Here is a 54107-nt window from a genome sequence, read left to right as displayed (position 1 = left end):
GGCCGAGCAGAGCGCGCAGGGAAAAGCGGCGGGCGGGTGCCGCCGCCTCACTGTGTGGCGTGGATGACATTCAGAATCTCCTCGCGCAGGCGGATGAAGTCCGGCGACGACTTGATCGCGCGGGCCGGTTCCCCCGCCACGTAGCGGCGCGAGAATTCCGTTTCGTACTCGTGCACGATGCGGCCGGGGCGTGGCGACATGACGATCAGGCGGGTCGCCATGAACAACGCCTCCTCCACCTCGTGGGTGATGAAGAAGGCCATCTTGCCGGTGGCGTTCCACACCTGCAGGATCAGTTCCTGCATGGATTCCCGGGTGAACGCGTCGAGCGCGCCGAGCGGCTCGTCCATCAGCATGATGTCCGGGTCGTTCGCCAGCACGCGGGCGAGACCCACGCGCTGAAGCATGCCGCCGGACAGCCGCCAGATCGGCGCATCGGCGAACTGGTCGAGCCCGACGAGGCGCAGCTTCTCGCGCGCCACCTCGTAGCGCCGGCGCTTGTCCACCCCGGCCATCTTCAGCCCGAAGGACGCATTGTCGATGACGTTGAGCCAGGGGAACAGCGCGTGCTTCTGGAACACCACGCCACGGTCGCGGCCGGGACCGGCCACCCCGTGGCCGTGCAGCAGGATTTCCCCCGCGGTGGGCTTCAGGAAGCCGGCGAGACAGCTCAGCAGCGTGGTCTTGCCGCACCCCGAGGCACCCAGCGCCACCACGAAGTCGTCCTCGGCGATGTCGAGATTGACGTGGTCGAGCGCGCGGACGGTCTGGTCCTTGCCGACCTGAAAGGTGACGGAGAGGTCGCGGATGCGCAGCCCGCCCGGTGCGCCGGACGGTGCGGAAACGGTTCGAGCGGCGGGTTGCGTCGCCGTTGTCATGATAGGGTCCTCCCGCTGGGCGCAATTCCAGGCTCCCCCAGGGGAGAGCGTCGCGGAACACTCCCGATGCGCGTCATCGTCATTCCCGCGATGGCGGGAATCCAGCCCTCTTTCGGCGACGCGCCGGCAAAGCCCTGGAACCCCGCCCGTGCGGAGATGACGGAAAGGAGAGTGCGGCGCCACCCTCTCCCCGAAGGGAGAGGGGCTTGTCAGGCGGCTCTTACTTCTTCGCGGCAGCGGCGGCGAAGGTCGGGTTCACGCCGACGCTGTAGTCGGGCAGCACGTTCGACACGCGCTTCTGCTCCTTCAGGAACTCCGCGGTGTCGGCAAGCGCCTTGGCGGCACCGGAGTTCTTGCCGCCGCCCAGCCAGCGCTCGGACGCCTGCACGTCCGGCGGCAGGAAGCGGTAGAGGGCCAGCGCATCGGGAACCATCTCCGGCTTGGCGCCGGTCAGCTTGGCGACGGCCGCGACCTCGGCGGAGCCGGTGGTCCAGGCAGCCTTGTTCTGGCGGTACTTCTCGTCCGCCGCGGCGATGGTCTGGACGAACTTGGTCATGAACTCCGGGTTGGCCTTGGCGAAGGACTTCTGCACGATCAGCCCGTCGAAGGTCGGCCGGCCCTTGTCGCTGAGCCCGCCGGAGGAGACCAGCACCTTGCCGTTCTGCTTGGCCTGCGACAGCGCCGGATCCCAGATGAAGGCGCCGTCGATGTCGCCGCGCTGCCAGGCGGCGGCGATCTCGGCCGGGCGCATGTTCAGCACCTGCACGTCGCCCGCCTTGAAGCCGAACTCGCTGAGCGCGAACATCAGGTGGTAGTGGCTGGTGGACACGAAGGGCGTCGCCAGCTTCTTGCCCTTCAGGTCGGCCGGCTTGTCGATGCCGGAGCCGTTGCGCACGACCAGCGCCTCGGCGTCGCCGATGTCGTCCAGGATCCAGAACAGCTCGACCTCGACGCCCTGGCTCAGCGCCGCGGCGATCGGGCTGGAGCCGGCCTCGCCAATCGCCACGTCGCCCGACGCCATGGCCTTCACCACGTCGCCGCCGCCGCCGAACTGGCGCCAGTTGATCTTCCAGCCGGTGGCCTTCTCAAGGTCCTGGTTGGCCATCGCCACGCGCCAGGGAACGATCATGTCCTGGTAGGCGATGGTGATTTCCTTCGTCTGGGCGTTCGCCGCGAAGGGTGCCAGCACCGCGAAGGACAGGCCGGCGGCCAGCCATTTCAGGTTCCACGTCATCTCGAAGCCTCCACTGTTTTCTGGGGTGAACCGGTTCCGGGTGTTTGTTCTTGGTCGGCGATACGGCAAGGCCGCCGGGGATAAACCGGCGGCCTTGTCTGGTGCTCAATGCTTGGCGAGAACGCTGCGGACGATCTCGGCCATGCGGTCGATCTCCTCGCCCTGGATCACGAAGGGCGGGGCGACGATGATGGTGTCACCGGTCGCCTTCACGTGCACCCCGGCGTCGTAGAGCTGCTTCTGGATCAGGTTGCCGCGCTTGCCGGGGGAACCCATGGGCGCGAAATCAACACCGCCCAGCATGCCGTAACCGCGGATGTCCGTGACCACCGGCAGGTCGCTCAGCGAGAACAGCGTGTCGAGGAAATAGGCCGACATCTGCTGCGCCCGCTCGAACAGCTTCTCGTTCTCGTAGATGTCGAGCGTGGCGAGCGAGGCGGCGCAGGCCGCCGGGTGCGCCGACCAAGTGTAGCCGTGGAAGAACTCCACCGCCTCCTCGGCCGCCGAGTTCACGATGGTGTCGTGGATCTCCTGCTTCACCGCGACCGCACCCATCGGCTGGGCGCCGTTGGTGATGGCCTTCGCCATGGTCATGATGTCCGGCACCACGCCGAAGCTCTGCGCGGCGTAGGCGCGACCGGTGCGGCCGAATCCGCAGATCACCTCGTCGAACACCAGCAGGATGCCGTGCTGGTCGCAGATCTGGCGCAGCCGCTCCAGATAGCCCTTGGGCGGCACCAGCACGCCGGTGGAGCCGGCGATCGGCTCGACGACGCAGGCGGCGATGGTCTCGGCACCGTAGAGCGCCACCATGCGCGCCAGATCCTCGGCCAGCTCGGCCCCGGTCTCCGCCTGGCCCTTCACGAACTTGTTCTCGGGCAGCCAGGTGTGGCGCATGTGGACCGCCGCCGGCAGGCCGAAGCCGAACGTCTGGCGGTTGCGCACCATGCCGCTGAGCGCCACGCCGCCGAAGTTCACGCCGTGGTAGGCGCGCTCGCGCGAGACGAACAGCGTGCGCTGGCCCTCGCCCTTCGCCCGGTGATAGGCGAGCGCGATCTTCATCGCGGTGTCCACCGCCTCCGACCCGGAGTTGACGAAGAAGATGCGGTTCATGCCCGGCGGCGTCAGCTTGGCGATGCGCTCGGCCAGCTCGAACGACTTCGCGTGGCTGCGGGTGAAGCTGGGGGTGTAGTCCAGCTCCATGAGCTGCTTGTAGACGGCCTCGGCGATCTCCCGACGGCCATGGCCGGCGGGGGTGGTGAAAAGGCCGGACGACCCGTCGATGATCGCGCGCCCCTGCGGGTCGTAGAAGTGGATGCCCTCCGCACGCGCGAACAGCTTCGGATCCTGCTTGAAATCCCGGTTGCTGGTGAAGGGCATCCAATGGTTGTCCATGTTCAACCCGGCCTGCCCGGCATCCGTGCCGCGGATCCCATCCATCGTCTCGTCTCCCTCAATCCGAAAGCGTCCGGGCCGACGGGTCCGGCGCCGTCCCGCAGGACGTGGCGCCAGTGTGTCTCACCCGTGGCGCGGCGGTAGATCCAGATTGGGACATTCGGCTGGTTCAAACAACGGCTTTCGGCCGGTCTTCTCCGACGGGACGATCCCGCCCGTGGCCGGTTGTGGGTTCGATCGCAGTTCCCGACAACCAAGGATTTGCAACGATGGCAAAGGACGACGCGAAGAAAGCCCATGATCTGGCCGAACAGGCCCTGGACAAGGTCGAGGACGGCGACACACGCGCCGGCAAGCGGCTGGTGGAGGAAGCCCGCAAGCTGGATCCAGAAGCGGTGGAGGACGTTGCCCGCGAGGTCGAGGAGGACCGCAAGAGCGCCGACAAAGCCTGAGCGCTCCCCACACACCCTTCCGGTTTCGGGCGGATGCTGCCATACAGGACGCATGCGCCCGCTCACCGCCCTGACCATGACCCTTTGTCTGGCATTCGCCGGGCCGGCCGCCGCCGTCACCGTGACGGCCGGTCAAGCGGAGGCGCGCGATGTCGCACGCGCGGCCAACTGCACGCCGACCAAGCTGGAGGCCGTCAGCTACAACCCCGGCCGGCAGGGCCAGACGGTGTTCAAGGTGAGCTGCTCGGAGGACAAGGACGCCTTCGTGCTGGTTCAATGCCGCGGCCGGACCTGCGCGCTGCTGCGGTAGCCCCGAGGGGCCGGTGCCACCCGGCCGAAATTCAGCTTTCCTTAACCGCAGGCCCCCGCAATGGGCGCATCGAAGGTTGGAGAGCGGCCATGGCGCGCGTGCACCGGTTGGGCATTCTTGCGGCGGCGCTGGCGCTCGGCGCCTGCTCGGACGCTGCGGTCGGTGTCGGCATCGCGGCGAACATCGTCTCCCTGAACGCCACGGACAAGACGCTGGTCGACCATGTCGTCTCGGGCATCAAGGGGGAGGACTGCTCGGTCGTGTCGCTGGAGCAGACCGGCTACTACTGCCCAGAGAAGGTGGAGGTGGTGCGCTCCAACGTCTATTGCTACCGCACGCTGGCGGCGGTCGACTGCCATTATCTGCCCGACCCCTACAAGAACGGCCACACCGCCCTCGCCAGCCCGCCCCCCGTCATCCGCCCGCTGCCCAAGAAGAAGGGCTGGTTCGATCAGGAATAGCGCCGGCTTCGGAATTGCCGGCCACAGCCTCATGATTCCGCCGGATCCTCGAAGAAGCGCGTCAGGATCGGGTGGAAAAGCCGGGCGTGCAGGAGGTTGGGGGTGATGTCGTGGGCGCTGATGCCGTTGAGCGTGAAATGCTTGACGCCCACGAAATCCGTAAGCTCGGCGGCGGACCGCATGTCCGCCTCGTTGTTCGCGCCGCAAAAGATGGTCGTCCGGGGCGGTGATCGCCCCTCCTCCTCGTACCGCCGGTACAAGGGGCGGAGATCGATGTCATCCGGCCCGAACCGCCGCCCCGTCTTGGCGTGGATGTGGGCCAGCCAGCGCGGTCGGCGCGGCTGGAAGACCATCGGTGAAAAGGCCAGAACGGCCGTGGCCCCCATATCAAGACCGTAGCGGAGCGCCGCGTAGCCTCCACTCGACTGACCGAAGCAATAGAGCTGCCGAGTGCCGATGTTGGCCGCAAGACGGCGCAGGATGTGCTGGGCCGCTTCGAGACTGTTTCCCATCCCGCCGATGCCGCCGAGGTGGAAGGCATCCAACGCGTCGAAGACATGGATGACGTTGACGCCGTGCGGTTCCAGCAGGCGCTGCATCAGATAGACCGACACCCACATGTGCGCGTAGCGTCCAGGAAACACGAGAACCGTGCGGTGGCTACCCGCCGGCACGATCCAGACATCGCCGACCGGGCACGTCTCCAGCGGGATCGCCGGGACCGGGTTGCCCTGCGTCAGGTCCGTGTCCCACAATTCCCAGCCTATGGCGAGGAGCTGCTCGACCCTCACCGTCAGTTCGGGATGGGAGCGCAGGGACTCCAGATGCTCCATGGTCCAGCGGATAATGCCGAGCCGCATCAGAAGCTGGCACGCGGCCAGCCGCCGTTCCGGGGACGACGCGGGATCCTTCAGGACGTCGAAGGCGTACTCCGGCGGCTTGTTCAGCGTATGGACCCATTCCGGAATGTCGCTCATGGGTCCGCCAACTGTTCCGCAAGCGCATCGATGCTCCGGTCGCCATCCATGAAGATTTCCGGGTGGATCGCCCGGCCGAACGCGCATTCGAACTGCATCGCCATTTCAATCGCGTCCACCGAATCAAGATCGTAGGTGGACAGCGGGGCGGCCGGATCGATCGTGCCGGAATCGACCCCCAGCAAAGTCGCCACATGCACCATGATCCAGCGGTTCACCGCGGTCACGGTGGGGACGGTCAGCTCCTCCATCACGCATTCCTCTTCTCAGGCTTCGGCGGCCGCGGCCGGCTCGTATCCCCGCTCAAGCAGGTCGAGCACCGCACCGCACACATTCTGCGCCTCCCCCTTCCACGGGTGGTGGTAGGGGGTGACGCCGGGGCTGCGGTTCATTTCCAGGATCCAGTATCGCCCAGGCGCCGCTGGCTCGCCGGGATCGCGGATCATCACGTCGATCGCGGAGACATTGAGACCCGGTACGGAGTTGCAGGCCGCCGCGACCACCCCGGCATAGCTCGGGTGGACGAGGCCCGGGGCGGCGATGCTGTCGGCGCCGGTCGCCCCGTTCGAAGTGCCGCGCAGACACACCCGCTCGCCGGCTGCCGGCACATCCTCCAGCCTGCGTCCTTGCGTCTCGAGGAAACGGCGGACCTCGTCATCCACCACGATCGGCTCATGCCCTGGCACGGACCGCCGCCGGCGCCGGAGGTTCTTCGCCTCGATCAGCCGGATGAGGTCGGCACTCCCGTCACCGACCACGCTGGCCGGCCGGCTGAGCTTCACGGCCACGACGGCGGGCCGCACATAGAAGAAGCGGATCAGCGACCCGCCGACACTCTCCTCCACCAGGATCTTCTGGTAGCCGGCCGCCACCCGCCGGACCGCCGCCTCGAAATCCGCGCGCTTGCGGATCGACGTGACGACGCAGTCGCCTTGGGTTCCAAGGTTGGGCTTGACGCACAGAGGGCCGGGCATGGCGTCGAAGGCCCGCAGCGCCGCGGCCAGATCGTTGCGGCGGAAGACCCGCCCGGACGGAACACAGAAGCCACGCTCGGCCAGATGGAGCTTCAGCCGGTTCTTGTCCCGGACGACGAGCGTCGCGTCCTCGTTGACGTGGCGGCCGAGCCTCCCCCAGGGATCACGGCCACCCTCCACCAGCCAGCCGGCCGAGAAGTAGTACCGGCGCCCGCCCGCCGTGAACGTCAGCCAGCGCCTCGGCTCCGGGAACCGCCCTCCATAGGGTGCGATGACGTACCGCGCGCCGATCCCCTTCGCGGCGGCCGCGGTCCTCATGCAGATGGCGTGGTAATCGCTCGTGTCGTCGGTAAGACTGTCCATTCCTGCACTCACATGGATCGGGCGTCGGGATCGGGCCGTCCGGACGTGGTGCGGCGGTGGCGTTCGAAGGCCGCGACGAAACGCGCGTAACCGATGGTGTGGATCGCGCGCCGCTGTTCGTGAAGGCTCGTCTGCGGAAAGGCGTTCGCTTCGATCACCCAGAGACGGTCGTCCTGATCGACCGCGACGTCGATTCCCAGCTCCGACATCGGGGCACCGTGGTGATCATCGACGACACGCGCGATCGCCAGGACGAGGTCATCGATCTCCCGCCCGACGTCCGCCACCGTGCGCCGGCGCCCCTCGAAGAAGCCGGCCAGCGAACCCTGGTAGCCGCCGCGGGCGATGTTGCTGACCCTCATCCCGTATTCCGCCATCCGCACATAGGACCGCGTGGTTCCCCAAGTCCCATCATCGCGTCGTTGCAGATGAATACGAATGTCTGCGGCCCGTCCGTCGGCCGTCCGGGATGAAATGTATCGCTGGACCAGAAATCGGCGATAGACGAGGCGCCCGGCAAGGCGCCCGCCCAGGAAGGTCAAGAGCTCGTCAAGGCTGCCGACCCGCAATTCCCGATCGCGCTGCAACCGCCAGCCGCCCTCATCCCTGTCGATGAAATACAGCCCGATCCCGTTCCGGCCATCGGCCGCCTTGACCACGGCTTGCGGATGGTCGTGAAGGAAGGCCCGCATCACCTCCATCACACCGTCGGCCGGCAGCTCGGCAACCGGCACCACATACCGGTCCAGCCCGGCCCGGCGCAGCAGGACGGGCAGCGTCAGCTTGTCAATCTCGGCATCGGCGATCACCGGACACCGGGCGGCGATCCACGCCGCCACCGTGCGATGGTGATCGGTCAACGGGCGCCCCTGGACGATCACGACATCGGGCAGCGTCAGGGCACCGGGCTCCCACCGGCCATCCTTCCAACGCTCACCCCACAGGCATCCGGGTTCGGAGCGTTCCGCACCGATCAGCGTCAGACACGCCCCCTGGATCGCGCTCTCCCCGAGCAATGCCCTCAACCGCAGCGGCGGAAAGCTCTGGTTGATCGCCCCACCGAATGACAGAATTCCGATTGTCACCATGCCCGGACATGAATCTTAACAGTTCTGACGAATTTTGATGAATTCGTCAAGACTTAGAGAATAAATCACTGCACACAGCTTAACGCCGCGCTTGAGCTGGTCAAGCGGTTTGTGCACAACGCGCCATTGACACCACTGTGAAGAAATACTCAATGCCGCCAATTTTTTCTCTCAATCAGCGCGCGAGGGAGCGGTCCACCAATGGGGTCGGCTTGACACACGCCGAACCAACGGAACACGTTGCCCGCGTGGATCGGGCGCCTATCAATCACCTGGCGCATTCGGACAGTTCGATCAGGTTGCCGTCGGGATCGCGGATGTAGACCGAGCGGATCGGCCCAGTGGCGCCGGTGCGCTCCACCGGACCCTCTTCGATGTCGAGTCCCTCGGAGCGCAGACGACTGATCATCGCATCGAGTTCGCCCGCGACGATGAAGCACAGATCGGCCGAGCCCGGCGTCGGGCGGATCGCCTTCGGCTCGAACTCGCGCCCGGCCTCGTGCAGGTTGATCTTCTGCTTGCCGAAGGACAGAGCCTTGCGCCCCTGGCCGAAGGTCACGACCTCCATCCCCAGCACGCGGCTGTAGAAGTCGCAGGTGACGGGGATGCGGGCCACCGTCAGGACGATGTGGTCGATGCGCTGGATTGTCATGATCATCCCTCTCCGTTCCTGATCCCGACGGTCATCACCGGACCGACAGCAGCAGCCCCGTCAGCACCAGCATGGCACCGAACGAGCGCCGCAGCGCCCGCTCCGAGCAGGCGTGGGCGACGGCGACGCCGGCCGACACCGTGGCGATCCCGCCCAGCGCCAGCGCCAACCCGATCGGCCAGTCCACGCTCCGCTCCCCCGCGTAGCTGGCGAGCGCCGCCGCCGCGCTGGGCGTGACCAGCGCCAGGGCGACGCTCTGCGCCGCACGCTGCCCGAGCCCGAAGAACCCCGTCAGCAGCGGCGTCGCGACCAGCCCGCCGCCCACGCCGAGCAGCCCCATGCTGCATCCCCCGGCCAGCCCGACCAGCGGCATGAAAGCCGCTCGTGCCGGCGTCCGCGCGGTCCATCCGAAACGCTCGAGAAGCTGGCCCAGCCCGACCGCCATCAGGAACAGGGCGAACAATGTGCGCAGCAGCGTCGGATCCAGCCCATGGGCGATGCGCGCCGCAGACCAGGTGGTTACGGTGGCCACCACCGCGACACCGGCAGCGGCCCACCCCAGCCCGACCGGGTTGCGCCGTACATAGCGCCACCACGCCATGACGAGGTTGGGCACCATCATCGCCAGCGCGGTGCCCTGCGCCGTAGCCTGATCCATGCCGTAGCCCAGGACCAGCACGGGAATGGCGATGATGCCGCCGCCGATGCCGAACACGCCCCCGAAGAATCCGAGGACCGCACCGAGTGCCAGGGCGGGAAGCGCGGTGCTGACGATGTCCATGGTGGTGCCGGGTTGTCGATGATGTTCGTGAGCATATTGCTATCCTCCACACCATCAATGCCGCTATACTCGCGACACTCATGCGCTGAGAGCAATAATCGCCGACCATGGACCACGCGGCGGATCTCGCCTTCTTCGTCACGCTGACGCGCCATCCGACGCTGGCGGCGGCGGCGCAGGACCTCGGCGTCACCGCCCCGGCGGTCAGCCGCCGGCTGGCCGCGCTGGAGGGGCGGCTCGGTGTGCGGCTGCTCAACCGCACCACCCGGCGCCAGAGCCTGACGGCCGAAGGCGAGCGCTACCTGGAGGAAGGTCGGCGCATCCTGGGCGACATCGAGCAGCTCGAACGCGAGCTTACCGCCAGCCGGCAGGCGCCGCGCGGCCTGCTGCGCGTCAACGCCGGGATCGGTTTCGGGCGCCGGCATGTCGGCCCGGCCATCGGCGACTTTGCGCGCCTGCATCCGGAGGTCGAGGTCATCCTGCAACTGACCGACAAACCGCTGGACCTCGCGGCGGCGGGTGTGGACATCGGCATCCGCATCGGCATGGGGGCCGACACCGGGCATCTCACGCGCAAGATCGCGTCGAACCACCGCTATCTCTGCGCCTCGCCGGCCTATCTCGCCCGCCATCCGGCACCGGCGACTCCGCGCGATCTGGCGGACCACCAGTGCATCGTGATCCGTGAATATTTCGGGGCCTACAACATCTGGCAGCTGGTGTCCGGCAACGCCCAGCAGGCGGTCAAGATCCACGGCCGGCTTGCCACCAACCATGGCGAGGTCGCGGTCGACTGGGCCATCGCCGGGCACGGCATCATCCTGCGCTCGCAATGGGATGTGGCGCACTGCCTGCGCTCCGGCGATCTGGTCCGCGTGCTGCCGGACTGGTCCGGGATCGACACCGACATCCACGCCATGTACCTGCAGCGCCACCACCTCTCAGCCAAAGTGCGGGTGTTTCTGGATTTCCTGTCGGAACGCTTCGCGGAGCACCGGCGCTCGGCGTCGCGCTGGTAGGCGGTCAGCGCACCTTCTTGGCGACGAAGGCCTTGGCGATGGCCTTCATGGCGCTTTCATGCGTCACGCCCTTCGGGGCGCCGTCACCGCGGTTGACGATGGTGGTGGCGACCTGCATGGGCGCGGCCGGGCGCGGGGCCGGGTCCTCGCCCATGCGGCTCAGCACCCGCTCCAGCGCCTCGCGCGACAGGCCGCCGGACGTAACACCACGCGGCGCCGGCCGAGAGGAGCCGGATGGGCCGCCACGGCGCGCCACGCCCTCGATGGCGGCACCGGTGATCGCCTTCAGGAACGGCTGCGCCATGCCCAGCAGCAGCCGCTCATCCTTTGTCGCCCAGGTCATCAGCAGCTTCTGCGCCATCGCGCGGCTGCCCTTCGCGGCGACCAGCGCCTCGCGCACCTTGCCATCCACATACGAGTCCGCCATCGCGGGACCTCCTCCGACGATGGGACCACTGTCGGCGTCCAGCGTTAACAAAGGGTTGCACCGTCATCGACAAAGGGCCGCGATTGAAGCGGCGGCCGGGATGGTGGATACTGCCGACATGCTGATCGAAACCTTCGCCGATGTCATCTGCCCCTGGTGCTACATCGGAAAGCACCGCCTGACCCGCGCGTTGCGCGAGCGCCCGCGGCTGGCACCCGAAGTCCGCTGGCAGGCCTTCCAGCTCAACCCCGACATGCCGGCCGGCGGGATGGAGCGCAGCCAGTATCTGGCGAACAAGTTCGGCGGGGCGGAGCGGGCGCGCCAGATCAACACCGTGATCGAGGAGACGGCGGAGCGCGACGGCCTGCCCATCAACCTGCACCGCATCCGCCGCACGCCCAACACCTTCCAGGCGCACCGCGTCATCCGCATGGGCAACCGCCGCGGCATCGGCGGCGCCGTGGCCGACGCGCTGTTCCACGCCTATTTCGTCGACGGGCTCGACATCGGCGACCGCGACACGCTGGCCGCCTGCGGGGCCACCGCCGGCCTGGACTTCCAGGAGGTGAAGACGGCGCTTGCCGGCGATGCGGAGGTGATCGGCGTGCAGGCGGCCGACTCGCTGGCGCGACAGCTTGGGCTCCAGGCGGTGCCCTGCTACATCTTCAACCGCCGCTACGCGCTTTCCGGCGCGCAGGAGCCGACCAGCTTCCTGCCGCTTCTCGATCTCGCCGTCAGCGAGGGCACCGACGCCGCGGCGGAGTGACCGCCGCCCCCGTCAGCGCATCCGCTTCATCACCATGCCCACGCCGACCGCGCCTGCCGCGATCAGCAGCGCGACCAGAAGCACCACCACGCCGACGGCGCCCAGCACGCCCTGGAAAGTGTCCCAGAAGCCGAACTGGGCGACCAGGATGACGAGGATCAGGAACAGGACGATGGGCATGGTGCGGACCTCGAAGGTGGCGTTTGTCTCCCGGGTAAACGCCGCAGACGCCGGTTGGTGCCCTGCGACGCCCGGCAACGCGCGTATCCGGCATGACGGTACGGCATGCTGCGGACGCGAAGGGTTCTGCTAAGGTCGAACTCCCTCCCGTCCGCCGGTCTCCGTTCCCCATGCGCGATGACAATGTGCCGCTCGGCATCGTCCTGATGCTGGCCACCGTGTTCCTGTTCTCGGTCATGAACACGATGATCAAGGAGCTGTCCGCGGACTATCCGATCAACCAGATCGTCTTCTTCCGCAGCGCGTTCGCGCTGATCCCGGTGGGCATCGCGGTCGCCCTGAACCCGGTCGGGCTGCGGGATCTGCGCACCGCGCGCCCCTGGGGCCATCTGTGGCGCGGCCTGTTCGGCGGCATGGCGATGGTCCTGTCCTTCCTGTCCTTCGCCCTGCTGCCGCTGGGCGAGGCGGTGGCGCTGAACTTCGCGGCTCCGCTGTTCCTGACCGCGCTGTCGGTGCCGCTGCTGGCGGAGAAGGTCGGCGTGCACCGGTGGAGCGCGGTGGCGGTGGGCTTCGTCGGTGTGCTGGTCATGGCGCGGCCGGGAGCCGACGTGCTGAACCTGGGCGCGCTGGTGGCGCTGGCCGCGGCCTTCTTCCAGGCGCTCGCCATGATCATGGTGCGCCAGCTCGGCCGGTCGGAAAGCCCGAACGCGACCGTCACCTACTTCACGCTTCTGACCACGATCCTGTGCGGCGGCACCCTGCCCTTCTGGTGGCGGACACCCGACAACGGACACGACCTTTGGCTGCTGATCGGCTGCGGCCTGATCGGCGGTGTGGCGCAGCTTCTGATGACGCGGGCCTACATGGCGGCACCGGCCTCGGTCATCGCCCCCTTCAACTACACCAGCATCCTGTGGGCGGTTCTGCTGGGCTGGCTGCTGTGGAGCGAGGTGCCGACCACCCACGTGATCGCGGGTGCGGCGGTGGTGGTGGCCAGCGGCCTCTACATCCTCTACCGCGAAACGGTGCGGCGGGTGCCGATAACCCGACCGGCGATCCCCGGCGACGACTGAAGCCGCCGCCGGGACGCCGCCACCGGTTCAGGAACCGGCCGCCTTGGCATCGCGCCGCGCGACGCTGACGCCCCCGACGGCGTACTGGTTGCGGGGCATGTCGATGGCCTCGATGCGGACATCGCCGGGCTGGCAATCGACGGTGCTGCAGATTGCCTCCGTCACAGCGGCGAACATGGCCTCCTTCTGCTCCTGCGTGCGGCCTTCAAGCAGGCGTATCTGTACCAGCGGCATAATGACTCCCTCTCAAGCGGCGGCGGAAGTGCCGGACCGGTCCAGCCAAGCGGCGACCCGCTCGTGCACGCGGGCGGCCGTCAGGCCGTACTTGTCCTGAAGATACGGCACGGAGCCGCATTCGATGAAGCGGTCGGGAATGCCGATCTTCAGCATGGGCCGGAGAATCTGTGCCTCCTGCATGGCGTCGAGAACGAGGCTCGTCAGGCCGCCGACCAGCACGTGGTTCTCCGCGGTCACCAGCCGGGTGACCGAGCCCGCGAACTCCGCCACCGCGGCGGCGTCGAAGGGCTTGATGGTGCCGACATGCAGGACCGACGCGCGCACGCCCTGCGTCTCCAGCTTGCGGGCGGCGTCGAGACAGCGCTCCGTCATGAAGCCGGTGCTGACGAAGCCGACGTCGCCGCCCTCCCCGAAGCGGGTGGCCTTGCCAACCTCGAACCGGTAGGTGGCGGGGTCCAGCACCACCGGCACGTTGCCGCGCAGCAGCCGGCAATAGACGGTGCCGGGGATGTCGATGGCCTGCTCGGCGATCTGCTGCATCTCGGTGGCGTCGCAGGGATCGATGACGGTCACGTCGGGAATGGCGCGCATCAGCGCCAGATCCTCGATGGCCTGGTGGGTGCCGCCATAGCCGGTGGTCAGGCCGGGGTTGCCGGCGAACATCTTCACAGCAGCCCCGCCATGGGCGCAGGCGATGGCGAGGAAGTCGTGCGCGCGGCGCGTGGCGAAGGCGCCGTAGGTGGTGCAATAGGCTGTCCAGCCCGTCTTGGCGAGGCCGGCCGCCACCGACACCAGCGCCTGCTCCGCCATGCCGACGTTGAAGAAGCGGTCGGGATGGGCGTCGCGGAACGGGTGGACGTCGGTGTATTTGCCGAGGTCGGCGGTCAGCACCGCCAGCCGGTCGCAGCGCGTGGCGGCGGCCAGCGTGCCGGCGGCGAAGGGGGCGGTGCGGAAGGGGCGGTCCTCGATCCGTTCGAGTTCGCCCATGCCCAGCGTGCGGCCCTTAAGCATTCTCGGCCTCCAGTTCCTTGGCGATCACGTCCCATTCGTCGGCGCCCACGCGGATGAAGTGCGCCTTCTCCCGCGCCTCCAGCCGGGCGATGCCCTTGCCGGGCTTGGTGCGCATGACCACCACCTTGGGCCGGCCGCGCGCCATGCGCGCCCAGTGCATGGCGCCGACCACCTGATCCAGCGCGTTGCCGTCGATCTCGATCACGTCCCAGCCGAAGGCCCGCCACTTGTCCGCCACCGGTTCGATGGGAACGACCATGGCGCCGTCCGCCTGGATGCCGTTGCAATCGACGAAGGCGACGAGGTTGTCGAGCCCGAAGGCGTTGGCCGCCGTCGCCGCCTCCCAGGTCGAGCCCTCCTGCAACTCGCCGTCCGAGACCTCCACGAAGACGCGGGCGTCGCGCTTGGACAGCCGGTAACCGAGTGCGGCCCCCACGGCGATGCCCAGGCCATGACCGAGCGAGCCGCCGGTCATCTCCACGCCCGGCACCCGTCCCTCGATGGTGCTCATCTCCAGCGGGCTTTCGTCCGCGCCGTAGGTTGGCAGCGATTCCTTGGACACATAGCCGATGTCGGCCAGCACCGCCCACAAGGCGATGGAGTAATGCCCGGTGGACAGGAAGAAGCGGTCGCGGTCCTCCCACTCCGGGTTGTCGCGGTCGTAGCGCAGTTCATAATGGTAGAGGGTCGCCAGGAACTCGGCGAGCCCGAGCCCCTGCCCCAGATAGCCCTGTCCCTTGCCGGCCGCCTGCACCAGCATCAGCCGGCGGAGCTGCAGCGCCTTCTCCTTCAGGAAGCTCAGGTTCGGGGTTTCGCTGGGGTGGTTGGTCAAGGCCATGCCCGCCTCCCTGTTGTATGATACATGATATATCCTTGTTTTGCGTATGGCTCCGCGCGTTCGGAACCGGCCATCAGGCCGCCGTGCCCGCGTCCAGGGTTTCGATGCGCCGCATGGCGTCGACCAGCGACGCGGCGGTGACCGGCACGGCGAGGTTGGCGGTGTGCGGGGCCGTCATGGTCAGCCGGGCGATCTCCGCGATCTCGTCCGCCGTCGGATCGGCCATGCCGAGGTCGCTAAGGCTGCCCGGCAAGCCGATGCCGCGGATGAAGCCCGCGATGTCGTGCAGCTCCGCATCGTCGCGGCCCTCGGCCGCAAGCTGGACCAGGAGGCCGTAGGCCACCTGCTCGCCATGCGGTGCCGCGCTGGCCCCCCGCGCCAGCACCAGCCCGCGGGTCATCGAGTGGGCGATGGACAGACCGCCGTTCTCGAAGCCCAGCCCGCTCATCAGCACCGACGCCTCGACCACCATCTCGACCGCCTCGGTCACCGCGTGGCGCTCGACATCGGCCAGCGCCGTGACGGCGTGCGCGCGCAGCGTCCGGTAGCAGGCCTCGGCGATGGCGCCGGCGGTCAGCAGCGGGCGCGTGCCGAAGGGGGTGACCCCGGTGCCGGCGGCGCAGCCGTCCGCCTCGAACTTCTTGGCCAGCGCGTCGCCGATGCCCCAGCGCAGGAAGCGGGCCGGGGCCTGCGCGATGACGGCGGTGTCGACCACCACCGCCTCCGGGTTCCGGCGCATGCGGTCCACGGCGATCATCACATGCCGCTCGTCGTAGACCGCGATGGCCCCGCTGGTCGGCGCGTCGTTGGAGGCGATGGTCGGCACCGTGACCATCGGGCGGTCGAGCTGCACCGCCACGCCCTTGCCGGCGTCCAGCGCCTTGCCGCCGCCGATGGCGATGACGAGGTCGGGGTCGTGCGGCGCCGCCTCGGCCGTCAGGGCGGCGATGGCGGCGTGGGTGATCTCGCCCGCGAAGGCGAGCATGGGCACCGGCCGCTCGAACTGCGCCGCCAGCCGCTCGCCGAACAGGTCGAGCACCGCCTGGTCGGCGACGATCACGGTGCGCGGCCCGTAGCCGGCGGCGATGCGCGCCAGCCCGTCCAGGGCGCCCGGCCCCTGGATGTAGCGGGATGGTGATCCGAAGATCCTGATCATGGGTGGTCCCTTCCTTCGCTGCGCGGATCAGGCGACCGCGTAGCCGCCGTCCACAGGGATCATCGTGCCGTTGACGTAGCGGGCCTCGTGCGACAGCAGGAAGCCGACGACGTCGGCGACTTCCGACGGATCGCCCCAGCGCCCCATCGGGATGCGGCTGAGGATCGGGCCGGAGCGGTCGGGATCGGTCATCGCGCGCACCGACATCCGCGTCTTCACCCAGCCCGGCGCCACCGCGTTGACGCGCACCCCCTGCCCGCCCCAGGCGACCGCCAGCGAGCGGGTCAGCGCCTGCACCGCCCCCTTGCTGGTGGCGTAGCCGGGGTTGCGGCCGGAGCCGAACACCGACCACATGGACGCGAAGTTCACGATGGACCCGCGGCGGGCCAGCAGCGCGTCCCGCAAGGCCATGCACATGAGCTGCGTGCCGTTGACGTTGACGTCCATCACCCGCTGGAAGCCGTCGGGCGTGAACTCCGCACCGTCATGGACGATGATGCCGGCGGCGTTGACCAACGCATCCACCCCGTCGAAAGCGCTGGCAAAGTCGGCGACCGCGGCGCGGTCGGTGACGTCCAGGTCGCGGTAGGAGAAGTTGCGATCGGCGATCTCCTCCTCCACGTCGCGGCCCAGCGCGTGGACGCGGTAGCCCAGCGCCAGCAGACGTTTGGAACAGGCGAGCCCCAGACCGGTGGCGCCGCCGGTGACGACGGCGACACGGGGTGCCGTCGGGTGAGTGTCGGACATGATGTCAGCCTTGTTGAGGAGCCTCCGGGCGGTCACAGGCCCAGGTAGGTCTCGCGCAGGTGGTCGTTCTTCAGAAGCGCCTCGCCGGTGCCCGACATGCTGATCTGGCCGTTCTCCAGCACATAGGCGGAATCGGCCATCTCCAGCACCTGGAAGACGTTCTGCTCGATGATCAGGATGGACAGGTTGCGCTGGCGGATGCGCGCGATGGACTCGAACAGACGGTCCACCATGATGGGGGCGAGGCCGAGCGACGGCTCGTCCAGCGCCAGCACCCGCGGCAGCGCCATCAGCGCGCGCCCGACCGCCACCATCTGCTGCTGCCCGCCCGACAGGGCGGACGCGGGGGATTGGCGGCGTTCGGCCAGGATGGGGAACAGCTCGAACACCTCCTCCAGCGTCTCGGCCCGGCGGGCGCGGGCGCGGGGGGTGTGGGCGCCGACGATCAGGTTCTCCAGGATCGTCATGCCTGTGAAGAGCTGCTTGCCCTCCGGCGACTGCACGAAACCGGCCTCCACCACCCGGTGCGGCGGCAGCGTGTCGATGCGCTCGCCCCCCAGCTCGATGGTGCCGGCGGTCGGCCGCAGCAGGCCGGAGACGGTGCGCAGCAAGGTGGTCTTGCCGGCCCCGTTGGAGCCGATCAGCGCCACGATGGCGCCGACCGGCAGCTCCAGATCCACGCCGCGCAGCACGCGCACGTCGCCATAGCCGGCGTGGAGGTTGGTGAGCCTAAGCGCGGGACTGGACATAGCGCTCTCCGAAATAGGCCTTCAGCACCCGCGGCTCGGCGACGACGCGCTGCGGCTCGCCGTCGGCGATCAGCTCGCCGTAATCGAGGACCACGACCCGGTCGCTGAGCGACATGATGACCTTCATCACATGCTCGACGATCAACACGCTGATGCCCATGTCACGGATGCGGCGCACCAGCTCCACCATCTCGCCGGCCTCGCTGGGGGTCGCCCCGGCCACCACCTCGTCCATCAGCAGGAGCCGCGGCTCGGTGCAGAGTGCCCGTCCCAGCTCCAGCTTGCGGCGGTCGAAGGCGGTGAGGTTGTTGGCCTCCGCCTCGCGCTGGCGGCCCATGCCAAGGAAATCGGCCATCCACTCCGCCCGCTCGCGGATCCGCGCCCGGTCGCCGGTGCGGCAGAAGCCGCCGACCATCAGGTTCTCGATCACGTTCAGGTCGCCGAAGGGCTTGGAAAGCTGGAAGGTGCGGGCGATGCCGGCCTTGCAGACGTCCCACGGCCGCTTGCCCGCGATGTCCTTCCCCTCGAACAGCACCTTGCCGGTGTCGGGGCGCAAATAGCCGGCGATCATGTTGAAGGCGGTGGTCTTGCCCGCACCGTTCGGCCCGAGCAGCCCCAGGATCTCCCCCTTGCCGACGGAGAAGGACAAATCCTTCACCGCCTGAACGCCGCCGAAACGCTTGCTGATCCCCTGAACGTCCAAAATGGTCGTGGTCATGGACGGCTCCCCCGGCGGTCGGTCAGCCGCTTGGCGAGGCGGCCGAGCGGGGCGATGGCCCCCTTCGGGAAGTAGAGGACGCAGGCCATCAGCACGAGGCCGTACACCACCAGATGCAGGCCCGGCAGGCCGCCGCCGAGGTGGCTGCGCGCCATCTCGCTGATCGGGGTGAGGATGAGGGCGCCCAGCAGCGGCCCGGCGACGGTGCCCTGTCCGCCGATGATGGTCATGACCGCCATGTCGATGGACAGCTCCAGCCCCATGTTCCGCTCCGGGTTGATGTAGCGGAAGAATTGGGCGTAGAAGCTGCCGCCGAGCGCCGTCATGAAGGCGCTGATGGCGAGTGCGGCGAGCGTGGACGGGGTGGGGTTGATGCCCAGCGCCTCCGCCGCGTCGCGATCGCCGCGCACCGCCTTCAGGCAGTAGCCGAGCTTCGACCGCTCCATCAGCCGCGTCGCCAGCATCACCAGGGCGAGCATCGCCAGGATGATGTAGAAGTAGGGCGTCTTGGAGCTGAACTGGAAGGCCCACAGGCTGTCGCCGGCCGCCGGCACCACCAGCCCCTCCGCCCCCTTCAGCGGCACGCCGATGAAGTCGTTGGTGTTCTCCACCCAGATGCGGACGATCTCGGCGAAGGCGATGGTGGTCAGGGTGAAGTACGGCCCCTTCAGCCGGAAGGTCGGGTAGCCGATCAGCACCGACAGCCCGGCCGCCAGCAGCCCGCCGAACAGCATGCCGATCCACGGGCTGAGGCCGAGCTGGGTGAACATCAGCACGGAGACGTAGCCGCCCACACCGCTGAACATGGCGTGGCCCAGCGAGAGCTGGCCGACATAGCCGCACAGGAAGTTCCAGGACGACGCCATGTAGGCGAAGAACAGGACCATGATCAGCGAGTGGATGAGGAAGGGATCGTCCACCAGCAGCGGGACGAGGGCGACGCATCCGAAGCCGAGGCCGGCGGCCAGGGCGCCCAGCGGCAGGCCGGCGGCGCTCCGCGGGGTCGCGGTGATGGTGCGTGTGTTCATGCTCTCCCCATGATGCCCTGCGGGCGCACGAGTAGGATGAGGATGAAGAGGCCCAGCGAGCCGATGGCGGCCGAAGTGGCGGTGATGTGCTGCGAGGCGACCGCCTCGAACACGCCGATCACCATGCCGCCGACGATGCAGCCGGGAATGCTGCCCAGCCCGCCCAGCACCACCACGATGAAGGACTTGATACCGAACGCCACGCCGATGGACGGCGAGATCGGCATGAAGGGCGCGATCAGCGATCCGAACAGCCCGAGCACGGCGCAGCCGATGCCGAAGGTCACGGCGTAGACGAAGGGCACGTTGATGCCCGACAGGGCGGCCGCATCGCGATTCTGGGCGGTGGCGCGGATGGCCCGGCCCATGTGGGAATGGCGCAGCCACCAGGACAGGCCGAGCGCCACCAGCACCGCCGCCAGCGCGCCGATCAGACGCTGCGGGTTCAGCGGGATGGGACCCAGCATCGGGCTCGGCAGGTAATAATCGACCTGCACGGCCCGCACGTTCGGTCCGAAGGCCATCAGCGCGAGGTTGTCGAGCACCAGGAACACGCCGGCGGTCAGCAGCAGCGCGCTCAGCGGCTCGACCACCAGCGCGCGCTCGCGCCGGATCAGCGGCGAGATGATGACGCTCTGCACGAAATAGCCCAGCCCGAACATCGCCGGCACGGTGACGAACACGCTCAGGTAGGGATCGAGGCCCAGCAGGCTCCAGCACCAGAAGGCGATGTAGAGCGACAGCATCAGGAAGGAACCGTGGGCGAAGTTGACGACGCGGAGCACACCGAAGATCAGGCTGAGCCCGAGCGCCACGCCGCCATAGATGCCGCCGAGCAGCACGCCGTTGACGACGGCGAAGGAAAGGATGAGCGGGTCCATGGGGTGGGTCCTACGGGTGGAAGGTGGTCAGGGGGGAGCGGCCGCCGCCGGGGCCGCTCCCTCGTGGCCTGCGGTTCCCGCCTCAGGAGCCCTTGCGTTCGCTCCAGGCCGGAACCGGCCAGACCGGCTTGGTCTCGGAGCCGCGGTTCTCGAGCGGCCAGATGGTGCGGCGCTGGCCGTTCAGGTTCTGCGAGATGACGCCGTGGGCGTGCGTGTTCTGGCCCTGCTCGTCGAACTTGATGCGGCCGTAGCCGGTGATCAGCGCCGGACCGCTCTGGATGTCCGAGGCGGCGATGGCGTCGCGCAGCTTCTCGCGGTCGGTCGAGCCCGACCTCTCCAGCGCGTCGGCCAGCACATACATGGCCGATGCACCCTGCGCGGCGTAGGCGCTCATCCCGTAGCCCAGCATCTCCTTGGTCCGCTCGGCGATGGCGAGGATGGTCTTGTCGTTGGTCTGCTGCAGCTTGTCGATCTGCCAGTCCTCCTGCACGAAGACGTAATCGACGGCGCGCTGCGGCAGGCCCTTGTAGAAGGCCGGATCCTCGGTGCCGCCGCCGACGGAGTGGATGCCGAACGGCAGATCCAGGCGCTGCTCCATGAGCTGGCGGCTGAACAGCAGATGGTCGGGAGTGTAGAGCGCGACGATCACCGCGTCCGGCCGCGCGCCGCGGATCTTCAGGAGCTGGTTGGAGAAATCGACCTGGTTGGGCGGCGCCGCTTCGTCCAGCACGATGTCGTAGCCGCGGTCCTTGGCGAAACGCTTGACGTTGGCGGCGTGCGAACGGCCCCAGTCGGATCCTTCGTACAGCATGGCGATGGTCTTGGGCTTCTTGCCCGTCTCCTTCGCCAGGAGATCGAGCGCGTCGAGCTGCTCGCGCGCGTCGTAGGTCGCCTTGTTGTTGATGCGGAACACGTACTTGAAGTTCCGCTCGGTGATCTCGTCCTTGACCGAGCCGACGACCACCCATGGCGTCTTGTAGCGCTCGGCCACCTCGGTCGCCGGGAAGGTCACGGCGCTGTTGAAGGCGCCGCACAGCGCGGCGACGTTTTCGCGCGTCACCAGACGCTCGGTCTCGGTCACACCGATGTCGGCCTTGGACTGGGTGTCGCCGAAGACGACCTCCAGCTTGGCGCCGTTCAGCGCCTTGATGCCGCCGGCGGCGTTGATCTGCTCGGCCGCGGCCAGGGCGCCGGCGCGGGTCTGGTTACCGACCGTCGCCGATCCGCCGCTCAGCGGCAGGGCGCAGCCGATCTTGACCGCGCTCTGGGCCAGCGCCGGCCCGGCCGCGAGAACGCCGAAGAGCATGGTGGATGCCAAAAGGGCGATCCGGTTCCGTGAAGGCTTGGCCACGTGTTCCTCCCGACTCTGATGGTCCGTTTTATATGATATATCATGTACGGAGAACGTTCGTATGTCAAGCATCCGTCATGCGAACGATCAGCGTTTCAAGCGTTACCCCGCACCGCGCTCCAGGAGGGCCCGAAGCTCGGTCTTCAGGACCTTCCCCATGGGGTTCTTCGGCAGTTCGTCCAGCACGAGCCAGCGGCGGGGCCGTTCGTAATCGGCCAGCCGGCCGGCGCAGAAGGCGGCGATGTCCGACAGATCCGGGCTGACGCCCGGCGGCGGCACGATGCAGGCGGCGACGTCCTCGCCCAAATCCCGGTGCGGCACCGCGACCACGGCGGCCTCGCGCACCGCCGGATGCTGGTAGAGCACATGCTCCACGGCGACCGACGCGATCTTCAGACCGCCGCGGTTGATGATGTCCTTCCGCCGGTCGGTGAAGAACAGATAGCCGTCCTCGTCGAGATGGCCGACATCGCCGGTGCGGATGGCACCACCGACGAAGGCCGCGGCCGTCGCCTCCGGGTTGCGGAAATAGCCGGGCGACACGCCGGGGCCATGGATGGCGATCTCCCCCGTCTCGCCGGGGCCGAGCGCGAAGCCCGCCTCGTCCAGGATGGAGACCGCACACCAGGGCATGGGCACGCCGATGGAGCCGTATTTGCGCCAGCGGTCCTCCGGCGGCAGCACGGTTCCGGCGGGGCCGCTCTCCGTCATGCCGTAGATCTGGACCGGCTCGACCCGCGGCCAGCGCTCCCCAAGGCGCTGGATCACCTCCGCCGGCATGGCCGACCCGCCATAACCGACGCGGCGCAGGCTGGCGACATCGTATTGGCCACGCGCGTACTCCTCGATCATGAAATGCACGACCGACGGGACGCCGTGGTAGAAGGTGCTCCGCTCCGCCGCGATCAGCCGCAGCCGCCCGGCGTTGTCCAGCACGCCCTCGAAGACCAGCCCGGCCCCCGTCGTCCAGCTCGCCATGCAGCCGAGGTTGAGGCCGGAGCTGGTGAAGAAGGGCCAACCGCCCTGGTACAGGTCGCCCGGCCCCAGCCCCAGCGCGGTGCCGCAGCACAGCCCCGCCCCGATCATCGTGCGGTGGGTGTGCATCACCGCCTTCGACCGCGCGGTGGTGCCGGAGGTGAACAGCAGGCAGGTCAGCCGGTCGGGATCATCGGCGACCGGCGGCGGCGCGCCGGCCGCCTCCTCCACCGGCTCGGGCCAACGCACGGCACCGGCCGGCGCATCCGTCCCGGCATCGACCAGAAAAAGCCGCGCCGCCGGCCACAGCGCGGCGATCCGCGCGGCCGACGCGGTCGTCGTCACCACGGCGGCCGGCTCCACCAGCGCCAGCGCGTGGCCCAGCTCCTCGTCCGACGAGCGGGTGTTCAGCGGCGCCACCGCCGCGCCCAACCGCAGGGCGCCCAGCGCGGTGAGGATGCATTCGCGCCCGGCGTCGTTGGTCAGCAGCACACCGATGCGGTCGCCCTCGCGCAGGTCCAGCCGGGCGAACCCCCGCGCCATGGCGTTCATCCGCTCGACAAGCTGGGCGTAGCTCAGCCGGTCCCGCCAGCCGCCGCGGGACTGCGCCGACAGGGCGATCCGGTGCGGCGTCTCCGCGGCGCGGCGCTCCAGCAGTTGCGGAACCGTGAGCAGGAGAAGGTCGGGGGGAGTGTCGGACATCGGCGGCCGGGGCGGTTCGGTTCGTTGCACGAACCTTTCTGGCCGGAAGCCCGTCCTCTTGCGAGGGGGTGGGTGGTCTCTTGTGCAGACCAATGAACGTCTTGCGCCAAAGAGCCCCCGCCGGGACCTTTCGCGTGCCAAGCGAAGGGGAGGAAACGCGATGTTCAAGGCCCAGGAGATGAGGATCCGCGCCTATGGCGGTCCGGAGGCCATGGAAATGGAAGAGGTGACCATCGGTGCGCCGGGACCGGGTCAGGTTCTGGTCCGGCAGCACGCCGTCGGCATCAACTTCATCGACGTCTACCACCGCAAGGGCGTCTTCCCCATCCCCGCCCTGCCGGGTGCCGTGGGGGTGGAGGCCGCGGGGGTGGTCGAGGCGGTCGGCCCCGATGTCGAACGCTTCGCCCCCGGCGACCGCGTCGCCTATGCCGGCCCGCCCATCGGCGCCTACGCCAGCGCCCGGTTGATGCCGGCCCGCGGCCTCGTCCGCATTCCCGACGCCCTGCCCTTCGACCAGGCGGCGGCGATCATGCTGAAGGGCATGACCGTGCATATGCTGGTCACCCGTGTCCGGCCGCTGGCGGCCGGCGACACGGTGCTGGTCCACGCCGCCGCGGGCGGGCTGGGCAGCCTGCTCTGCCAGTGGGCGTCGGCGCTCGGCGCGCGCGTCATCGGCACGGTGGGGTCGGAAGCCAAGATCGAGGCCGCCACGCGCGTCGGCTGCGACGCGGTGATCGTCCACCGGCAGCAGGATTTCGTGGCGGAGACGAAGCGGCTGACCGACGGCGCCGGCGTCGATGCGGTCTACGAGGGCATGGGCGGCGATGTGCTGACGCGCTCGCTGGACTGCCTGAAGCCGTTCGGGACCGCGGTCAATCTCGGACAGGTCGGCGAGCCGCTGGGCGCGGTGCCGCTCGCCGCCCTGGGGCCGCAGCGGTCGCTGTCGGTCGCCGTGCCCGGCGTCTTCGCCCACCTGCGCACCCTGCCCGACCTCCAGGCGGGCGCCGACAGCCTGTTCGCCATGGTCACGTCGGGCCGGGTCCGGCCGGAGATCGGGACGCGGCTCCCGCTGGCCGACGCCGCCGAGGCACACCGCCGGTTGGAGGCCGGGCAGACCACCGGGGCGCTGGTGCTCCTGCCCTGAACCATTGGCGATTGGTCTGGCGGCGAAGCCAGACCGCCGCTTGCCGGGCTGCCGCCCCTCCGCCAATGCTCACCCAACGAACAGTCAGCTTCGGAACAGGTCATGGACTCCCTCTTCACCGACGACGAAAAGGCCTTCCGCCGCCATGTCCGGGCGTCCATCCGCGCGATGCTGCCCGCCGACCTCGCCGAGAAGACGCGGGCCGGCATCCATCTGTCGCGCGAGGACATGGCGCGCTGGAACCGCATCCTCGACGAGCGCGGCTGGGCCGCGCACCATTGGCCGGCGGCGCATGGCGGCACCGGCTGGACGCCGATCCAGCGCTTCATCTTCGAATCCGAATGCGCGGACGCCGACGCCCCGCCGCTCAGCGTGTTCGGCGTCTATCTGGTGGGGCCGACGCTCTACACCTTCGGGTCGGAGGCGCAGAAGGCCCGCTACCTGCCGACGATCCGCTCTGGCGCGGAGTTCTGGTGCCAGGGCTATTCGGAGGCGGACGCCGGCTCCGACCTCGCCTCCCTGCGCACCACCGCGCGCAAGGTGGATGGTGGTTGGGTCATTCAGGGGCAGAAGGCGTGGACGACGGAAGGCCATTTCGCCGACCTGATGATCTGCCTCGCCCGCACCAACAGCGCGGTCAAGCCGCAGGCGGGCCTGTCCCTGTTCATCCTGGACATGAAGGCGCCCGGCGTGTCCGTGCACCCGGTGATCACCATCGACGGCGCACACAGCGTCAACACCGTGTTCCTCGACGAGGTGCGGGTGCCCGACGACGCGCTGGTCGGCGAGCTGGACAAGGGCTGGACCTACGCGAAGTTCCTGCTGGGGCACGAGCGGATCAACAACGCCCAGGTCCACCGCTCCCGCCGCGAGTTCACCCGGCTGAAGGCGCTGGCCGCCCGCACCCCCGCCCCCGGCGGCGGCGTCATCGCCGACCTGCCCGGCATCCGGCAGCGCGTCGCCGGGCTGGAGGTGGAGCTGTCAGCGCTGGAGGCGACCATCCTGCGCATCCTCGCCGACCAGACCCAGGGCCGTGAGCCGGGGCCGGAGGCGTCCATCGTCAAGGTGATCGGCTCCCGCCTCCAGCAATCCATCAGCGATCTCGCCATGGACGTGATGGGGGAGGACGGCATCCACATCACGGAGGACGGGTCCGACCCCGACGCCGGGGAACGCCGCGGCTGGACGGAGCGGCACCTGTTCCGCCGGGTGGTGACCATCTACGCCGGCACCAACGAAATCCAGAAGACCATCATCGCCCGCACCGTGCTCGGGCTCTAGGGGAAGAACCATGCGACGTTCCGACGAGACGCTCGCGGAGGACCGGCTGCTGCGCGACAGCGCGCGGCGCTTTCTGGAGGAGCGGCATCCCTGGAAGGAGCCCGCCGCCCGCCGCGCGGCCGGCGACCCCGCCGCGACGTGGCGCGAGCTGGCCGAGCTCGGCTGGTTCGCCATGGCCGTGCCGGAGGAGCTGGGCGGGCTCGGCGCCGACGCGCACCGCTGCCTGCTGATCCTTCAGGAGGCCGGGCGTGTCATGCTCGACGCTCCCGTCATGACCACGCTGCTGATTGCCCCGCGGCTCGCCGCCGGGTCGGACAGCCCGGCGCTCGCATCCCTGCTGGACGGGGCCGCGGCGGGGGATGTCCGCTTCGCCCTGGTCACCGGCTCCGACCGCGGTGCGCCGCTGCGCGTTGCGGCGGGGAGGCTCGACGGCACCAGCGCGCTGGCCGTCGGCGCCGCCGAGGCGACCCACTGGCTGGTCGTGGCCGACGGCGCCCTGTCGTGCCTGGACGCCGCCGCGACCCCCGCCTTGCGGCAGGAGTTGCGGCTGATCGACGGGCGCGCGGCGTCGGTCCTGCGGTTCGATGGCGTGCCGGTTCCGGACGAGGCGCTGGTCGCCACCGGCGACGCCGCCGCCCGGTTGGCGGCGGAGGCGGCCGATCTCGCCATCGCCGGCACCGTCGCCGACGCGCTGGGCGCGCTGGCGGCGGGCATCGACCGCACCACCGTCTATCTGCGCGAGCGCCGCCAGTTCGGCCAGCCGCTCGCCTCCTTCCAGGCGGTGCAGCACCTGATGGCCGACAGCTACTGCGAGATGGAGGGGCTCGCCTCCCTGCTGCTGTGGCTGGGTGCGGCGCTCGACGGCGATCCGGTGGAGCGCCGCCGCGCCGCCGCCGCCGCCAAGATCTTCCTGGGTCGCCAGGGCCTCGCCGCGGTGTCGCGCTGCATCCAGGTCACTGGCGGCATGGGTATGGCCGAGGAATACCCGATCGGCCACGTCTTCAAGCGGCTCCAGACCGCCGCCGCCCTGTTCGGCACCGCCGACCACCACCTTCACCACCTCGCCGCGGGCTGACCGCCCGTCGTCCACACTGGAGCCCCGGAATGCGCAGCTTTCCCCTGGAAGAGCGGTACGAGACCCTGCGGATCGAACGGTCCGGCCGGCTTCTGACCATCGTGATGAACCGCCCGGCGTCGCTGAACGCGGCCGACGCCCTGCTGCACGAGGAGCTGGCGCATGTCTTCTACGACGTGGCGTCGGACCCCGACAGCGACGTGATCGTGCTGACCGGCGCCGGCCGCGCCTTCTCGGCCGGCGGCGACATCCCCTGGATGCAAGACGCCATCGACACGCCGGAAATGTTCGAGCAGACGGCGCGGGAGGCGAAGCGCATCGTCTTCTCCATGCTCGACCTCGAAAAGCCGCTGATCGCCAAGGTGAACGGCCACGCCACCGGGCTGGGGGCGACGCTGGCCCTGTTCTGCGACGTGGTGTTCGCGTCGGAGGACGCCAAGATCGGCGACCCGCACGTGTCCATCGGCTTCGTCGCCGGGGACGGCGGGCCGGCCATCTGGCCCCAGCTCATCGGCTTCCACCGCGCCAAGGAATACCTGATGACCGGCGAGCTTTTGCCGGCCCGCAAGGCGGCGGAGATCGGGCTGATCAACCACGCGGTGCCGGCGGCGGAGCTGGACGCGGCGGTGGATGCCTTCACGTCCAAGCTGCTGAACGGCGCCACCAAGGCGATCCGTTGGTCGAAGACGGTCACCAACCTGGAGCTGAAGCGCATCGTCCACGCGATCATGGACGCCAGCGTCTCTTACGAGGCGCAGTCGAACCGCACCGCCGACCACCAGGAGGCGGTCACCGCCTTCCGCGACAAGCGCAAGCCGGTGTTCCGAGGCCGGTAACCTCCAGGCTCAGCGGCCGCTCACCGCCTGGTAGCGGTCGCGGAAGCCCTGGCAGTGGGCGCGCATGGCCCGTTCCGCCGCGGCGGCGTCGCGGGCCATGATGCCGTCGACGATGTCGGCGTGCTGGTCCAGCAGAAGCGCGTCGCGCCCGCCGGCGATGGCGGGGTTGCTCAGCGAATAGTCGAAATAGGCCTTCACCGCCTGCCGCAGCACCTCGGTGACGTAGAGGTGCACGGCGCTGCCGGCGGCGCGGGCGATGGTGAGGTGAAGGCGCAGGTCCAGCTCGATCTTGCGCCGCGGGTCGGCGATCGGGCGCCGCATCTCCGCCAGGATGCAGCGCAGGTCGGCACGGTCGCCCGGCGATCCGCGCAGAGCCGCCCGCCGCGCCGCCCAGCCTTCCAGATAGTGACGGATCTCGCAGAGGTCGCGGAAGTTGGTCAGGCTCTCCGCGGCCAGCGCGCCCAGCCGTTCGGCAAGGCCGGCCCCCTCCCCCTCCGCCCGGGCACGGGTGCCGTTGCGCTCGTCGGCGGTGATCAGGCCGCGGTCCTTCAGCGCGGCCAGCGCGTCGCGCACCGACACGCGGCTGACCCCGAACAGGTCGGCCAGGCGGCGCTCGCTGAGCAGCCGGTCGCCATCCTTGAGCTCACCGCTGCCCACCAATGCCGCGATCTCGCGCGCCAGCCGGTCGCGGAGATGCTCGGGGTGCGGCTGGACACTGGCGAGGTCGTTCAGGAGGTCGTCCTCGCTGACCGCCGGCGGAAAGGCGGCATCCGCCGCTTCGGCCCCGCCGGCCAGCCGTGCGTTCAGGATGCGGATCGCCGCCCCCGCGTCGCGCGCCGCCAGCGCCTCCGCAAGTTCCCGGTTGGCCCGCCGCAGCGCCGCACCGTCGTCGGGACGGCCGCACAGCTCGAAGACCGCGGTGAAATGGCTGCCGAGGCTGCGCGCGAGGTGGTGCACCAGCGCCTGCAGCACCGGGCTGCGCGCGGTGTCCGCCAGCAGCAGGCGCAGCAGCGTCTCGTCGCGGGCGAAGCCGGCGGCCGAGGTGGTGGAGGCCATGGCGACCGCGCCGACGATGTCGGCAAGCCGGTCGTCCGACGCCGTTTCCAGCGCGCGGGTGACCAGCCAGCCGTCCAGGAACTCCCGGAATTCGGCGAGGTCGGCCAGATTCTCCCGGTTGGCCGCGCGCAGGTCGGAGAGGGTCTCCACGCTCGGCACCACCCGTGTTCCCGAGCCCTGCACCGCCTCCAGATAGCCGTTGCCCTTCAGCCGGTCGAGCGCCGCGCGGACGCTGACCCGGCTCGCCTGGATGGCGTCGGCGATACGCCGCTCGGGCGGCAGGCGCGCCCCCGGCCCGAGCCGCCCCGAGGCGATGAAGCCCAGCAGGTTCACGGCCAGCCGGTCGGACAGCGCGGACTTGGTCTGCAGTTGGAGCCGCAGCCGGTGCGGCCGGCCGATGTCCGTAAGGTCGAGGGGGCACGGCGTCTCCCCGCGCAGCAGGGCGAGCCGCAGGTCCAGCAAGGCACCCGTCATGGTTTCCTCCCGCTTTCTTGTTGTGCGCACCCGTCAGGCACGTGCCGCCGTGCGCCCGGCCCGTTCCGCCTCCCACTCCCGCACCAGATCGACCATGATCCTCGCCCCGGCGAGGTCCCTCTGGATGGCCTCGCGCGTCGCCTGTCCGTCGCGGCGGCGCAGGCCGTCCAGCACGTCGAAATGACCGTGGCCGTGGCGGGACAGGTCCACCTTGGGCACGCGGGTCAGGAAGATGCGGATGATCCCGCCCATCTTCACCCAGAAGCTCTCCACCGTCGCCTGCAACAGCGGCATCTCCGCGGCCCGCATCAGGGCGAAATGGAACTCGCGGTTCTTGAGGCTGGTGCGGTAGGGGTCCTCCGTGTAGGACGCGATGAACTCCTCCTGGATGCGCGCCAGTTCCTCGATGCCCGCGGGCGAGATGCGCGTGGCGGCCCGTTCGGCCGCCGCTCCTTCGAGAAGGATGCGCATGGTGAGTATCTCGTCGATCTGGGCGGCGTCCATGATCGGCACATAGACCGCCGTCGACGCCTTGATCTCCAGCGCCTGCTCGCTGACCAGCCGGAAGATCGCCTCGCGCACCGGGGTGATGCTGGTGCCGAGCGACTTGGCGAGCTCAGCGATGCGCAGCCGCTCGCCGGGCTCCAACTGGCCGTCGAGCAGCGCGGTGCGCAGCCGGCGGTACACCTGCGCCGACAGGTTCTCGTGACCGACCTGCCCCAGTTGCTGCATGGCGACCTACCGGATGAACTGGTCGACGAAGCCTTCGCCGAGCCCGATCGCGCTGTAGTGGCGCCGGCACATGTCGATCTTCGTGAACACGTCCTCGTAGCCCATGGTGCGGCCGTCCGGATCGACGTAGATCATCGCGCCGTTCACCTGGAACAGGGTGATCATCTCCTCCACCCCCTCGTCCACCACCAACGTGTGGGTCTGGCCCGGCGGCTCGTACACATAGGCGCCGGCGACCGCTTCCCAGTCGTGCTCCAGGTAGCGCCAGCGGCCCTTGATGACATAGGCGTGGACGGGCTGTGGGTGGCGGTGGCGCGACAGCACGCCCGACTTGCGCACGCGCAGCAGATTGACCCAGTAGCCGCGGGTCGCCGACAGGCAGAGCGGACGCAGCCAGACGTTGGGTTGCTGCGGAACCCACAGCCGCTCGTCCTCCGGCACCGCCATCGGGATCACGAGATCCGGCGGCGATTCCGCCGGCTGCGGATGACGGTAGGCCTGACGCGCCTCCTCGGCGGTCTCGCCGACGACGGGCCGGTTGATCGTATCCATGCTGTCCTCCCACTGTCTTTGATGTGTGCCGACGACGGCGCCGTGTTCCGGTCAGGCCGCCACGGCTTCCCCGGCGGCGCCCGCGAACAGGAAACCGGCGAGCAGTCCGAGTTGCGCCGTCAGCATGTGCTCGCCCTCGTGGATGGCGAGGCCGCGGGCCTGGGCCGCCACCAGCAGCGGCGTGACCGCCGGCTGCATCACCACCTCGGCCACGACCGCACCCACGTCGATGCGCGCGGGATCGACGGGCAAGGCGTCCGTCGGCTGCATCCCCAGCGAGGTCGCGTTGACCACCAGATCGAACCCGGCAGGGTCGGGCGGCGCCACCCGCAGTGCCACCGACGGATAAGCGTCGCGCAGCAGATCCACCACCCGCTCGGCCTTCGCGGCGCTGCGGTTGGCGATGGCGAGTTCGGCCACCCCGGCCCCCGCCAGGGCGCCGGCGATGGCGGTCGCCGCCCCACCCGCACCGACCAGCAGAACCCGGCGCCCCGCCGGCTCGATGCCGCGGTGGCGCAACCCGGCGACGTAGCCGACCCCGTCGAACATGGCCCCGACCAGACGGCCGTCGGCACCGCGGCGGACGACGTTCGCTACCCGCAGATGCCGGGCATCTCCGGTCAGCTCGTCGCACAGCTCCGCGACCGCCGCCTTGTGCGGGACGGTGACGATCAGCCCCGCGATGCTGTCACCGTGGCGCAAGGCACCCACGGTTTCGGCGAGGTGGCGCGGTTCCACCTGCCAGGGGATGCACACGGCGTTCACGCCGAGCGCCGCGCAGCGGCGGTTGAAGGCGGCGGGGGTCCGGAGATGGTGGGAGGGGTGCGCGAGCAAGGGAACGATCCGGGTGCGCCCGTCGATCTCCCGCACCGGTGTCAGGGCGGACATGGCTTACCGTGGTGAAAGGCAGCCGCCAACGGCGGCACCACGGGACAATGACACATGATATATGATATTTGAAGCGAGAAAATACGCTAACAGAACGATCCGCCTTATGAACGATAGCAGGAATGAGGGAAAAGCGTGTGCCCGATCTCTGCGCCGCCACCCTGGCGCGGCGCCGGCCGCGATCGTGTGCCGGCGCCGTTCCGATGTCAGCCGCGTGGTGCCACGGTGAAGCCCACCATGCCCAGTGCCTCCATCTCGGCGCGCACGGATACGCCCGGACGCAGGGCCTCCGCGGGGGTGGCGGCCCCGGTCAGCACGATGGAGCCGGCCTCCAGCCCCTCGCCGGCGTCGGCCAGCATGCGGGCGGCGGCGGCCAGCGCCCGCACGGGGTTGCCGAGCACCGCAGCGGTCGAGCCCACCTGCACCGGCAGCCCGTCGAAGGTCATGACGATGCCGAGGTTGGATGGGTCGGCCGGCGGCGTCTGCCACGCACCCACGACGAACCCCGAGGAGGAGGAGTTGTCGGCCACGACGTCCACGAGGCTGAACTTGAACGCCTCGTAGCGGCTGTCGATGATCTCCAGCGCCGGGGCCACCGCCTCCACCGCCGCCCAGGCCTCGGCGATGCCGACGCGGCCTTTCAGCGGGCGGGCGAGACGCACGGCCAGTTCCGGTTCCACCCGCGGGTGGACGTAACGGGCGAGGTCCACGATGCCACCGTCCTCGATCACCATGGCGTCGGTCAGGCGCCCGTGGATCAGGTCGAAAACGCCCATCTGCGCCGCCTTGGACCGGCTGGTGAAGCCCATCTTCAGCCCGACGACGCGCTCGCCCCGCTCCACCCGGCGGGCGACGCTGGCGCGCTGGATGGCGTACGCGTCCTCCAACGTGAAATCGCCCTCGCGGGTGAGCTGCGGGATGGCGGTGGCGCGGGCCGCGGCCTCGTCCACGATGCGGGCGTACCCGGCGATATCGGTCATGCGGACGCTCCTTCCCGTGCGCGGACGAGGTCGAGCGCCACGTCCACGATCATGTCCTCCTGCCCGCCGACCATGCGGCGGCGGCCCAGCTCTACAAGGATCTCGCGGGTGTCGATGCCGTAGGTCTTCGACGCCGCCTCCGCATGCCGCAGGAAGCTGGAATAGACGCCGGAATAACCGAGCGACAGGCTTTCCCGATCGACGCGCACGGGGCGGTCCTGCAAGGGGCGGACGAGGTCGTCGGCGGCGTCCATGAGCTTGAAGAGGTCACAGCCATGATCGAAGCCCAGCCGGTCGGCGGCGGCGATGAACACCTCCAGCGGCGCGTTCCCCGCCCCCGCCCCCATGCCGGCCAGCGAGGCGTCGATGCGCGTCGCCCCGTGCCGGACGGCGACGATGGAGTTCGCCACGCCCAGGGAGAGGTTGTGATGCGCGTGCATGCCCGTCTCCGTCGCCGGGTCGAGCACGTCGGCGAAAGCCTTGAAGCGGTCGGCCACGTCGTCCATCAGCAGGGCGCCGGCGGAATCGGTGACGTACACGCAGTGCGCCCCGTAGCTTTCCATCAGCTTGGCCTGCCGCGCCAGCTCGGCCGGCGGCAGCATGTGCGCCATCATCAGGAAGCCGGCGACGTCCATGCCCAGCTTGCGCGCGTGTCCGATGTGCTGCTTGGCGACGTCCGCCTCCGAGCAGTGGGTGGCGACGCGTACGGAACGGGCGCCGGCTGCGTACGCCTCCTCCAGGTCGTGCACGGTGCCGATGCCGGGGATCAGCAGGGTGGCGACCTTGGCGTGCGTCACCGCGCCCGCCACCGCCTCGATCCATTGCAGGTCGGTGTGGGCGCCGAAGCCGTAGATGAAGCTGGATCCCGACAGCCCGTCGCCGTGCGAGATCTCCAGGCTGTCCACCCGCGCCTCGTCCAGGGCGCGGGCGATGGCGACCACCTGCTCCAGGCCATAGCGGTGGCGGATGGCGTGCATGCCGTCGCGCAGCGTGACGTCCTGGATGTAGAGCTTGCGGTTCGCCGTCATCACGCGGCCCTCCCCAGGCGCTTTTCCACCAGCCGTTCGGCCGCGGCCAGCGCGGCGGACGTCATGATGTCGAGGTTGCCGGCGTAGGCCGGCAGGTAATGGCCGGCGCCCTCCACCTCCAGGAAGATGGTGGACTTCAGCCCGGTGAACTCCCCGTAGCCGGGGATGCGCAGCGGGGCGTTGCCGCCGATGCGCTCGAACTGCACGGCCTGCTTCAGCCGGTAGCCGGGAACGTAGCGCTGCACCTCCGCCACCATCGCCTCGACCGAGGCGGACACGGCGGCGGTGTCGGCGTCCTCGCTCAGGCAGAACACGGTGTCGCGCATGATCAGCGGCGGCTCGGCCGGGTTCAGGATGATCACCGCCTTGCCGCGCCCGGCGCCGCCGACGCTCTCGATGGCGCGGCTGGTGGTCTCGGTGAACTCGTCGATGTTGGCGCGGGTGCCGGGACCGGCGGACTTCGACGCGATGGAGGCGACGATCTCCGCGTAATGGACCGTCGCCACGCGGGCCACGGCGGCCACCATGGGGATCGTCGCCTGCCCGCCGCAGGTGACCATGTTCAGGTTCGGCGCGTCGAGATGCCGGTCCAGATTGACTATCGGCACCACATAGGGTCCGACCGCGGCTGGTGTCAGGTCGATGACGGTGCGGCCCAGTTGGCCCAGCACATCCGCATGATGCCGGTGGGCACCGGCCGACGTGGCGTCGAACACCACCCCGACGTCGGCGAACTCCGGCAGGGCGACCAGCCCGTCGATGCCGCCGGCGGTGGTCGCCACCCCCATCCGCGCGGCCCGCGCCAGCCCGTCCGACGCCGGGTCCACACCGGCCATGGCGACCATGCGCAGCGCCGTCGACCGGCGCATGATCTTGATCATCAGGTCGGTGCCGATGTTGCCCGATCCGATGATGGCGGCCCCGACCGTCATGCCCCCTCCCTCCCGAACACGGCGCGCACCGAGCCGAGGCCGGAGATGCGCGCTTCCAGCACGTCGCCGGGGGCGACGGGCACCATGGGGCCGAGCGCCCCGGTCATCACGACGTCGCCGGCCCGCAGCGGCGTGCCGACCTCCACCATCTTGCGCGCGAGCCACGCCGCCGCCACCAGCGGGGAGCCGAGGCAAGCGGCCCCGGCCCCGACCGAGACCGGCTCGCCGCGGCATTCCAGCGTCATCCCGCACAGCCGCAGGTCCAGCCCGTCGAGGATGCGCGGCGGGCCGCCCAGCACGATCAGGCCGGAGGAGGCGTTGTCGGCGATGGTGTCCACCAGCCGGATGTCCCAGTTGGCGATGCGGCTGCCCACCACCTCAATGGCCGGCAGGGCGAAGGCGACGGCGCGGATCACGTCCACCACCGTCGGCTGCTCGACGGTCAGGTCGCGCTCCAGCACCAGCGCCACCTCCGCCTCCGCCTTGGGCTGGAGGACGCGGGTTGCGGCGATCGGCTCGCCATCGTCCACCACCATGTCGGCGAACAGCACGCCATAATCCGGCTGGTCGACGCCCAGTTGCTTCTGCACCGAGCGGGAGGTCAGGCCGATCTTGCGCCCCACCACCCGCCGGCCGGCGCGGATGCCGTGCTCGGCGTTCACCTGCTGGATGGCGTAGGCGGTCGCCACGTCGCCCGGCGGAATCTCGTCGCGGATCGGCGGACAGGGTATGCGCCCCGCCTCCGCGTCGCGCAGACGGGCGGCCAGCCGTTCGACCAGCGCCCCGTCGATGCTGCTCGTCATGGGTTCCCTTCCCTGTATTGTCGTTGCAACCCTCTCCCCGGTGGGGAGAGGGCCTTGCTCACAGCTTGATGCAGATGTTGACCGGCTCGGAGTAGAAGTTCAGCGAGTGCACGCCGCCCTCGCGGCCGATGCCGGACATCTTCATGCCCCCGAAGGGCGTGCGCAGGTCGCGCAGGAACCAGCAGTTGACCCAGGTGATGCCCGCCTCCATGGCGCGGGCGACGCGGTGGGCGCGGTTCAGGTCGGTGGTCCAGATGGTGCTCGCCAACCCGTAGACGGTGTCGTTCGCCATGGCGACCGCCTCCTCCTCGCGGTCGAAGGGGGTGACGTGGCAGACCGGGCCGAAGATCTCCTCCTTCACGCAGCGGGCGTCTTCGGCCAGGCCGGTCCACACGGTGGGCTGCACGAAGAAGCCGCCGTCGCGCTCGTCGCCGAACTCCGGCACGCCGCCGCCGGTGACCACGGTCGCCCCCTCCTCCACCGCCAGCGCGTAATAGGCCAGGACCTTGCGCCGGTGCTCGGCGGAGATGAGCGGACCGAAATTGGTGCCCTCGTCATGCGGACGGCCGATCTTCAGCGCCTCCGCCCTGGCCTTCAGCCCGGCGACGAAGCGGTCGAAGATCGGGCGCTCGACGTAGATGCGCTCGGGCGCCAGGCAGACCTGCCCGGTGTTGGCGAAGACGGCGTGCGCGATGCCGCCCACCGCCGCGTCGAAATCGGCGTCGGCGAAGACGATGCCGGGGTTCTTGCCGCCCAGCTCGAAGGACAGGCCCTTCACCCCGTCGGCCGCCGCCTTCATGATGGCCGCACCGGTGCGCGTCTCGCCGGTGAAGGTGATGGCGTCCACCCCCGCATGGCGGGTCAGGAACTCGCCCGCGCTGTCCGGGCCGAAGCCGTGGACCAGGTTGAACACGCCCTCGGGGATGCCGACCTCGCGCATCACGTCGGCGAGCAGCGTGGCGGTGGAGGGCGTCTCCTCCGACGGCTTCACCACCACCGTGTTGCCGCAGGCGAGTGCGGGCGCCACCTTCCACGTCATCAGCAGCAGCGGCAGGTTCCAGGGGGAGATGATGGCGACCACCCCCAGCGGCTTGCGCAGGGCGTAGTTCAGCGCCTTGCGCCCGTCCGGCGTGTCCATCTCGAAGCACTCGGTGGGCACGTTGGCGATGGCGTCGGCGAAGACCCGGAAGTTCGCCGCCCCACGCGGAATGTCGAGGTGGCTGGCGAGGTGGTGCGGCTTGCCGGTGTCGGCGATCTCCGCCGCCAGGAACTCCTCGAAGCGCTCGTCGATGCGGTCGGCGACGCGGGTCAGCAACCGGCGCCGCTCGGCCACCGGCATCCGGCCCCAGGGACCGTTCAGGGCGGCGCGGGCGGCCAGCACGGCGGCGTCCACCGTCGCGGCGTCGGCTTCCAACGCCTGGGCGTGGACGCTGCCGTCCACGGGGTTGAACACGTCGAACGGCCGTCCGCCGTCCACGAAGCGGCCGTCGACGAAGTTTCTCAGCGTGCCGAGGCGTGTGGCCGCGGCGGTGACGATGCTGTCGGGCGCCATGTCCCTGTTACTCCCTGATGTCCTGGTCCCGATGGCGGCAATGCGGGTGGTCGCGCGGAGCGCCGCGCTTCAGCCCTTCGGCTCGCCCGCCACGCCCCAATGGGCGGCGGGCACTTCCTGGATGATCACGCGGATGGATGGGCGCGGTGCGGCGATGGCGCGCTCCACCGCGTCGGTCACCTCGCGGATCAGGGCGCGCTTGGCCTCGGGCGGGCGGCCCTCGATCATGGTGACGGTCACGAGCGGCATGGATGTTTCCTCCCCCGGCGGTCAGCCGCGCACATGCGCGCCGCCGTTGACGTCGATGATGCTGCCGGAGATGAAGCCGGCCCCGGGCGAGCACAGGAACGCGATCGGCCAGGCGATCTCCTCCGGCCGCGCCGGTCGGCCCAGCGGGTGGCGTTCGCCGAGTGCGGCGAGGTCGTGGCGGGTCTGGACCATGGCGGTGTCGGTGACACCCGGCGCCACGCCGTTGGCGCGGATGCCCTTGCGCGTGAAGTTGTTGGCGAGCCAGCGGACCAGCGTGTGCAGCCCGCCCTTGGACAGGGCGTATTGCGGCCCCACCCCCTCGAAGGACCCGCCGGTGGAGGCGACGATCGAGCCGACGGCGACCACCCGGCCCCGCCCGCGCTCGACCATGCCCGGCAGCACGCCGCGCAACAGCTGCACCGGCGCTTTCAGGTTGGTGTCCATCATCAGATCGAAGGCGGCGTCCCAGCCCGGATCGTTCCAGCCGTCGATGGAATAGGCGCCGGCGTTGAGCACCAGCGTATCGACCGGTCCGGCCCATTCCGCGACCGCCGCGGCCTCCCCGGCGTCGCGCAGGTCGGCGCGACGGAAGGCGGCCTGCTTCCCCGCCGCTTCCAGCTCACCCAGCAGGTCCGCCGGCAGGGCGATGTCGGTCAGCATCAGATCGGCACCCAACGTGGCGCAGAGCCGCGCCGTGGCCCTGCCGATGCCGCCGCCGGCACCGGTCAGCAGGATGCGCGTCCCGGTCAGGTCGTAGGGACGGTCGGCCCAGTCGGGCCGGGTGGTGGTGTCGGTCATCCGGTGGTTCCCCTGGCGGACTCCGCCGCCTCAAGCGCGGCACGGACCTGCACGGCCGTGCGTTGCAGATGCTCTTCGGTCAGACGGCAGGCCTTCAGCGTCTGGCGCTTGACGGCGGCGTCGTGGATGGCGCGGTGCTCCTCGTGGACGCAGCGGTTGGGGCCCGAGGTGATCAGCGAGATGCGGCGGTAGCGCTCCGACTGCTGGTAGAGCAGGTGCCGCAGCCGCTTCAGCCACGGCGAATCGCAGGCCGACACCAGCGCCTCGTGGAAGCGGCGGTTGGCGTCCTCCCACAGTGGCACGGCGGTCTCCCCCTCGCGGGAGAGCCGCGCCTCCGCCTCCGACAGCTCCTCGAAGCTGCGCTCCACCTCGCGCTCCCAGTCCGGCCCGCCGCGCTCGATGGAGCGTTGCAGGGCCTCCGTCTCGATCAGCCCGCGGACATGCGTGACATCGTCGAGGTCGGCCAGCGACAGCGACGCGACCCAGAAGCCGCGCTGCCCCTCCACCACCACCAGCGCGTCGCCGGCCAGCCGGGCGAGAGCCTCGCGCAGCGGGCTCATGCCCACGTCGTATTGCTGGCTCAATGCCTCCAGCCGCAACTTGGAGCCGGCCGGCAGCGCGCCCGAGACGATGTCGCTGCGGATGCGCTGGTAGGCGTAATCGGCCAGCGTCCGCGCAACGACGCTCTCTCCTCTGCGCTCAGCCATGCTCCGCCTCCCGTGCTGCGATGCCGGCAATTTACGATTTTCGATATTATCACGCAAGGCTGTTCTTCGTCGCCCTCAAAAAACGCGAATTTCCGACAGATGAGAACCACTCGCAAGATTTCTGACATCGAAATATCGAAATTTGTTGACGCGCTATCGTTCGCCCGCTTAGCATTCGCGACAACCGAACATCAGAGTCGAAGGGGGAGGACCCATGCCGCTGAGTGATTTCACGCGCCGCCGTTTCCTGGCCGCATCCGCCGCAACCGCCGGGCTGACCGTCGGGGGGCTGCCCTTCGCGGCGCCGGCCCTCGGCCAGGGCAAGGGTGAGCTGCGCATCGGGCTGCTGACCTCGCTGTCCGGCCCCTTCGCCTCGCTGGGCGAAAGCATGCGCGCCGGGTTGCAGCTCTACCTCGCGCAGGCCAAGGACGGCATCGCCGGCCGTCCCGTCCGGCTGACGGTGGAGGACGACCAGGCGAAGCCCGAGGAGGGCGTGCGCAAGGTCCGCAAGCTGATCGAGCAGGACAAGGTCGACATCGTCTGCGGCGTGATCCATTCCGGCGTGGCGCTGGCCATCCGCGACGTGGTCGCCGCCTCCAACACCCTGACCTTCATCGCCGGCGGCTCGGCCAACAACCTCGCCCGCAAGGCGGCCAGCCGCTACGTCTTCCGCCCGACCAAGACCAACTGGATGCTCGGCAGCACCGCCGGCACCTGGGCCGCGGAGAAGATCAGCAGGAAGAACGTCATCACCATCGCCGCCGACTACGCCGCCGGGCGCGAGTATGTCGACGATTTCGTGGCGTCCTTCAAGGCGGCCGGCGGGCAGATCGGCCGGCAGCTCTGGACGCCGCTCGGCACCACCGACTTCGCGCCGCTGCTCACCGACATCGCCGCCGCCAAGCCGGATTTCGTCTACACCTTCTTCGCCGGCAGCGACGCGGTGCGCTTCCTGCAACAGTACCAGGACTACCGGCTCGCCGGGCGCATCCCGCTGGTCGGCACCGGGGCCGCCTTCGACCAGGAGGATGTGCTGCCCGCGGTGGGTGCCGGCATCAAGGGCGCCATCAACACCTTCCACCAGTCGCCGAGCGTTCCCGTCGCCGCCAACAAGCTGTTCGTGGACGCTTACCGCCAGGCGCGCGGCCGCCTGCCGGGCGAGTTCAGCACGTCGGGCTATGTCGCGGGCCAAGTGATCGCCGCCGCCGCCGAAAAGGTCCAGGGCGACCTGACCGACAAGGACAAGGTGCGCGACGCCGTGCTCGGGCTCGACCTTGAGACGCCCTACGGGCCGATGACCTTCGATCCCAAGAACAACCAGGCGGTCCTCAACATCTACGTCAACGAGGTCCGCGTCGGTGCCGACGGCAAGCTGGTGAACGAGGTCGTCCACACCTTCAACGGCGTGCGGGATCCGGGCGCGACGGCGTGACGCCGTCCCGTCGTCCGGTCCGGGGAGGAGCACCGTGGAATACTATGTGATCCAGTCGCTGAACGCGCTGGTGTTCGCCGTCATCCTGCTGCTCAGCGGGCTCGGGCTGTCCGTGGTGATGAGCCTGATGAATTTCGTGAACCTGACGCACGGGTCGCTCTACCTGCTGGGCAGCTACATCGCCGTCTTCTGGATGGCCACGGGACAGCCCTGGTATCTGGCCTTCCCCGCCGCCTTCCTGGGCGGGGCGGCGGCCGGGCTGATCCTGGACCGTTTCCCCTTCCAGCTCTTCTACGCCCGCACGCACCTGATGCAGGTGCTGCTGACCTATGGCCTGTCGGTGGTGTTCGCCGACCTGATGCGCTGGGGCTTCGGGGCGCACATCGCGACCCCGCAGATCCCGGAGCTGCTGCGCGGCGTCGTGTTCATCCTGGACACGCCCTTCCCGATCTACCGGCTGTTCGTGCTGGCATCCGGGGTGGTGCTGGCGGCCGGGCTGTGGTTCCTGTTCGACCGCACGATCTGGGGTGCGGTGGTGCGGGCCTGCGTGGTCGATACCCGCATCGTCGAGGCGCTGGGCATCAACACCAAGCATGTCTTCACCGCGGTGCTGGCGCTGTCCTGCGGGTTGGGCGCGCTCAGCGGCGCGCTCGGCTCGGGCATCCTGGCAGCCTTTCCGGGGCTGGACGAGGAGATCCTGATCCTCGCCTTCATCGTCGTGGTGGTCGGCGGGCTCGGCACCTTCTCGGGTGTGGCGGTCAGCGCGCTGGTGCTGGGCTTCACCATGACCTTCGCGAAGATGCTGAGCCCCGAATTCTCCAACCTGATGAGCCTCGCGGTGATGGCCGGCATCCTGATCTGGCGCCCCGACGGCTTGATCGCCGCCACCCGGCGGGAGGTCTGACATGGCCGGAAACCGTTCCACCCTCGTCCTGTCCGTGGTGGTGGCCGCCCTCGCCGTGCTTCCTCTGACGGGTGTTCCCGACCACCACCTGCGCCTCGTCGCGGAGATCCTGATCCTCGGCGTCGCGGTGATGAGCCTGGACCTGCTGATCGGCTATGGCGGGCTGGTGTCCCTGGGGCACGCCGCCATGTTCGGGGTCGGCGCCTACGCCGCCGCCCTCTTCGCCACCCATGTGTCGCCCGACCTGCTGCTCGCCATCCCCGCGGGCATCGTTGCCGCCACGCTGGTGGGTGCCGTCATGGGGGCGCTGGTCATGCGCTCGGCCAACCTGTTCCTGCTGATCCTGACGCTGCTGCTGTCGCAGATGGTGTGGGAGGTGATCTTCCGCTGGCGCGACGTGACCGGCGGGGCCGATGGCTTCCGCGGCATCCCGCAGCTCACCCTGCCCGGCGGCATGGCGATCGACAGCGGCGTCGATCTCTACTACGTCGCCGGCGTCCTCGCGGTGGGTGCGTATCTGGTGGCGGCGTCCTTCGTGAACGCGCCGATCGGCAAGGCACTGGTGGGCACGCGCGAGCAGCCGATCCGCATGACGGCGCTGGGCTATTCCATCCCGCGCATCCGGCTGTCGGTCTTCATGGTGTCGTCGGCCATCGCCGGTGCCGCGGGCGCGCTCTATCCCTTCGTCAACCTCTATGTCGGGCCGCAGGTGGCGCACTGGACCATGTCCGCCACGCTGGTGATCATGCTGGTTCTGGGCGGGGTGTGCACCCTGTTCGGCGGCTTCATCGGGGCGGCCATCTACCTCGTCTTCCAGACGCATGTCAGTTCCTACACCGACCGCTGGCAGCTCGTGGTCGGTCTGGCCTTCGTGGCGACGGTGCTGTTCGTCCCGCGCGGGCTGGGGCGCGAGTTGCACCAGCTCCTGCGACCGCTCGGCCTGGGCGAGCCGCGCGTAACGGCGGAGACTGACAAGAAGGGGACCGTGCGATGACCGGACACACCTCCATCGAACCGACCGGCGCCGGCCTGTCCCTGCACGGCGTGCGCAAGTCCTTCGGCTCCTACACCGCGGTGGACGACGTCACGCTGGACGTGCTCCAGGGGGAGCTTCTGGGCCTGATCGGGCCGAACGGGGCCGGCAAGACCACGCTGTTCAACATCGTCACCGGCTTCGTCCGGCCCGACGTCGGGCGGGTGGTCTTCGAGGGCGCCGACGTGACCCGGCTGAAGCCTGACCAGCGGGTGCGCCGCGGCCTCGTCCGCACCTTCCAGAAGAGCATGGTCTTCCCGGAGCTGAGCGCCGAGGAGAACATCGCCATGGCCGCCCGTGCCCGGCAGGGCAGCGGCTACGCGTGGTGGCGGCCGGCCGAGCGGGCGGCCGAGGCGCTGGCCGAGGGAAGCCGCCTGCTGCGCGCCATCGGGCTGGAGCGGCGGGGGGCGCTGCCCGTCGGCGCGCTCAGCCACGGCGAGCAGCGGATGGTGGACATCCTCGTCTCGCTGGCGCTCCGCCCGCGGCTGCTGCTGATGGACGAGCCCACCGCCGGCCTGACGCGGGAGGAGACGGCGCGCGTCATGGACCTCGTCCGCGCGCACGACCGCTCCACCACCGTGGTGCTGATCGCCCATGACCTGGACGTCGTGTTCAGCCTGTGCGAGCGCATCGCCGTGCTGAACCTCGGCGCTCTGCTGGCCGTCGGTTCGCCGGAGGAAATCCGCGCCAACCCGGAGGTCCGCACCGCCTATCTCGGCTCGCATCGGGAGCACTGACGCATGACCGCCACTGCCACCGCTACCGCCCGCCGCCCCGACGCCGCCGCCGCCCCGGCCGAGGATGTGATCGAGGTGCAGGGCATGGCCGCCGGCTATGACGGCGCCTGGATCCTGGAGGACATCGGCTTCACCGCCCGCCGGGGCGAGGTGCTGGGCGTGCTCGGCCGCAACGGGGTGGGCAAGAGCACCCTGGTCAACGGCCTGCTCAACCTCGGCCCGACGGTTACGGGGCGCGTGCTCATCAAGGGACGCGACGTGGTGGGCTGGCCCACGCACCGGATCGTGCGTCTGGGCATCGGCATCGTGCCGCAGGGCCGCGGCATCTTCGGCAACCTGACGGTGGAGGACAACCTGCGCCTCGCCCTGTTCGGTGCGCGCGCCACGGCCGCCAACGGCTGGACGCTGGAGCGGGTCTACGACAGCTTCGCCAAGCTCGGCCAGCGCCGCCACGTCTCGGCCAGCGCGCTCTCCGGCGGCGAGCGCCAGCTTCTGGCGATGAGCCGCGCCCTGCTGACCCAGGCCGACATCCTGATCCTGGACGAACCGACCGAGGGCCTCGCCCCCATGGTGGTGGAGGAGGTGATCGTCGGCAACATCCGCAGCCTGAGGCGGGAGGGGGTGACGGTGATCCTGGTGGAGCAGAACATCGCGCTGGCCCTCGATCTCGCCGACCAGGCCATCGTGCTGTCGGACGGCGGCATCGTCTTCTGCGGCTCGGCCGACACGCTGAAGCAGCGCGAGGACATCCAGAACGAATATCTGGGGGTCTGACGCCATGACACCGACCGTTCTCGTCAGCGGTGCCGGCGGCTTCGTCGGGCGGGAGGTTCTGCGTCGCCTGACGGCGCAGGGTGTCACCGCGACGGGGCTGGACCTCGGCGACGGCCCGCCCGGCGTGCCGTGCCGGCGCGGCGACGCCACCAGCTTCGCCGACGTCGCCCGCGCCGTGCGGGCGAGCGGGGCCGACACCATCCTGGCGCTTGCCGCCCTGCTGCCCGACGCGACGGAGGGGGACCCCTACCGCGCCGCCACCGTCAACCCCGCCGCCGCCGCGACCGCGGCCGAGGTCGCGCGGGTGCTGGGGCTGCGCCGGGTGGTCTTTGCCAGCACCATCGCCGTGCACGGCGACCAGCGCGGCGGCGAGGCGGTGGACGAGGAGTCGCCCGTCCGCCCCAACTCGCTCTACGGCTGGAGCAAGGCGATGGCGGAGGCCGCCCTCGCCCGTTTCCGCGAACAGGGGGTGGATGCGGTGTCGCTCCGGCTCGGGTTCGTCTTCGGACCCGGCCGGCTGCGCGGGGTGGGGGCGTGGGCCGACCGTTTCGTCGCCGACGCCGTCCACTCCGGCCGCAGCCACATACCCTGCCGTCCCGAGCAGGAGTTCCTGTACAGCTACGTCGGGTGGGTGGCCGACGCGCTGGCGGCGCTGGCGCTGGCCGACCGGCCGGAGCACGCCGTCTACCACAGCGGCGGCCTGACGGTGACCGCGCGCGACCTCGCCGTCGCCCTGGCCGACGCCGTTCCCGGCACGACCACGACCTTCGACGCGGACGCGGCCCCCCTGCCCTTCGTCACACGGGCGGACGGCAGCCGCCTCGCCGCCCTGATGGGACGGAGCCACCCTCCGCTCGCCGCCTGCATGACCGACCACAGGGACCGCGTTATGGTCCACATCCATGACCGCTCCGCGGTCCAGGGGAGAACGTCATGATCGACCTTCACGACATCCGTTACGTGCATCTGGGCACCCCCGACCTCGACAGCGCCGTGGAGTTCGCGACCAAGGTCGTGGGTCTCCAGCAGGCGCGGCGGGACGGGAACCGCGTCTACCTGCGCGGCGACAACCGCGACCACACGCTCTGCTACTTCGAAGGCGACCCGGCCGACCACACCGTCGGCTTCGAGGTGAGCACCGCCGACATGCTGGAGGCCGCGGGGGCGGAGCTGGACAACGCCGGCCACCGCGTGGATTACGGCCGCAACGACGCGTGCGACACGCGGCGCTGCCAGCGCTTCATCACCTTCCGCGACCCGTCCGGCAACCGCATCGAGCTGGTGTGGCGCCCGCAGGACAACGGCGGTCGGCGCTACTTCCCCACGCGCGACGCCGGCATCACCGATTTCAGCCACGTCGGGCTGTGCTCCACCGACCCGGTGCGGGACGAGGCGTTCTGGACGCGCGTCTGCAACGCCCGGGTCAGCGACTGGATCGGCGACGCGCCGCTGCTGCGCATCGACGAGGTGCACCACAAGATCGCGCTGTTCCCGTCCAAGAAGCCGGGCATCCAGCACATCAACCATCAGGTGGCCGGCATCGACGACATCATGCGCGCCTGGTACTTCCTGAAGGAGCGCGGCGTGCGCATCGTCTTCGGCCCCGGCCGGCACCCGACCTCGGGCGCGATGTTCCTCTACTTCGAGGGGCCGCACGGCATGATCTACGAATACTCCACCGGTGTCAGCCGGATCACCGACGAGGACGGGCACCGCCCGCGGCAGTTCCCCTTCACGCCCGAGGGATTCTGCATGTGGGGCTCCAAGCCCGACATCGCCGAGTTCCGCGACTGAGCGGGGGCATCGGGGATGATCGCGGTGAGCGAGGACCGGCAGCGGCTGGTCAGGACGGCGGCGCGCGCGCTGGCGCGCGGCGGGCTGGTCCACGCCTACGGACATTGCAGCCAGCGGCTGGACCGGGCGCATTTCCTGGTCTGCGCCGCCCGGCCCATGGGGCTGATCGGGCCCGGCGATCCGGGCGTGGTGGTGCCGGTGGACGGGCCGCTTCCCGACGGCGTGCTGGGGGAGGTGCGCATCCACCAGCGCATCTACGCCCGCCGCCCGGACGTCGGCGGCATCTGCCGCACCCAGTCGCCGCAGGTGATGGCGCTCTCCACGCTCCGCCGCACGCCCCGGCCCCGGCACGGCTTCGGCGCCTATTTCGCGCCCGAAGTGCCGCTGTGGGACGACCCGCAGCTCATCCGCAGCCCCGACCGGGCCGAGGGGGTGGCGGCGGCGCTCGGCGACGCGCGCGCCGTGGTGATGCGCGGCAACGGCCCGGTCATCACCGGCCGCGACCTGATCCAGGCGGTGGTCCTGAGTTGGTATCTGGAGGACGCCGCCCGGGTCGAGCTGGAGGTGCTGAAGACCGGCCTCGACGGCGCGCTCCTGTCGCCCGAGGAAGCGGCCGAACGCGCAACCGACGCTGGCCGCATCTACGAGCGCATGTGGGAACACCTGACAGCCGGAGACCCGGAGGCGGGCTGACGCGGAGCGCCGGCGTCACCGCCGCTTCAGTTCGGAGCGGCTGTAATTGCTGAAATGCCCTTCACGGGCGGCCTGCGCCCGCGCGCCCTTCAGCACCGTCGCCGATTTGCCGTCCGGCGCGACCTGCGACACCAGCCGCTCCAGGTCCTGACTGCCACAGGATGCGCAGGCTGGCGTTTCGGAGGAGCGGACCAGCGCCTCGAAGCTGTGATCGCAGGCTTTGCAGCGGTAGGAGTAGAGCGGCATGGCCCCTCTCGGTTTCGGCGTTCCGGAAACCACAATCTACCACCGCCGCGACGGGAGCAGAACGCCCGTGCTCCGCGACATTTTTACATGCCGATGACGTTAATGAAAAAGCAAATACCAATACCCTGTTGAAACCCTCCCCGCTCTGCGCTCCAATGCGGTGCGTCACGGTTCCCGCGGCGCACCGATCCGGCTAAGGTGGCGCCACAAGGGTTGGGAGGAAGGACACCATGAGCGCACCATCGGCCGCACGCGCACCGGCCGCGCCGCTGGTCCTGCGGGAGGATCGGGACGGCGTCTCCACGCTGACGCTGAACCGGCCGCAGGCGCGCAACGCCCTGTCGGTCGGGCTGATGACCGAGCTTCAGGCGGCGCTGGACTCGATCCACAGCGACTCCTCCGTCAAGGCGGTGGTGCTGGCCGGGGCCGGCCCCGCCTTCTGCGCCGGGCATGACCTGAAGGAGATGCGCGCCGACCCGCGGCGGGAAGCGTACGAGGCGCTCTTCGCCCAGTGCGCGCGGCTGATGCTGTCCATCACGCGCCTGCGCCAGCCGGTGATCGCGCGGGTGCACGGCATCGCCACGGCGGCCGGCTGCCAGCTCGTCGCCACCTGCGATCTCGCCTACGCCGCCGACGACGCGCGTTTCGCCACGCCGGGAGTCAACATCGGGCTGTTCTGCTCCACCCCCATGGTGGCGCTGACCCGCGCCGTCGGCCGCAAGGCGGCCATGGAGATGCTGCTTCTCGGCGAGCTGGCGGGTGCGGCGGAGGCCGAGCGCATCGGCCTGATCAACCGCGCGGTGCCAGCGGCGGAGCTGGACTCCACGGTGCGGCGGGTCGCCGACACAATCGCGGCCAAGTCGCCGCTGACGCTCGCCATCGGCAAGGAGGCCTTTTACCGGCAGATCGAGCTGCCGGTGGAGGAGGCCTACGCCCACACCGCCCGCGTGATGACCGAGAACATGCTGGCCCGGGACGCGGCGGAGGGGATCGACGCCTTCCTTGCCAAGCGCAGCCCCGTCTGGTGCGGCCGATGACCGACACGCCCAAGCCCGACCACGACCACTACAGCGACGCCTTCCTGAAGGAGCTGCTGGCCCGCGTGCGCTCGATCGCCGTGGTGGGCGCCAGCGACGATCCCGTCCGCGCCTCCTACTTCGTCATGAAGTACCTGAAGGAGAAGGGCTTCCGGATCATTCCGGTGAACCCGAAGCTGGCCGGAGGCACCATCCTGGGCGAGCCGGTCTACGCCAGCCTGAAGGATTTGCCGGAGCCCGCCGACATGGTGGACATCTTCCGCAACCCCACCGCGGCGGCCGGTGTCACCGACGAGGCCATCGCCCACGGCGCCAAGGTGGTGTGGATGCAGCTCGGCGTCCGCAACGACGAGGCCGCAAGGCGGGCGGAGGATGCCGGTTTGACCGTCGTCATGAACCGCTGCCCGAAGATGGAATACCAACGCCTGTTCGGGGAGATCGGGCGGATCGGCGTCAACTCCAACATCATCGTCACCAAGAAGCGCCCGGTCAAAGCCGTCAAGAAACTCATCTAGGGGAATCCACCATGAGCGCACCCAAGTCCTTCGGGTTCGACACCCGCGCCATCCACGCCGGGGCGGCACCCGACCCCGCAACCGGCGCCCGGCAGACGCCGATCTACCAGACCACCAGCTTCGTCTTCGAGGACGTGGACGACGCCGCCTCGCTGTTCAACCTGCAGAAGGTCGGCTTCATCTATTCCCGCCTGACCAACCCGACCGTGTCGGTGCTGGAGGAGCGGCTGGCCAACCTGGAGGGTGGGGCCGGTGCGACCGCCACCTCCTCCGGCCACGCGGCGCAGATGCTGGCGCTGTTCCCGCTGATGCAGCCGGGTGACGAGTTCGTCGCGTCCACCAAGCTCTATGGCGGCTCGCTCAACCAGTTCTCGAGCAGCTTCCCGCGCGCCTTCGGCTGGAAGGCGGTGTTCGTCGACATGGACGACCCGGAGAACGCGCGCCGCGCCATCACCGAGAAGACCAAGGCCATCTTCGTCGAGAGCCTCGCCAACCCCGGCGGCGTGGTGACCGATCTGGAGGCGGTGGCGAAGATCGCGGCCGACGCCGGCATCCCGCTGATCGTCGACAACACGCTGGCCAGCCCCTATCTGATCCGGCCGATCGAATGGGGGGCGACGCTGGTCGTGCACTCCACCACCAAGTTCCTGTCCGGCAACGGCACCTCGGTCGGCGGCGTGGTGATCGACAGCGGCACCTTCGACTGGACCAAGTCCGGCAAGTTCCCGGCGCTCAGCGAGCCAGACCCCGGCTACCACGGCCTGCGCTTCCACGAGACCTTCGGCCATCTGGCCTTCACCATCCACGGCCACGCCGTGGGCCTGCGCGACCTGGGGCCCAGCCAGGCGCCGCTCAACGCCTTCCTGACGCTGAACGGCATCGAGACATTGGCGCTGCGGATGGAGCGGCACGCGGCCAATGCGATGAAGGTCGCGACCTTCCTGGAAAGCCACCCGGCGGTCACCTGGGTCAGCTACGCCGGGCTGGAATCCTCCAAGTACCGGGCGCTGGCGAAGAAGTACCTGCCGAAGGGGGCCGGTGCGGTGCTGACCTTCGGCCTGAAGGGCGGCTACGACGCGGGCGTGAAGCTGGTGGAGAGCGTGCAGCTCTTCAGCCACCTCGCCAACATCGGCGACTCGCGCTCGCTGATCATCCACCCGGCGTCCACCACCCACCGGCAGCTCACGCCGGAAGGGCTGGCCGCGGCCGGGGCGGGGCCGGACGTGGTGCGCCTCTCGGTCGGACTGGAGACCGCCGAGGACATCATCGCCGACCTGGAGCAGGCGCTCGCCGCGGCAACCGCCGGCTGATCATTAACCGTTCGGAAACGATGCTCGCGCATCGTTTCCGGATGTGGGATGGTTTGCGCAGTCCCGCGATGGATCGAAGGGCGTGGCCGATGGGAAGGACGCTGAAGATCGGGCTGGCCGCCGCCGCCAGCCTGACGATGGCCGGGTGCGCGGGCATCCCGGTGGCCGTCACCATGGCCTCGCTCTATGTCGATTCGGTGCTGGTGCTGCGCACCAACAAGGGGGCGACGGAGCACATCGTCTCGGCCGCCGCCGGGCAGGACTGCGGCCTCCTGAACCTGCTCAACGAGAGTCGTCTCTGTCTGGACGAGCCGCCGCCGCAGCTCCTGGCGCTGTTGACGCGCGAGGTGCAGAATGTCGCTCCCGGAGCGGCGACGGCCAGCGTCACCCCGACAACGAAACCGCAGCCGGCCCCACTGCCCGCTCCGCTGCCGGCACCGGTCCAATTGGCCTCGGCTCCGTCCGCCGGGATCACGGACGCCGGGGTTCCGGCCGGTCCCTTGCCGGAGCCGAAGCCACGGACCGCCTTGCGGACGGTTGCGGCCGTCAACACCCCGCCCGCGGTGCGTGAAAAGCCCGCGGTCGAATCGCGCACCACCAGCCTTATGGTGGTTCTGGGCAGCTTCACCAGCCGCGAGCAGGCCGAGCGGCATCGCAACACCCTCGGCCGCTCGGACGTCGAGATCGTGGAAGCGCATGTTTTCGGTCGCGAACGGCACCGGGTGGTGCTGCGCCCGGCCGACCGGGACGGTGCGATGCGCGAGCTGCGCACGGCGCGTGCCGGCGGTATCGGCGATGCGTGGCTGCTGGCCGATCCGCGGACCGGAACGCCGACCGGGGTGGTCGGCGTCCTCACCGCGCAGATCCTGGAAACGCTTCTGTAAGAGGGCGGCGGGCGCCGCCCCTCAATCCCCGCCGGCAGCCGTTGCCGGCATCGCCGGAACCGCGGGTGCCGCCGCCTTGGCGCCTTCGTCGGGAAGCAGCACCGCCGCCGCCGCCGCCACGACGCCCAGCGCCGCCAACGTCAGGTACAGCGCCTCGAAACCGGTGAAGCGCTCGTAGAACCAAGCCGCCATCTGCACCGCGACCGGTCCGGCCCCGAAGGACAGGACGAACTTGGCCCCGAAGGCCAGCCCACGGTGACGGGCCGGGGTGTAGCGCGCGAGCAGCAGGTTCTCCGCCGGGATCTGGATCTGGGAGGAGATCACCACGGCCGCCGCCGCCGCCACCACAGGCATGCCGGTGACCACCGCCAGCAACGCCATCAGCGGCACCTGGGCGATCAGGCACAGCAGATAGATGCGCTTCAGCGGATACCGGTCGGCGAGATGCCCGCCGATCAGCTGCGGCACCGCCGCGACGAGGTAGACCAGCGTGACCAGCCCGCCGATGCCCAGCGTGCCCTCCCCCACCAGCCCATCCAGCCGCAGCTCGAAGAGCTTGGGCAGCACCACCTGCATGGCGTTGAACATGAGGCCGGCGCAGACCATGGTGACCGACAGAACGATGAAGGCACGGTAGACGTCGCCACGGCTCGGCGCGGCCTGCGGCTTGCGGTCGCCCTCGCGGTCGTACACCACACCGGTCAGCATCAGCACGGTGAGCGCCACGCCGAAGGCGGCGCACACCGCACCCGGAACCAGGAAGGCAGCGCGCCAGCCGGCGAGATCGGTCAGGGCGCCGGCGGTGATGCCCGCGCAGGCGATGCCGACCGTCCCGAAGATGCCCAGCCAGCCCATGGCCTTACCGCGGTCGGTGGCGTTGCGCACCACCACCGACATGCTGACGGGGTGGTAGATGGAAGCGCCCAGCCCCAGCACCGCAAGTGCCAGCCACAGCTCGTCGGGATTGCGGGCCAGGCCGCAGCCGATCGCGCCGGCCCCGGTCATCAGGAAGAAGACCGCCATCATCCCGTTCTCGCTCCAGCGGTCGCCCAGCCAGCCGGCCAGCGGCGCGCCAAGCCCGATGAGCAGCGCGCCCACCGTCCACAGCCGGATCAGCTCGTCGTAGGACAGGCCCCACTCCTTCTCCAGCGCCAGCACGACGGTGAGATAGAGGGCGGCCACCAGATGCATGATGGTGTGACCGGCCCAGGAGAAGCCGACCGCGAGCCGGGCGGATCTGTCGCCCATGGAACATCTCCGATCCTGGATGAATGACCACGAACGGTCTCACGCCCGCCGCGGCCCGGTCCACTGCCGCGCCCGCATGGCGGGCATGCGACCGGCCGGCCTAACCGAGGTCGGTTTCCGCCGCGATCCAGTCGAGATAGGGAGCGTCCCCCTGCCCCAGCGGCAGCTCGACGATGCAGGGCACCTCGTAGCTGTGCAGCGCCCGCACCCGTTCCGCCAGCGCCGTGAAGTTGGAACGGCGGGTCTTGGCGAGGAGCACCACCTCCTCGGCCTGCTCCACCGCCCCCTTCCAGCGGTAGACGGAGAGCATCCCCGGCAGGATGTTGACGCAGGCGGCGAGCCTCTCCTCGACCAGTGCCCGGCCGATGCGCTCCGCCTCCTCGCGCGTGCCGGCGGTCATGTACACGAATGTGGGGATCATGGCTGCGTCCTTCGATCCGGGTGCGGGCGTTCCGTTTTGCGGTTAGGATGTCACGGTTTTCCCACAACTGTGCGGTGGTCTCCATGTCCGCCTCTCGTTCCGCCGGCCCGCGCCGGGTGCCTTCCGAGCGGCAGGCGGCGTGGCTGCGCCGCGGTCTTCGCCAAGCCGGCGGCAAGCTGCCGCTGTTCGACGAGCACGGCCAGCGCGTCAACCCGCAGACCATCCGCTGCTGCTTGGAGAACGGCTGGGCGGAGCGTTGGTTCGCCAATCCCCTGAAGCCGGACTGGCTGGTCTGCCGCCTGACCGAGGCCGGACGGCGCGCGGTGACGACACCGGTCCCCGCGGAGGCGGAGGCGGAGACCGCTCCCTGACACGAATCAGTCGCGTCCGTCGAAGTGCTGCTCCAGCGCCGCGGTGAGCTGGCGGGGCGTCACCGGCTTATGGACAACGCGACAGCCATGCCGCGCCGCGTCGATGTGGCAGTCCGCGCCCGTCTCTCCGGTCAGGATGATGCCGGGCAGCCCGTTGTCAGCGAATCGTTCACGCACCCGCAGGACCGCCTCCGTCCCGACCCGGCCCTCGCGCAGGCGGTAGTCCGCGATGACGATGTCCGGCCGCACATCCTGTTCCGCCAGCCGGTCCAGCAGCAGATCGGCCGACCCGGCGGAAATCACGCGGTATCCCCACTCGCTGAGGATGGCGTGCAGCCCCATCAGGACGATCGCGTCGTCGTCCACCAACGCCGCGATGCGTCCCTGGCCGGTGCGCTCGGCCGGGGTGGAGCCACTCTCCTCCGGTGCCGCCTTCAGCGCCTGGCCCAGCGGGACGGACACCTCGAACTCCGACCCCCGGCCCGGCTCCGATCGCACGGTGACGGGATGGTCGAGAAGCCGGGCCAGCCGGCGCACGATGGCGAGACCGAGCCCTAGGCCCTGTGTCCGGTCCCGTTCCGGATTGCCGATCTGGTGGAACTCCTCGAAGATCAGTTCCAGCTGCTCGGGCGGGATGCCGATCCCGGTGTCGGCGACGGTGATGCGCACCATTGCCCCGTCGGTACGGCAATGGATCGACACCACGCCCTCCTCGGTGTAGCGCAAGGCGTTCTCGACCAGATTGCGCAGCAGGCGCTCCAGCAGCGCGCGGTCGCTGCGCACCACGACCGGGCAGGCATCCACCGACCAGCGCAGCCGCTTGCCCAGCGCCACCGGCCCGTAGGCCGCGGCGATGTGGTCGATGGTTCCGGAAACATCGAATTCCTCGATCTGCGGCACGATCATGCCGGCATCCAGACGCGACACGTCGAGCAGGCTGTCGAGCAGCCCCTTCATGGCGTCCAGCCCGCGCTCCAGGTGAAGCAGCGCCGTCCGCGCCCGCTCGGTGTTCACCTGGTTGGCCAGCGCCGCGGTGAAGAAGAACATGGACTGCAAGGGCTGACGCAGATCATGGCTGGTGGCGGCCAGGAACTTGGTCTTGGCGAGGTTGGCGCGTTCCGCTTCGTCCTTGGCAGCACGCAGCGCCTCCTCAATGCCCTTGCGGTCGGTGATGTCCTCGACGATGGAGATGCGGCGGGCGGACTCGCGGGACACGCCCCGCAGCAGGGACGACGTGACGCGCACCCACACCCGGTCACCGCCCCTACGCCGGTAGCGCTTCTCCAGGGCGTAGCTGGGCAGCGTGCCGGCGAACAGGGATGCGATCAGCGGGCGCTCCCGGCCGACATCCTCGGGATCGGTGAGCTCCTCCCAGGTCCGGCCCAGCAGATCGTCGCCCGTGCCGACGCCGAAGATGGAACACAGCTTTTCGTTGACTTCCAGCAGCCGTCCGTCGGCATCCAGAAGCTCGATGCCCACGGCGGCCTGCTCGAACATGGAGCGGAACCGCATGTCGCTGCGCTCGCGCTCCACCTCGGCCTGGCGGATGCCGGTGATGTCGGTCAGCATCAGCCCGACCGCGGTCACCTGCCCCTGCGCGCGCACCGGGAAATAGCCGGCCATCCAGTGGCGTGGTCGGTCCCCGCCGGCTCCGGCGGCCACCAGCTCGCGGTCGCGGGCAGCTTCCCCGGTGGCGAAGACCCGGTCGATGGCGGGCAACGCCGCCTGGGCGTCGATCGGCGCAATCTCCCGCAGGTGCCGGCCGATGTGGTCGCGCGGCGGCAGGCCGGTCAGCGCGCCCATGGGTGCGTTCACCCTCAGGAACCGATGGTCGCGATCGAAGAAAGCGAAGCCGACGGGGGCGTTCTCCAACAAGGCGTTGAGCTGGGCCAGAAGTTCCGATTTCTCCAGATTGGCGCGCTCCAGCGCCTCCTCCCCGGCGCGCCGGGCGGTGATGTCCTGGAAGAACACCGCCAGCCCGCCCAGCGTGGGAAAGGCCCGTATGCTGTACCAGGAATCGAGTGGCGCGAAGTACCCCTCGAACTCGACCGGCTCGCCACTCTCCATCGCATACCGATAACGTTCGGTGAAGACCGTGCCCTCGGCCTCGGGAAAGGCGTCCAGCAACCGGCGACCGGTGAGGTCGCGGCCATCGGCGATCAGGAAGCGCGCCCGGTCGTTCATGAAGGTGATGCGCC

62 protein-coding genes (2 of these 62 running past the window's edge) are annotated in these 54107 nt (G+C 69.7%); 23 read left to right on the top strand and 39 right to left on the bottom strand.

Annotated elements, in window-relative coordinates:
* The 4 genes from HL658_RS02140 to aptA all read right to left on the bottom strand — a co-directional run.
* On the bottom strand, nt 1–70 hold the beginning of the coding sequence (locus HL658_RS02140) for an ABC transporter permease subunit (protein WP_180280235.1). Its footprint begins 797 nt before the window's first position; only the first 70 of its 867 coding nucleotides appear in the window; the start codon lies at nt 68–70; its stop codon lies off the left edge, out of view.
* Nucleotides 48–878 (bottom strand): taurine ABC transporter ATP-binding protein, encoded by an 831-nt coding sequence (locus HL658_RS02135; RefSeq protein WP_180280234.1) that lies wholly within the window; start codon nt 876–878, stop codon nt 48–50. The genes HL658_RS02140 and HL658_RS02135 overlap by 23 nt, the downstream gene beginning before the upstream one ends.
* 220 nt (nt 879–1098) lie before the next feature.
* Nucleotides 1099–2112, bottom strand: a complete 1014-nt coding sequence (gene tauA / locus HL658_RS02130) for a taurine ABC transporter substrate-binding protein (protein WP_180280233.1) — start codon at nt 2110–2112, stop codon at nt 1099–1101.
* Nucleotides 2113–2217: 105 nt separating this feature from the next.
* On the bottom strand, nt 2218–3552 hold the full coding sequence (gene aptA / locus HL658_RS02125) for an omega-aminotransferase AptA (protein WP_180280232.1): 1335 nt from the start codon (nt 3550–3552) through the stop codon (nt 2218–2220).
* Between the two features lie 224 nt (nt 3553–3776).
* Here aptA and HL658_RS02120 point away from each other — a divergent pair, with 224 nt between their 5' ends.
* From HL658_RS02120 to HL658_RS02110, 3 genes are all read left to right on the top strand, one after another.
* Nucleotides 3777–3959, top strand: a complete 183-nt coding sequence (locus HL658_RS02120; protein ID WP_180280231.1) for a hypothetical protein — start codon at nt 3777–3779, stop codon at nt 3957–3959.
* A 52-nt stretch (nt 3960–4011) separates the two neighbouring features.
* Entirely contained in the window at nt 4012–4269 is a 258-nt protein-coding gene (locus tag HL658_RS02115; protein ID WP_246337236.1) for a hypothetical protein, read from the top strand.
* A gap of 89 nt (nt 4270–4358) precedes the next feature.
* The gene (locus HL658_RS02110; RefSeq protein WP_180280230.1) at nt 4359–4730 is read left to right on the top strand and encodes a hypothetical protein; all 372 of its coding nucleotides are present in this window, start codon (nt 4359–4361) and stop codon (nt 4728–4730) included.
* A gap of 29 nt (nt 4731–4759) precedes the next feature.
* On the opposite strand, the gene HL658_RS02105 is transcribed toward HL658_RS02110, so the two are convergent.
* From HL658_RS02105 to HL658_RS02080, 6 genes are all read right to left on the bottom strand, one after another.
* The gene (locus HL658_RS02105; RefSeq protein WP_180280229.1) at nt 4760–5707 is read right to left on the bottom strand and encodes an alpha/beta fold hydrolase; all 948 of its coding nucleotides are present in this window, start codon (nt 5705–5707) and stop codon (nt 4760–4762) included.
* Entirely contained in the window at nt 5704–5958 is a 255-nt protein-coding gene (locus HL658_RS02100; protein WP_180280228.1) for an acyl carrier protein, read from the bottom strand. Before HL658_RS02100 ends, HL658_RS02105 begins: the two co-directional genes overlap by 4 nt.
* 15 nt (nt 5959–5973) lie before the next feature.
* The gene (locus tag HL658_RS02095) at nt 5974–7044 is read right to left on the bottom strand and encodes a hypothetical protein (RefSeq protein WP_180280227.1); all 1071 of its coding nucleotides are present in this window, start codon (nt 7042–7044) and stop codon (nt 5974–5976) included.
* An 8-nt stretch (nt 7045–7052) separates the two neighbouring features.
* Complete coding sequence (locus tag HL658_RS02090; protein WP_180280226.1) at nt 7053–7883, bottom strand: YheC/YheD family protein; 831 nt, start codon at nt 7881–7883, stop codon at nt 7053–7055.
* 517 nt (nt 7884–8400) lie between these two features.
* Nucleotides 8401–8784 (bottom strand): VOC family protein, encoded by a 384-nt coding sequence (locus HL658_RS02085; RefSeq protein WP_180280792.1) that lies wholly within the window; start codon nt 8782–8784, stop codon nt 8401–8403.
* A 34-nt stretch (nt 8785–8818) separates the two neighbouring features.
* Nucleotides 8819–9565 carry a sulfite exporter TauE/SafE family protein gene (locus tag HL658_RS02080; RefSeq protein ID WP_180280225.1) on the bottom strand — a complete coding sequence of 249 codons (747 nt, stop codon included), beginning with the start codon at nt 9563–9565 and terminating at the stop codon, nt 8819–8821.
* Between the two features lie 107 nt (nt 9566–9672).
* Between HL658_RS02080 and HL658_RS02075 the strand changes: the two genes are divergently transcribed.
* Nucleotides 9673–10584: a LysR family transcriptional regulator gene (locus HL658_RS02075; protein ID WP_180280224.1), complete on the top strand. Its 912-nt coding sequence runs from the start codon at nt 9673–9675 to the stop codon at nt 10582–10584.
* A 4-nt stretch (nt 10585–10588) separates the two neighbouring features.
* Here the strand turns inward: HL658_RS02075 and HL658_RS02070 are convergent, their stop codons facing one another.
* Nucleotides 10589–11011 carry a hypothetical protein gene (locus tag HL658_RS02070; protein ID WP_180280223.1) on the bottom strand — a complete coding sequence of 141 codons (423 nt, stop codon included), beginning with the start codon at nt 11009–11011 and terminating at the stop codon, nt 10589–10591.
* A 118-nt stretch (nt 11012–11129) separates the two neighbouring features.
* Here HL658_RS02070 and HL658_RS02065 point away from each other — a divergent pair, with 118 nt between their 5' ends.
* A complete protein-coding gene (locus tag HL658_RS02065; protein WP_180280222.1) occupies nt 11130–11777 on the top strand; it encodes a DsbA family oxidoreductase in 648 nt (215 codons plus the stop codon).
* Between the two features lie 12 nt (nt 11778–11789).
* On the opposite strand, the gene HL658_RS02060 is transcribed toward HL658_RS02065, so the two are convergent.
* Nucleotides 11790–11957, bottom strand: coding sequence for a hypothetical protein (locus tag HL658_RS02060; RefSeq protein ID WP_180280221.1), 168 nt, complete (start codon nt 11955–11957; stop codon nt 11790–11792).
* Between the two features lie 170 nt (nt 11958–12127).
* On the opposite strand from HL658_RS02060, the gene HL658_RS02055 reads away from it, so the two are divergent.
* Complete coding sequence (locus HL658_RS02055; protein WP_246337235.1) at nt 12128–13030, top strand: DMT family transporter; 903 nt, start codon at nt 12128–12130, stop codon at nt 13028–13030.
* 27 nt (nt 13031–13057) lie between these two features.
* Here HL658_RS02055 and HL658_RS02050 read toward each other — a convergent pair whose 3' ends face one another.
* The 11 genes from HL658_RS02050 to HL658_RS02000 form a co-directional block, all read right to left on the bottom strand.
* Nucleotides 13058–13264, bottom strand: a complete 207-nt coding sequence (locus tag HL658_RS02050; RefSeq protein ID WP_180280220.1) for a tautomerase family protein — start codon at nt 13262–13264, stop codon at nt 13058–13060.
* A gap of 12 nt (nt 13265–13276) precedes the next feature.
* Nucleotides 13277–14278, bottom strand: a complete 1002-nt coding sequence (locus HL658_RS02045) for a transketolase family protein (protein ID WP_180280219.1) — start codon at nt 14276–14278, stop codon at nt 13277–13279.
* Nucleotides 14271–15116, bottom strand: a complete 846-nt coding sequence (locus HL658_RS02040; protein ID WP_180280218.1) for a transketolase — start codon at nt 15114–15116, stop codon at nt 14271–14273. Before HL658_RS02040 ends, HL658_RS02045 begins: the two co-directional genes overlap by 8 nt.
* A gap of 73 nt (nt 15117–15189) precedes the next feature.
* Nucleotides 15190–16272 carry a glycerol dehydrogenase gene (locus HL658_RS02035; RefSeq protein ID WP_180280217.1) on the bottom strand — a complete coding sequence of 361 codons (1083 nt, stop codon included), beginning with the start codon at nt 16270–16272 and terminating at the stop codon, nt 15190–15192.
* Nucleotides 16273–16299: 27 nt separating this feature from the next.
* Complete coding sequence (locus tag HL658_RS02030) at nt 16300–17019, bottom strand: SDR family NAD(P)-dependent oxidoreductase (RefSeq protein ID WP_180280216.1); 720 nt, start codon at nt 17017–17019, stop codon at nt 16300–16302.
* A 32-nt stretch (nt 17020–17051) separates the two neighbouring features.
* The gene (locus HL658_RS02025; protein WP_180280215.1) at nt 17052–17768 is read right to left on the bottom strand and encodes an ABC transporter ATP-binding protein; all 717 of its coding nucleotides are present in this window, start codon (nt 17766–17768) and stop codon (nt 17052–17054) included.
* Nucleotides 17749–18486, bottom strand: a complete 738-nt coding sequence (locus HL658_RS02020) for an ABC transporter ATP-binding protein (protein ID WP_180280214.1) — start codon at nt 18484–18486, stop codon at nt 17749–17751. Before HL658_RS02020 ends, HL658_RS02025 begins: the two co-directional genes overlap by 20 nt.
* Nucleotides 18483–19514, bottom strand: coding sequence for a branched-chain amino acid ABC transporter permease (locus HL658_RS02015; protein ID WP_180280213.1), 1032 nt, complete (start codon nt 19512–19514; stop codon nt 18483–18485). Before HL658_RS02015 ends, HL658_RS02020 begins: the two co-directional genes overlap by 4 nt.
* Entirely contained in the window at nt 19511–20395 is an 885-nt protein-coding gene (locus tag HL658_RS02010; RefSeq protein WP_180280212.1) for a branched-chain amino acid ABC transporter permease, read from the bottom strand. Before HL658_RS02010 ends, HL658_RS02015 begins: the two co-directional genes overlap by 4 nt.
* A gap of 82 nt (nt 20396–20477) precedes the next feature.
* Nucleotides 20478–21746 (bottom strand): ABC transporter substrate-binding protein, encoded by a 1269-nt coding sequence (locus HL658_RS02005; protein ID WP_211109637.1) that lies wholly within the window; start codon nt 21744–21746, stop codon nt 20478–20480.
* A gap of 102 nt (nt 21747–21848) precedes the next feature.
* Nucleotides 21849–23423, bottom strand: a complete 1575-nt coding sequence (locus tag HL658_RS02000; RefSeq protein ID WP_180280211.1) for a class I adenylate-forming enzyme family protein — start codon at nt 23421–23423, stop codon at nt 21849–21851.
* Between the two features lie 160 nt (nt 23424–23583).
* Here HL658_RS02000 and HL658_RS01995 point away from each other — a divergent pair, with 160 nt between their 5' ends.
* From HL658_RS01995 to HL658_RS01980, 4 genes are all read left to right on the top strand, one after another.
* Nucleotides 23584–24567: a quinone oxidoreductase family protein gene (locus tag HL658_RS01995; protein WP_180280210.1), complete on the top strand. Its 984-nt coding sequence runs from the start codon at nt 23584–23586 to the stop codon at nt 24565–24567.
* A gap of 102 nt (nt 24568–24669) precedes the next feature.
* Nucleotides 24670–25848, top strand: coding sequence for an acyl-CoA dehydrogenase family protein (locus tag HL658_RS01990; protein ID WP_180280209.1), 1179 nt, complete (start codon nt 24670–24672; stop codon nt 25846–25848).
* A 10-nt stretch (nt 25849–25858) separates the two neighbouring features.
* Entirely contained in the window at nt 25859–26923 is a 1065-nt protein-coding gene (locus HL658_RS01985; protein ID WP_180280208.1) for an acyl-CoA dehydrogenase family protein, read from the top strand.
* 29 nt (nt 26924–26952) lie between these two features.
* Nucleotides 26953–27759, top strand: a complete 807-nt coding sequence (locus HL658_RS01980) for an enoyl-CoA hydratase/isomerase family protein (protein WP_180280207.1) — start codon at nt 26953–26955, stop codon at nt 27757–27759.
* A 9-nt stretch (nt 27760–27768) separates the two neighbouring features.
* On the opposite strand, the gene HL658_RS01975 is transcribed toward HL658_RS01980, so the two are convergent.
* The 12 genes from HL658_RS01975 to HL658_RS01920 form a co-directional block, all read right to left on the bottom strand.
* Complete coding sequence (locus HL658_RS01975) at nt 27769–29289, bottom strand: FadR/GntR family transcriptional regulator (protein WP_180280206.1); 1521 nt, start codon at nt 29287–29289, stop codon at nt 27769–27771.
* 33 nt (nt 29290–29322) lie between these two features.
* The gene (locus HL658_RS01970; RefSeq protein ID WP_180280205.1) at nt 29323–30021 is read right to left on the bottom strand and encodes a GntR family transcriptional regulator; all 699 of its coding nucleotides are present in this window, start codon (nt 30019–30021) and stop codon (nt 29323–29325) included.
* 6 nt (nt 30022–30027) lie between these two features.
* On the bottom strand, nt 30028–30573 hold the full coding sequence (locus HL658_RS01965; protein ID WP_180280204.1) for a 2,4'-dihydroxyacetophenone dioxygenase family protein: 546 nt from the start codon (nt 30571–30573) through the stop codon (nt 30028–30030).
* A gap of 51 nt (nt 30574–30624) precedes the next feature.
* Nucleotides 30625–31461 (bottom strand): shikimate dehydrogenase family protein, encoded by an 837-nt coding sequence (locus tag HL658_RS01960; protein WP_180280203.1) that lies wholly within the window; start codon nt 31459–31461, stop codon nt 30625–30627.
* Nucleotides 31462–31667: 206 nt separating this feature from the next.
* A complete protein-coding gene (locus tag HL658_RS01955; RefSeq protein ID WP_180280202.1) occupies nt 31668–32441 on the bottom strand; it encodes a 2-keto-4-pentenoate hydratase in 774 nt (257 codons plus the stop codon).
* Nucleotides 32438–33469: a 4-hydroxy-2-oxovalerate aldolase gene (gene dmpG / locus HL658_RS01950; protein ID WP_180280201.1), complete on the bottom strand. Its 1032-nt coding sequence runs from the start codon at nt 33467–33469 to the stop codon at nt 32438–32440. Before dmpG ends, HL658_RS01955 begins: the two co-directional genes overlap by 4 nt.
* Nucleotides 33469–34401, bottom strand: coding sequence for an acetaldehyde dehydrogenase (acetylating) (locus tag HL658_RS01945; RefSeq protein ID WP_180280200.1), 933 nt, complete (start codon nt 34399–34401; stop codon nt 33469–33471). Before HL658_RS01945 ends, dmpG begins: the two co-directional genes overlap by 1 nt.
* Nucleotides 34398–35204 (bottom strand): 2-keto-4-pentenoate hydratase, encoded by an 807-nt coding sequence (gene mhpD, locus HL658_RS01940; RefSeq protein WP_180280199.1) that lies wholly within the window; start codon nt 35202–35204, stop codon nt 34398–34400. Before mhpD ends, HL658_RS01945 begins: the two co-directional genes overlap by 4 nt.
* Nucleotides 35205–35262: 58 nt before the next feature.
* Nucleotides 35263–36756, bottom strand: a complete 1494-nt coding sequence (locus HL658_RS01935; RefSeq protein ID WP_180280198.1) for a 2-hydroxymuconic semialdehyde dehydrogenase — start codon at nt 36754–36756, stop codon at nt 35263–35265.
* A gap of 69 nt (nt 36757–36825) precedes the next feature.
* Nucleotides 36826–37005, bottom strand: a complete 180-nt coding sequence (locus tag HL658_RS01930; protein ID WP_180280197.1) for a 2-hydroxymuconate tautomerase — start codon at nt 37003–37005, stop codon at nt 36826–36828.
* Nucleotides 37006–37026: 21 nt separating this feature from the next.
* Nucleotides 37027–37803 (bottom strand): SDR family NAD(P)-dependent oxidoreductase, encoded by a 777-nt coding sequence (locus HL658_RS01925; protein ID WP_180280196.1) that lies wholly within the window; start codon nt 37801–37803, stop codon nt 37027–37029.
* A complete protein-coding gene (locus tag HL658_RS01920; protein ID WP_180280195.1) occupies nt 37800–38510 on the bottom strand; it encodes a GntR family transcriptional regulator in 711 nt (236 codons plus the stop codon). Before HL658_RS01920 ends, HL658_RS01925 begins: the two co-directional genes overlap by 4 nt.
* Nucleotides 38511–38724: 214 nt before the next feature.
* Between HL658_RS01920 and HL658_RS01915 the strand changes: the two genes are divergently transcribed.
* Genes HL658_RS01915 through HL658_RS01880 form a run of 8 tightly spaced genes read left to right on the top strand, consistent with a single transcriptional unit; the run spans nt 38725 to nt 45877 of the window.
* Nucleotides 38725–39942, top strand: a complete 1218-nt coding sequence (locus HL658_RS01915) for an ABC transporter substrate-binding protein (protein ID WP_180280194.1) — start codon at nt 38725–38727, stop codon at nt 39940–39942.
* Nucleotides 39943–39976: 34 nt separating this feature from the next.
* On the top strand, nt 39977–40846 hold the full coding sequence (locus tag HL658_RS01910) for a branched-chain amino acid ABC transporter permease (protein ID WP_180280193.1): 870 nt from the start codon (nt 39977–39979) through the stop codon (nt 40844–40846).
* Nucleotide 40847: 1 nt separating this feature from the next.
* Nucleotides 40848–41840 carry a branched-chain amino acid ABC transporter permease gene (locus HL658_RS01905; RefSeq protein ID WP_180280192.1) on the top strand — a complete coding sequence of 331 codons (993 nt, stop codon included), beginning with the start codon at nt 40848–40850 and terminating at the stop codon, nt 41838–41840.
* A complete protein-coding gene (locus HL658_RS01900; RefSeq protein WP_180280191.1) occupies nt 41837–42616 on the top strand; it encodes an ABC transporter ATP-binding protein in 780 nt (259 codons plus the stop codon). Before HL658_RS01905 ends, HL658_RS01900 begins: the two co-directional genes overlap by 4 nt.
* 3 nt (nt 42617–42619) lie before the next feature.
* A complete protein-coding gene (locus HL658_RS01895; RefSeq protein ID WP_180280190.1) occupies nt 42620–43390 on the top strand; it encodes an ABC transporter ATP-binding protein in 771 nt (256 codons plus the stop codon).
* A gap of 4 nt (nt 43391–43394) precedes the next feature.
* Nucleotides 43395–44327 carry an NAD-dependent epimerase/dehydratase family protein gene (locus tag HL658_RS01890; protein WP_180280189.1) on the top strand — a complete coding sequence of 311 codons (933 nt, stop codon included), beginning with the start codon at nt 43395–43397 and terminating at the stop codon, nt 44325–44327.
* A complete protein-coding gene (locus tag HL658_RS01885) occupies nt 44324–45184 on the top strand; it encodes a VOC family protein (RefSeq protein WP_180280188.1) in 861 nt (286 codons plus the stop codon). Before HL658_RS01890 ends, HL658_RS01885 begins: the two co-directional genes overlap by 4 nt.
* A gap of 15 nt (nt 45185–45199) precedes the next feature.
* Nucleotides 45200–45877: a class II aldolase/adducin family protein gene (locus tag HL658_RS01880; protein WP_180280187.1), complete on the top strand. Its 678-nt coding sequence runs from the start codon at nt 45200–45202 to the stop codon at nt 45875–45877.
* 15 nt (nt 45878–45892) lie between these two features.
* Here HL658_RS01880 and HL658_RS01875 read toward each other — a convergent pair whose 3' ends face one another.
* Entirely contained in the window at nt 45893–46123 is a 231-nt protein-coding gene (locus HL658_RS01875; RefSeq protein ID WP_180280186.1) for an FmdB family zinc ribbon protein, read from the bottom strand.
* Between the two features lie 230 nt (nt 46124–46353).
* Between HL658_RS01875 and HL658_RS01870 the strand changes: the two genes are divergently transcribed.
* From HL658_RS01870 to HL658_RS01855, 4 genes are all read left to right on the top strand, one after another.
* Nucleotides 46354–47160 (top strand): enoyl-CoA hydratase, encoded by an 807-nt coding sequence (locus tag HL658_RS01870; RefSeq protein WP_180280185.1) that lies wholly within the window; start codon nt 46354–46356, stop codon nt 47158–47160.
* Complete coding sequence (locus HL658_RS01865) at nt 47157–47675, top strand: CoA-binding protein (RefSeq protein ID WP_180280184.1); 519 nt, start codon at nt 47157–47159, stop codon at nt 47673–47675. The genes HL658_RS01870 and HL658_RS01865 overlap by 4 nt, the downstream gene beginning before the upstream one ends.
* 11 nt (nt 47676–47686) lie before the next feature.
* Nucleotides 47687–48985: an O-acetylhomoserine aminocarboxypropyltransferase gene (locus HL658_RS01860; protein ID WP_180280183.1), complete on the top strand. Its 1299-nt coding sequence runs from the start codon at nt 47687–47689 to the stop codon at nt 48983–48985.
* Between the two features lie 89 nt (nt 48986–49074).
* Nucleotides 49075–49869: an SPOR domain-containing protein gene (locus HL658_RS01855; protein WP_180280182.1), complete on the top strand. Its 795-nt coding sequence runs from the start codon at nt 49075–49077 to the stop codon at nt 49867–49869.
* A gap of 21 nt (nt 49870–49890) precedes the next feature.
* Here HL658_RS01855 and HL658_RS01850 read toward each other — a convergent pair whose 3' ends face one another.
* Together HL658_RS01850 and cutA are read right to left on the bottom strand one after the other, a co-directional pair.
* A complete protein-coding gene (locus tag HL658_RS01850; RefSeq protein WP_180280181.1) occupies nt 49891–51117 on the bottom strand; it encodes an MFS transporter in 1227 nt (408 codons plus the stop codon).
* 100 nt (nt 51118–51217) lie between these two features.
* Nucleotides 51218–51538, bottom strand: coding sequence for a divalent-cation tolerance protein CutA (cutA, locus tag HL658_RS01845; protein ID WP_180280180.1), 321 nt, complete (start codon nt 51536–51538; stop codon nt 51218–51220).
* An 83-nt stretch (nt 51539–51621) separates the two neighbouring features.
* Between cutA and HL658_RS01840 the strand changes: the two genes are divergently transcribed.
* On the top strand, nt 51622–51909 hold the full coding sequence (locus HL658_RS01840; protein ID WP_180280179.1) for a hypothetical protein: 288 nt from the start codon (nt 51622–51624) through the stop codon (nt 51907–51909).
* 6 nt (nt 51910–51915) lie between these two features.
* Here the strand turns inward: HL658_RS01840 and HL658_RS01835 are convergent, their stop codons facing one another.
* Nucleotides 51916–54107, bottom strand: the 3' portion of a protein-coding gene (locus HL658_RS01835) for a PAS domain-containing protein (RefSeq protein ID WP_180280178.1). It continues 1138 nt past the right edge of the window; only the last 2192 of its 3330 coding nucleotides appear in the window; its start codon lies beyond the right edge, outside the window — the gene reads right to left on this strand; the stop codon is at nt 51916–51918.

The sequence above is a fragment of the Azospirillum oleiclasticum genome (assembly GCF_013423485.1).
In the GTDB taxonomy this organism is placed as follows: Bacteria; Pseudomonadota; Alphaproteobacteria; order Azospirillales; family Azospirillaceae; genus Azospirillum; species Azospirillum oleiclasticum.
This window is presented reverse-complemented; position numbering and strand designations above follow the sequence as displayed.

Coding starts and splice junctions, on each gene's coding strand:
- tauA (WP_180280233.1), bottom strand. CDS start 2,112: ATGACGTGGAACCTGAAATGGCTGGCCGCCGGCCTGTCCTTCGCGGTG.
- HL658_RS01990 (WP_180280209.1), top strand. CDS start 24,670: ATGGACTCCCTCTTCACCGACGACGAAAAGGCCTTCCGCCGCCATGTC.
- HL658_RS01945 (WP_180280200.1), bottom strand. CDS start 34,401: ATGACGGTCGGGGCCGCCATCATCGGATCGGGCAACATCGGCACCGAC.
- HL658_RS02065 (WP_180280222.1), top strand. CDS start 11,130: ATGCTGATCGAAACCTTCGCCGATGTCATCTGCCCCTGGTGCTACATC.
- mhpD (WP_180280199.1), bottom strand. CDS start 35,204: ATGACGAGCAGCATCGACGGGGCGCTGGTCGAACGGCTGGCCGCCCGT.
- HL658_RS01875 (WP_180280186.1), bottom strand. CDS start 46,123: ATGCCGCTCTACTCCTACCGCTGCAAAGCCTGCGATCACAGCTTCGAG.
- HL658_RS01970 (WP_180280205.1), bottom strand. CDS start 30,021: ATGCAGCAACTGGGGCAGGTCGGTCACGAGAACCTGTCGGCGCAGGTG.
- HL658_RS02075 (WP_180280224.1), top strand. CDS start 9,673: ATGGACCACGCGGCGGATCTCGCCTTCTTCGTCACGCTGACGCGCCAT.
- HL658_RS01900 (WP_180280191.1), top strand. CDS start 41,837: ATGACCGGACACACCTCCATCGAACCGACCGGCGCCGGCCTGTCCCTG.
- HL658_RS01960 (WP_180280203.1), bottom strand. CDS start 31,461: ATGTCCGCCCTGACACCGGTGCGGGAGATCGACGGGCGCACCCGGATC.
- HL658_RS02085 (WP_180280792.1), bottom strand. CDS start 8,784: ATGACAATCCAGCGCATCGACCACATCGTCCTGACGGTGGCCCGCATC.
- HL658_RS01930 (WP_180280197.1), bottom strand. CDS start 37,005: ATGCCGCTCGTGACCGTCACCATGATCGAGGGCCGCCCGCCCGAGGCC.
- HL658_RS01925 (WP_180280196.1), bottom strand. CDS start 37,803: ATGACCGACACCACCACCCGGCCCGACTGGGCCGACCGTCCCTACGAC.
- HL658_RS02000 (WP_180280211.1), bottom strand. CDS start 23,423: ATGTCCGACACTCCCCCCGACCTTCTCCTGCTCACGGTTCCGCAACTG.
- HL658_RS01955 (WP_180280202.1), bottom strand. CDS start 32,441: ATGACCGATATCGCCGGGTACGCCCGCATCGTGGACGAGGCCGCGGCC.
- dmpG (WP_180280201.1), bottom strand. CDS start 33,469: ATGACGGCGAACCGCAAGCTCTACATCCAGGACGTCACGCTGCGCGAC.
- HL658_RS02100 (WP_180280228.1), bottom strand. CDS start 5,958: ATGGAGGAGCTGACCGTCCCCACCGTGACCGCGGTGAACCGCTGGATC.
- HL658_RS02020 (WP_180280214.1), bottom strand. CDS start 18,486: ATGACCACGACCATTTTGGACGTTCAGGGGATCAGCAAGCGTTTCGGC.
- HL658_RS01850 (WP_180280181.1), bottom strand. CDS start 51,117: ATGGGCGACAGATCCGCCCGGCTCGCGGTCGGCTTCTCCTGGGCCGGT.
- HL658_RS01890 (WP_180280189.1), top strand. CDS start 43,395: ATGACACCGACCGTTCTCGTCAGCGGTGCCGGCGGCTTCGTCGGGCGG.
- HL658_RS02105 (WP_180280229.1), bottom strand. CDS start 5,707: ATGAGCGACATTCCGGAATGGGTCCATACGCTGAACAAGCCGCCGGAG.
- HL658_RS02025 (WP_180280215.1), bottom strand. CDS start 17,768: ATGTCCAGTCCCGCGCTTAGGCTCACCAACCTCCACGCCGGCTATGGC.
- HL658_RS01980 (WP_180280207.1), top strand. CDS start 26,953: ATGCGCAGCTTTCCCCTGGAAGAGCGGTACGAGACCCTGCGGATCGAA.
- HL658_RS02070 (WP_180280223.1), bottom strand. CDS start 11,011: ATGGCGGACTCGTATGTGGATGGCAAGGTGCGCGAGGCGCTGGTCGCC.
- HL658_RS01860 (WP_180280183.1), top strand. CDS start 47,687: ATGAGCGCACCCAAGTCCTTCGGGTTCGACACCCGCGCCATCCACGCC.
- HL658_RS02040 (WP_180280218.1), bottom strand. CDS start 15,116: ATGGCCTTGACCAACCACCCCAGCGAAACCCCGAACCTGAGCTTCCTG.
- HL658_RS02010 (WP_180280212.1), bottom strand. CDS start 20,395: ATGGACCCGCTCATCCTTTCCTTCGCCGTCGTCAACGGCGTGCTGCTC.
- HL658_RS01880 (WP_180280187.1), top strand. CDS start 45,200: ATGATCGCGGTGAGCGAGGACCGGCAGCGGCTGGTCAGGACGGCGGCG.
- HL658_RS01865 (WP_180280184.1), top strand. CDS start 47,157: ATGACCGACACGCCCAAGCCCGACCACGACCACTACAGCGACGCCTTC.
- HL658_RS01995 (WP_180280210.1), top strand. CDS start 23,584: ATGTTCAAGGCCCAGGAGATGAGGATCCGCGCCTATGGCGGTCCGGAG.
- HL658_RS01905 (WP_180280192.1), top strand. CDS start 40,848: ATGGCCGGAAACCGTTCCACCCTCGTCCTGTCCGTGGTGGTGGCCGCC.
- HL658_RS01935 (WP_180280198.1), bottom strand. CDS start 36,756: ATGGCGCCCGACAGCATCGTCACCGCCGCGGCCACACGCCTCGGCACG.
- aptA (WP_180280232.1), bottom strand. CDS start 3,552: ATGGATGGGATCCGCGGCACGGATGCCGGGCAGGCCGGGTTGAACATG.
- HL658_RS01870 (WP_180280185.1), top strand. CDS start 46,354: ATGAGCGCACCATCGGCCGCACGCGCACCGGCCGCGCCGCTGGTCCTG.
- HL658_RS02060 (WP_180280221.1), bottom strand. CDS start 11,957: ATGCCCATCGTCCTGTTCCTGATCCTCGTCATCCTGGTCGCCCAGTTC.
- HL658_RS01985 (WP_180280208.1), top strand. CDS start 25,859: ATGCGACGTTCCGACGAGACGCTCGCGGAGGACCGGCTGCTGCGCGAC.
- HL658_RS02015 (WP_180280213.1), bottom strand. CDS start 19,514: ATGAACACACGCACCATCACCGCGACCCCGCGGAGCGCCGCCGGCCTG.
- HL658_RS01975 (WP_180280206.1), bottom strand. CDS start 29,289: ATGACGGGTGCCTTGCTGGACCTGCGGCTCGCCCTGCTGCGCGGGGAG.
- HL658_RS01855 (WP_180280182.1), top strand. CDS start 49,075: ATGGGAAGGACGCTGAAGATCGGGCTGGCCGCCGCCGCCAGCCTGACG.
- HL658_RS02030 (WP_180280216.1), bottom strand. CDS start 17,019: ATGTCCGACACTCACCCGACGGCACCCCGTGTCGCCGTCGTCACCGGC.
- HL658_RS01920 (WP_180280195.1), bottom strand. CDS start 38,510: ATGGCTGAGCGCAGAGGAGAGAGCGTCGTTGCGCGGACGCTGGCCGAT.
- HL658_RS01915 (WP_180280194.1), top strand. CDS start 38,725: ATGCCGCTGAGTGATTTCACGCGCCGCCGTTTCCTGGCCGCATCCGCC.
- HL658_RS02120 (WP_180280231.1), top strand. CDS start 3,777: ATGGCAAAGGACGACGCGAAGAAAGCCCATGATCTGGCCGAACAGGCC.
- HL658_RS01840 (WP_180280179.1), top strand. CDS start 51,622: ATGTCCGCCTCTCGTTCCGCCGGCCCGCGCCGGGTGCCTTCCGAGCGG.
- HL658_RS02045 (WP_180280219.1), bottom strand. CDS start 14,278: ATGCTTAAGGGCCGCACGCTGGGCATGGGCGAACTCGAACGGATCGAG.
- HL658_RS01885 (WP_180280188.1), top strand. CDS start 44,324: ATGATCGACCTTCACGACATCCGTTACGTGCATCTGGGCACCCCCGAC.
- HL658_RS01965 (WP_180280204.1), bottom strand. CDS start 30,573: ATGGATACGATCAACCGGCCCGTCGTCGGCGAGACCGCCGAGGAGGCG.
- HL658_RS02115 (WP_246337236.1), top strand. CDS start 4,012: ATGCGCCCGCTCACCGCCCTGACCATGACCCTTTGTCTGGCATTCGCC.
- HL658_RS02095 (WP_180280227.1), bottom strand. CDS start 7,044: ATGGACAGTCTTACCGACGACACGAGCGATTACCACGCCATCTGCATG.
- HL658_RS02110 (WP_180280230.1), top strand. CDS start 4,359: ATGGCGCGCGTGCACCGGTTGGGCATTCTTGCGGCGGCGCTGGCGCTC.
- HL658_RS01895 (WP_180280190.1), top strand. CDS start 42,620: ATGACCGCCACTGCCACCGCTACCGCCCGCCGCCCCGACGCCGCCGCC.
- cutA (WP_180280180.1), bottom strand. CDS start 51,538: ATGATCCCCACATTCGTGTACATGACCGCCGGCACGCGCGAGGAGGCG.
- HL658_RS02135 (WP_180280234.1), bottom strand. CDS start 878: ATGACAACGGCGACGCAACCCGCCGCTCGAACCGTTTCCGCACCGTCC.
- HL658_RS02080 (WP_180280225.1), bottom strand. CDS start 9,565: ATGGACATCGTCAGCACCGCGCTTCCCGCCCTGGCACTCGGTGCGGTC.
- HL658_RS02035 (WP_180280217.1), bottom strand. CDS start 16,272: ATGATCAGGATCTTCGGATCACCATCCCGCTACATCCAGGGGCCGGGC.
- HL658_RS02050 (WP_180280220.1), bottom strand. CDS start 13,264: ATGCCGCTGGTACAGATACGCCTGCTTGAAGGCCGCACGCAGGAGCAG.
- HL658_RS02055 (WP_246337235.1), top strand. CDS start 12,128: ATGCGCGATGACAATGTGCCGCTCGGCATCGTCCTGATGCTGGCCACC.